We start from the raw sequence: 57,671 nt of genomic DNA, 5'->3' as shown, positions 1-57,671 counted from the left end.
TGCCGTTAAACAGAAGTTTTGTGTAAGAGGGCTGGTCTGTGTTGGAAAATTGGCTGTAAAAGCAGGAGGTGAAATGTTAAAATAAGCCGGGTTTTCCAAGATCGGAGTCACAGTGTGAACTCCGGCCGGAACAGAAACCGAATAATTCCCCGAATTATTGGCCATAATGCTGCCGGAGACTGTTCCATTGGTAATATTAAATTTCTGAAATGCTCTGCTAAGGTCATTTATATCACAACCGTTGTTATTGCTGTCGTATTTTATATTTCCGCTGAACGTATATTTGGAGTTACCCGGAGTGAAATAGCAGTAACTATTCACATTTGTAGTGGGATTACCCTGTGCTGATACGTAATTTGCAAATTGATTCATTTCAAAATCATCACAACATATATTCTGAAGCTTAGGATTAGGAAAAAGAACTGTTGAAGAAACATAATTCATGGCCTGGTTTTTTAGTAGAACCTGTTCAAGATCGGGATTATTATTACATTTAATATTTGTAAGATCAGGATTGTTGGATAAATCGAGATTGATGATATCGTTATAATCACAATCCAGCCTTAAAAGATTAGGCAGCATACTAAGATTAAGATATGGCAGGTGATTGTTGGAACAAATGATTTTTTTGAGGCTTACGGACGTAGAAAAATCAAGACTTGACAACTGATTGGATGTGACATCGAGATTTTGAAGTTCCGGTAAATTATTCAAACTTAAAGATGAAATTTGATTATTTGATACATCGATATTCTGAAGATTAGGATGATTATTTACCACCAAAGAGGAAAGGTTATTGTTGATTAAATATAAATTTGTTAATGCAGAAGCACCGGTTAGGCTTATGTTAGAAATATTATTGAATGGTAAACCTACGCTAATAAGCGAGCTGCAGCCATCTAGAATTACATTGGAAAAAGAATTGGCCTGACCACTTACATATTGAAGAGTTGTATAATTGGTGAGATCGAGAATAGGAAGGCCGGTAGTAAGCAGGGTCAGCTTTTTAAATTGTGGCGATCCTGTAAAATTGATATTCGATAAAAAAGGTGTATAAGAAATGAATGCTTCTTCGAGGCTGGCCATATTAGATCCGTTTACGGTTTGAATTCCGGGACCATTTTGTATAAGCAACTCTTTTAATGCAGGAAGCCCTTGAAGATTAGCCGTCTGAAGATTATTGGTTCCTATAAGATTCAGATAGGTTACAGAATTACTGTTAACAACCAGATTGGCTGCATTGAAACCTAAATATAAAGTTTTTAATTTTGGACAAGAAGAAATGTCAATAGAGGTCAGATAATCAGACCAGGTATTTAGAGATTCTAATTGAGGAAGATTTAGGGTTAAATTAGTATACTTATTATAGCTGATACCTAATGTTTTTAGATTGGTAAAAGAGTTGATACCCGTCATATCTACAATGGAATTGTTTGACATGTATAATGTTGCTACACTTTGTGCTTCTGATAACTGTATATTGCCATCGTAATTGGCATCAATTCTTATACTGTTACCGGCACTGTTTAGTGCAAATCCGTTGGTATTGTTTGCTGCGAGTAATTTTGCCTTAAAAACGGGATCTGGAATATTTACAATCTGTGCCTGAAATACAGCAAGCATCATTAAACAAATGACTGAATAGATTTTCTTCATGGTTACAAACAAGTTTTTCCTTTTTTTTTAAAGCGCAAAAATAAACCATTGAAAATTAATTCCAATGGTTTAGATATAAATATTTTTCTGAATTTACTGTTTCTCCACCAGATCCAGAAACTGCTGCTCATCCAATATTTCAATAGTTCCAATGCTCTGGGCTTTTTTCAGCTTGCTGCCGGCCTTTTCGCCCACCACAAGGTAGTTCAGGTTTTTGGAAACGGCTGAGATATTTTTTCCGCCATGTTTTTCCACCATTTCTTCTGCGGCTTCCCTCGTAAACAGGGATAATTTCCCGGTGAAAAGGAAGGTTTTTCCATCCAGAACATTGGACAGGACTTCATTGGTGCTTTCCCCTTTTTCCAGCTGAACGCCGTAAGACTTCAATCTCTCCAGCATCAGGATATTTTCGGAATTATGCAGGAAATCGTAGAGGCTAACGGCGATTTTGGTGCCGATGTCTTCCACCTGGCAAAGTTCTTCGACGGTTGCATTTTTCAGCTCGTCGATGGTCGGGAAATTTTTCACCAGCTTCTTGGCGACGGTTTCGCCGACATGCTTGATGCCAATCCCGTACAATACCTTTTCAAACGGGATTTCTTTTGATTTTTCAATCCCTGAAATAATATTCTGGGCCGATTTCTCCGCCATCCTTTCCAATGGCAGAAGCTGTTCTTTGGTCAGGGCGTAGAAGTCTGCAGGATTTTCAATCAGCCGTTCCCTGTAAAGCTGTTCAATGGTCTCGCTTCCAAGGTTTTCTATATTTAAAGCTTTTCTAGAAACATAGTGGATCATTCTCCCGACAACTTGCGGCGGGCAGTGCAGTTCGTTCGGGCAGAAATGGATCGCCTGGTCCTCAATTTTTACCAGCTCCGTGCCACATTCGGGGCAGTTTTTGATATACTCGATTTCTTTGCTGTCTTCCGTTCTTTTTTCCGGATTCACGGCAACGATTTTCGGGATGATCTCGCCGCCTTTTTCTACATAAACAAAATCGTGCTCATGCAGATCCAGCTTTTTGATGATGTCTTCGTTGTGCAGCGATGCCCGTTTTACAATGGTTCCGGCTAATAAGACCGGTTTTAAGTTGGCCACCGGGGTGATCGCTCCCGTTCTGCCGACCTGATAGGTCACTTTATCCAGCTGGGTTTCTACCTTTTCGGCTTTGAACTTATAAGCCATCGCCCATCGCGGGGATTTTGCCGTGTATCCGAGCTGCCTCTGCTGTTTTAATGAATTTACTTTCAGAACGATCCCGTCAATTTCAAACGGCAGATTGTGTCTTTCCAGATCCCAGAAGGTAATAAATTCCTTTACTTCAGCCATGGTCTTGCACAGCCTGGCCTGTTGAGAGATCTTGAAGCCCCAGGACTTGGCTTTTTCAAGAAGCTCCCAGTGGGATTCTGCAGGAATTTCTTCTGAAATATACTGGTACAATACCGAAGACAGTCCGCGTTTTCGTACTTCGCCGCTGTCCTGCATTTTCAGGCTGCCGCTGGCCGTATTTCTTGGGTTCATAAACGGATCCAATCCGTCCTCTTCACGCTGTTTATTGATCTTATCAAAATTTTTCCGGGTTAAATAAATTTCGCCCCGCATAAAAAAATGCTGCGGAAAATCGCCTTTCAGCTTCAACGGGATATCAGAAATGGTGCGGACATTCCCTGTAATTTCATCACCCTGGAAACCGTCGCCCCGGGTAACGGCCTGTACCAGCTTTCCGTTTTCATACAGGATGGAAATCGAAGCCCCGTCGTATTTCAGTTCGGCAACGAATTCCACAGGCCCGTCGGTGGTTTTGATGATTCTTTTTTCCCAGTCTTCAAGATCGTCGAAATCGTAGGAATTGTCCAGAGAATACATTCTGAATTTATGTTGTATCGTCGGAAACACTTTGGTAATGCCGCCGCCTACGCGTACCGTAGGGGAATTTTCATCATAAAATTCGGGATGTTTGGCTTCCAGGTCGCGAAGCTCCTCCAGCAGCATATCGAAATCATAGTCTGAAATCGTCGGCATATCAAGGAGATAATAATTTTCGTTATGCTGGTGAAGTTCTTTGCGGAGGTCTTCTATTTTCTGTTGGATATTGTCGGACATCGGGTTTCTATCTTTTCAGCAAAAATAGCTAAATCCGATGTAAAAAATAAGACAATTACCCATTCTGAGAAAATTAAAAATACGTAACATATTTCAACCGGCTGACTATCTTTCGGATAAATCCGGGGTTAAAATTTACTTAACATCATGTTCCCATAAAGTTTAAAAAATGTTAAAACTCCCTTAAACAAAGGGTTCGCCAAGTCAGGATACCTTTGCATGCAGCTAATTTGAAAAATATGAAAAGAGTAAAAATTGTATTGGGACTGTTATTTCTGAGTTTTGGAACCCTGGCCTATGCACAGACTACGCAGGCTTCCATTACCGGGAAAGTAACCGGTACCGGGAAAGCCCCTCAGGAAAAGGTGAAAGTAACGATTGTGAATGAATCCACCGGGTTTAAAACGGAAACGGAAACCAATTCAAGAGGTGAGTATATCTTTAAGGAAATTCCTTTGGGCGGGCCTTATACCATTATAGTGAATGACGAGAAAAGGGAAGGCTACAACGTCAACTTCGGCGACCAGGTAACCGTAAACCTTGATCTTGCCAGTGAAAAATCCATCGAAGAAGTGGTCGTCGTAGGAAACCTCAAAAATAAAATCGGAAATTTAGGAGCGGCTACCGCGATCACTACAAAAAACATGGGAATCCTGCCGGTGAACGGAAGGAATTTCGCCAATCTTGCGGAACTATCCCCTTTAAGCGGTAAAAACGGGAGTATTTCCGGGCAACTGGGTTCTTCCACAAACTTTACCATCGACGGGATGACAGCTAAAAACCCCACTTCTGCAGGAGCTACGACCAGCCGGAGCGGTGCCCCGTTTTCCATTTCCATTGAAGCGGTGCGTGAATTTAAAGTAACTACCAACCAATATGACGTTACCCTGGGGAGAAGCGGCGGCGGAACCATCAGTGCCGTTACAAAATCCGGAACCAACAAATTCTCCGGAAGTGCCTGGGAATATTTAAGAACCAACTGGCTTTCCAGTCCTTATGACATTCGCGGAAACAAGAGAAACGTCGATTTCTCAACTTCACAGTTCGGTTTCTCCTTAGGCGGGCCGATTATTAAAAACAAACTGCACTTCTTCGTTGCATGGGACCATCAGCTGGATTCCCGGCCATTACAGATTGCAGACATCCAATCGCATGAGGATGAGTTGAGGCTGAATACCACGACGGCGACTTTAAATAAATTCCTGGATGTGGCAAGGGCAAAATACGGAGTTTCCAACAGCCCTCAGTTCGGAAGTTTTAATAAGGTAAGAAATTCCGATGCCGCTTTTCTGCGTCTGGACTGGCAGATCAATGAGAAAAACCTGTTGACCTTAAGAAACAATTTCACTTACGATCTGAACAAAATCGGGTTGGCAGACAATACGGCCATCACGGCTTATGAATCGTATGGAAATGATAAAAACCTGGACAACAGTTTATTACTTACCCTAAGGTCGAACCTGAAGCCTAATTTAACGAATGAACTGAAGGCACAATATCTGTACACGTTCCAGGACAGCTACCAGAACGACCAGCTCGGGCATCCGGTACCCAGAGCCATCGTTGAAAATATCGTAAGCAAGATCGACGGCAAAGACCGGGCAACCAATATCCAGATCGGAGGCCACCGTTTTGCCCAGGAAAGCTTCAGAAACAATGTGTTCCAGCTGGTAGACAATTTATATTACAATACCGATAAAATCAAATACACTTTTGGCGCGGATCTGATGTATACGATGGCCAGATCGGTATACGGAAGCGAAGTGAACGGAAGGTTCCATTTCAGGGAAAACCCTACACAGAACGGAGATAACCTGTATAATTTCAACAACCAGATCGCGTACCGTTTTTACAGGGAAGTTCCTCTGATGGATGATCCGTCCGTTAAATCGAATATTTACAACCTTGGGGTATACGGGCAGATCCAGACGAAAGTGGCTAGAGGACTGGATTTGATGGCCGGCTTACGATTGGATTACGGCGGTTATCCGAAAGCAGGACTGAACCAGAAGCTGTATGACGAAATGGGAATCCGGACGGATAACCAGATTAAATCATTCATTGTCCAGCCGAGATTCCAGTTCGATTGGAATATCAACGAAGGAAATAAAGACTTCTTAAAATTCGGAGCCGGGATATTTTCATCGGATATCAACAATTACATGATTATCAATAACCTGGTGTTTGATGGTAGGCATTTGGCAACGGTAGATGTAACCGGTAAAGATGTTCCTGTTCCGGACTTCAATAGCTATAGAAATGATTACGGAACGGTACCTACGCTGTCCCAATACCAGCTTCCGACCATCAATTACACCGGAAAAGATGCCAAGATCCCGGTGGTATACAAAGCGAACGTATCGTATACGCACTTCTTTAACGAAAGATTCAGGGCAGGGGTTGCTGCTTACATGGCTTTGGGAAGAAACAATTATTTCTACTACGACCGGAATATGGTGGCCAACCCAGATTTTAACTTAGCCAACGAAGGTGGAAGAGGCGTTTTTGTGCCGGCAGCAACCATTGCTGCCAACGGAACCCTGAACTGGAAGGACGGAAGAATCAATAAAAACTTCGGACGGGTTCTGGAACTCGTGAGCGACGGAAAAGTAAACCAGTATTCCTTTGTGGTAGACACCAGCTACCGGTATTGGAAAGACGGGGAAATCACGGCAAGTTATACCTGGGCCGATATTAAAGACAATACGTCTTATAATGGAAATGTGGCCAACTCGGCGACTTTATCTACACCGGTAGCCAGCGATCCGAGAAACCTGAGAATGTCGTATTCCGATAACCAGTTCCGAAACAAAGTGGTGATCTACGGAAATTCACCGACGATTGCTGGGTTTACTTTAGGGATCAGATATGCCGGAATGGGCGGAACGCGTTTCTCCGTACTTGCCGGAGGGAATGTAAACGGAGATTTCGTGGATTCCAATGACCTGGCGTATATTTTCCCGAACCTTACGCAAACCCTGATCGATAATCCTGAAGTAGGAACGGCACTGAAAAATTATATTACAGATTACAACAATGAAATTGCGGAAAGAAACGGCGGAAAGAACGGTTTCTACGGAATCTGGGACGTGCGTGTTGCAAAGAAGATCAAATTTGAGAAGATCGGAGCTTTCGAGCTTTCGGTGGATATTTTCAATGTGGCGAACCTGCTGAATAAAGAATGGGGCGTCAACAAATCCTACGGCAACATGTCGCTTTACAGTATTACCGGATTCGACCAGACGACCAGGCAGTTCAAATACAACCTGAATACGAGCGGACTGGAACCGCTGAACGGAAACCCGTACCAGATCCAGATCGGAGCAAAATACACGTTCTAAGAATGTGAGAGGTGAATGGTCATTGTTGTTTTCTTATTTGAATGGATCAAATTATTTTAAATGATCATCATTCACTGACGAAGCAAAATTGACCATTCTCTTAAATTTATATACCTTTATCTGAAAGTTGAAAAGCTTTTTAGTTTAATATTTAATTTATAATATGAAAAATTTTATCTTAGGGTTAGCAGTTTTAAGCACAGTGGTTATGAAGGCACAAACCCAGGTTATCGCCCACAGAGGGTACTGGCAGACCCAGCCGCCGATAACGGAAAATTCGCTGAAGTCGCTGGAGAATGCACAGAAGTTGAAGATCTACGGTTCCGAATTCGATGTACGGATGACGAAGGATGGGATTCTGGTCGTAAACCATGACGAACACTACGCCAAAATGGAAATCTCCGAAACCGATTTTAAAGAGCTGGAGAAAGTAAAACTATCTAACGGCGAAGATTTTCCTACCTTGAAAGATTATCTGAAGCAGGGGAAAAAAGACAAGGCATTGAAACTGATCGTTGAAATAAAGCCGGACAAGACGAAGGAGAAAGAAGATGAGCTGACGGCAAAGACAATTAAAATGATTAAAGATATGAAGCTGGGAGCCCAATGTGAATTCATTTCTTTCAGCCTGAATATCTGTAAGGAAATCAAAAAGCTGGAGCCTTCTTTTAAAGTACAGTATCTGAAAGGGGAACTTTCTCCGGAGCAGATCAAGGATGAAGGACTGGACGGAATCGATTACCATTACAGCATTTTCCAGAAGAATCCGACCTGGATTGCCGATGCAAAAGCTTTGGGACTGATTACCAATGCCTGGACGGTAAATGATATTGCCATTGCAGACGAACTGAAAAAGCAGGGGATCGGGTTCATTACCACCAATATCCCGGATCAGCTTAAAAAATAATCCCGGTTATATTTAGCTGAAAACAGCCTGCCTCATTTGAGACAGGCTGTTTTGCTTATGTAAAGTAAATATGATTATATTAATGATTATCAAACGGAAAAATAAAAAAGCTAAGCAATGGCAAAACCTCCGGTATCCAGCTTCCCTCTTCCAGCTATTATACTTCGGATTCATGCTTAAATACAGATTAATTCCTGAATGAAAAGCCTTTGTGGTAGATCTGTGGTATATTTTATTATCCCAAGAAAAGACAATAAAAATAGGTAAATAAAACCATCTTATCATATTAAAAATCCGTAATGATTTTAACCTGTTGTTAACCAAAAATGTATATTGTGTTGTTAAATATAAATTAATATAGCGTTTAATAATCCTTTAATATCTGTTAAAAGCATGTTAAAGCGATACTCATAATGTCGTTCTATTTTTGCGCAAACAAAAAGGATATGCGTAAAGCAACACAGAAAGTACTCATCTTATCATTATTAGGACTCGTCAGTGTAGAAATGGCAGCCCAGCATCAGGTAAAAAAAGACACCATTAAAAACATTGACGAAGTGGTCGTAACCGCTTTGGGGATCAAAAGACGTGACCGGTCTTTGGGATATGTAGCAGAAACCATTAAGTCCGAAGAATTATTGAGAACCCAGAATAACAACTGGTCCCAGGCATTGGAAGGAAAGGTAGCCGGGCTGAAAATCCAGACGGCAGGAGCCGGGCCACTGGGCAGTTCGATCATCAAGCTGAGAGGGGATATCTCCATGAACCCCGACCAGAATAATGCCTTGGTGGTGGTAGACGGGATTCCGTTGAATAATAATACCACCGGTACCGGTTATTCCGCATACGGAGCAGGTTCGAAAGCGGATCTTCCGATCGATTACGGAAACGGGATCAATACGATTAATCCTGATGATATCGAATCCATTACCGTACTGAAAGGAGCTACCGCATCCGCGCTTTACGGTTCCAGGGGAGCTGGCGGAGCCATTATGATCACCACCAAATCAGGAAAAAGCAAGAAGGGAAAAGTACAGGTGACTTTAAATTCCTATTCAAGCTACGATACAGTGCTGAAATGGCCGGATTACCAGTATGAATATGGGCAGGGAACGCTTCAGAAAGATGCCAAAGGAAACTTCTATTATTCTTACGGAGCATCGGCAGACGGAGTAAACACCGGTTCTACCAGCAGCGCATTCGGGCCTAAGTTTGCCGGGCAGTCCTTTTTCCAGTATGATCCTACCGTAGAAGGACAAAGCAAGGAACGTCAGTTATGGAGACCTTATAAAGATAATATCAAAGGATTCTGGGAAACCGGGGCTACCTTTTCCAATAACATCGCACTTGAAGCTTCCAACGAAAGCACATCTTTCAGATCTTCCTTAACCTATCTGAAAAACGAATGGATGATGCCGAATACCGGTTTCGACAGATTCACTGCCGCTTTCTCCGTAGATCATAAACTCAATGAAAAACTGAAGGTCGGTATCAAGTTCAATTACAGCAAAACGAAAAGTGATAACCTTCCGGCAACGGGATACAGCAACCAGTCGATTTCCTACTTCATGATCTTCCAGAACCCGAATGTAGATCTTTCGTGGTACCGGCCGATCTGGAAAGCAGGAAAAGACCAGGTGGAGCAGGTTCACCCGTTCAGTTCCTTTATCGATAATCCTTACCTCATCGCTTACGAAATGCTGAACGGGGTAGATAAAAATTTCATTACAGGAAATGCAAATCTTAATTATAAGATTACCAAAAATTTTGAAGTGATGGTGCGCTCGGGAATGGAATTGACCAATGAACTGCGTACCCAGAAAAGGCCCTGGAACTCCGCCAATTACCTGCAGGGAATGTACAGGGAGCAGTACGTAAAGCTGATGGACATGAACAATGACGTGTTGTTTACCTATAAAACCAAGTTCAGCGATTTCGATTTCAGTGCATCGGCCGGGGGAAATATCCGGTATATGGAATATGTAATGAATGATTATATCGCAGAAGGGCTTTTGAAGCCGGGAGTTTATACCTTACCGAACGGAATCGCAAATATTTCAAAATTTGCCAGACCTAATGACAAGCAGGTAAACAGTGCCTATGCTTTGGCATCATTAGGTTACCAGAATAAAATATTTCTGGATCTTACCGCAAGAAACGACTGGAGCAGTACGCTTCCGGAAGAGAACCGCTCTTATTTCTATCCTTCGGCGGCTGCCTCTTTTATCCTTTCCGATATCTTTAAGCTGACTTCAGACCGTTTCAACTTCTGGAAGCTGAGAGCCTCATGGTCCAGAGTAGGAAACGATTCCGATCCTTATCAATTAATTAAATACTATAACAACAGCGATTTTCAGGGATCCGTAGAATCTCCGTCTTTATATCCGAATCCGAACCTCCGTCCCAATATGATTACCAGTATTGAAGCCGGAATGGAATTCGGGATCCTGAAAAACAGGCTGAATTATACGGTTACCGCCTATCAGAACAACTCCAAAGATCAGATTGTCAGGATTCCGACGCTTTGGGAAACAGGCTTCAGCAGCAAAGTCATCAATGCCGGTGAAGTAAGAAACCGTGGACTGGAAGTTACGCTGAATGCTTTCCCGGTGAAGAACAAGAATTTCTCATGGGCCGTGAATGCCAACTGGTCGATGAACCGTAATAAAATCCTTTCCCTCCCGGAAGAATTCAACGGTGAACCTTACACCATGGGAAGTGTAGGCGGAGTGGTATACTTTAATGCGTATGTCGGCGGTTCCCTTGGAGATATGTATGGGTACGGATTGATGTATTCCCCGGATGGACAGGTGATCTTTAATTCAACAGACGGATTAACGGCAAAACCGACCCAGATGAAAAGAATCGGAAACGCCTATCCGGAATGGAGGGCAGGGCTTCAGAATGAATTCAGATATAAAGGAATTACGGTAAGCTTCTCGTTCGACGGGCAGTATAAAGGAATGGCCTATTCCCAGTCCCACCACAAAATGACCGAGCAGGGAAAACTGGAGCACACCTTAGCCGGAAGGGAAAACCCGAACGGAATGATTGTCGGAAACGGTGTTGTACAGAATCCGGACGGATCCTACTCACCTAATACCAAAGCTATTTTATTATCAACTTATTACGGCGATTACTACAGAAGAGCCAATGTGGAAACCAATACGTTCGATACTTCATTCATCAAACTCAGGGACGCAAGGATTTCCTATACTTTCCCGAGAAGCATAACCGAAGAGCTGAAGCTCACCGATCTTACCCTAGCTCTATTCGGAAGAAACCTTTGGATGTGGACGAAATTCCCGCTCTTCGATCCGGAAGCCGCCACCCTGAACGACAGCCAGATCACTCCCGGCGTGGAAATCGGGCAGCTGCCGACAGCAAGAACCGTGGGAATCCAGCTTAATGTTAAATTCTAAAATCTTACAACATGAAAAAATTACTTTTAAATATCATATTGGTTGCAGGAATCGGTTGTATTCCGGTTTCATGCAGCAGAACCCTTGATGAGGTAAATACCGACAACAGCAAGATCAGCGAATCGGTCGCTTCAAAGCTCCTGGTACCGGTACAGTATAATATGTCTGCCGTAAATTACATGAGGGCTAATGATTTCACTTTCGATCTGATGCAGGTTTCACTGGATTTTCCGAACGAAGGGAATACGCTCAGCCGGTACAATATTACCGAAAATACAGGTGCGGGATTCTGGAACAATAGCTACAAGTGGATTAAACAGGTGAAAGACATGAGGGTTGCCGCAGAAAGAGATAATGATCCGAATTACCTGGCCATTTCAATGGTACTGAATGCCTGGATTTATTCCAATCTTACCGATACGTACGGAGATGTGCCGTTTTACGAAGCTTCCAGTTTGGAAGACAATATTTCCCAGCCGAAATTCGACCGTCAGAAAGATATTTATGTACAGCTGCTGAACGATCTGAAAACCGCCAATTCCCTTTTTATCACAACCAAAACACTAGGCGGCCCGGATCTTTTCTACAAAGCGGAAAGTGACGTAAACGGGATCGCTAACTGGAAAAAATTCTGTAATTCGCTTTCGCTGCGTTTGTTAACCCGGATCCTTAGCAAGGACGGCGAAGTGAATGTAAAAGAGCGGATCCAGGAAATTGTCAGCAATCCGACGGCTTATCCTATTTTCCAGAGTAATTCGGAAACGGCAAAAGTAGGGGTAACAGGTGTTGCTCCGCTTCTGCCGCCGATTACAAGGCCTCAGGATTTTACAACCGGAAGAGCCGCATCTGCATTCTTCGTGGAAACTTTAAAAGCGAATAATGATCCGAGAATGGCTTTGTTTTTCAGCCAGGCAAAGAATCTTGCCAATGCGAACATTGGGTATAAAGGCGCTCCGTCAGGCTATGCTTACGGCACTACTTTCGATTACCAGCCGTCTAATATGAACCAGAACCTTTCCAAGGCTCCGCTTAATATTCTTGTATTTCCTTATGCCGAGCTTCAGTTTATCCTTTCGGAACTCGCCTTTAAAGGGATTATTCCGGGAAGTGCCCAGAGTTATTATGAAAGCGGGGTAAAGGCCAGTATCGAACAATGGGGAGCCACCATGCCGGCCAATTATTTCACCAATGCGAATGTCGCGTACAACGGAACTTTAGAAAGAATCATGCTTCAAAAATACGTTGCTCTGTTTTTCGTCGACCAGCAGCAGTGGTTTGAAAAAAGAAGAACCGGATTCCCAGTACTGCCGAACAACGGAGGACTGCTGAATAACGGAGTTATGCCGTCAAGACTCATGTATCCGCCAAATCCGAGGGTATTGAACACCAACAATTACCAGGCTGCCGTTCAGCAGATGGGTGGCGACAACATCAACGTAAAAATGTGGTGGAATAAACCATAATTAAAAGAATAGCATTCATTAAATATTATCAACCCATTGCTGAGTGTCAACACCTTTGCAAACGAAAAGCATCAACGGTTTTTGAAGAAGGCTCTTTGCGGACATAGCGTTAAAACCAGCAGCCATAAACAAACTAATTAAGATTAAAATGAATATAAAATTTTTAATGCCCTGCATGCTGATTTCAGCTATGGCATTCTCCCAGGCTTCCGTTTCGGGATATGTATATGAAGACGGTAATAAAAACCAGAAAAAAGAAAACCGCGAAAAAGGAATTCAAGGCGTAGCCGTTTCCAATGGCGCCCAGGTAGTCCTTACCGATAAAAACGGAAGGTACAGCCTGCCGGTTCAGGACGGACAGACCATCTTCGTGATCAAACCTTCCGGGTACATGACGCCCGTAAACGGGAACAACCTTCCACAATATTACTACCAGTATAAACCGAAAGGGTCGCCGGCCGATTTTAAATATAAAGGTTCGGCCCCTACCGGAGAACTTCCGAAAGAAATCAATTTTGCCCTGCACAAACAGAATGAAAGCAAAAATTTCGATATTCTGGTATTCGGGGATCCGCAGCCTTACACGGAAAAGCAGCTGGATTATTTCAGGAGAGCCATCGTGAACGAGGTGAAAAATACAAAGAAAAATGCCGTGTTGGGAATCAGTCTCGGGGATTTGGTAGGGGATAACCTGAGCCTGCAGAAACCTTATGCCGATGTGATGAAAGAAGTGGGATTGCCATGGTATAACGTGATGGGAAATCACGACATGAATTACGATGCAAAAGAAGATATGCTTTCCGACGAAACGTTTGAATCCAATTTCGGCCCGGCCAACTATTCCTTCAACTACGCAAATGTTCACTTCATCGTACTGGACGACATTCTGTATCCGGATCCGCGTGACGGAAAAGGCTATTGGGGAGGTTTCCGCGAAGATCAGCTTCAGTTTATAGAGAACGACCTTAAACTGGTGGATAAAAACAAACTCATCGTCGTTTCTTTCCATATTCCTTTGGACCACAAGAACGAAGACAACTTCAGGAATGCCGACCGTCAGAAATTATTCGATAACCTGGCTCCTTTTAAAAATGCTTTGCTTTTATCGGCGCACACCCACATCCAGCAGCAGCTGTTCTATGGCAGAGAAGCCGGATGGAACGGTTCTAAAGACCTTCACGAATACAATGTCGGGACAACCTGCGGCGACTGGTGGTCCGGAACTTCGGATGACCTTGGACTGCCGACTTCTACCATGAGGGACGGGACGGCCAAAGGATATTCATTCATCAGCTTCAGCGATAACGAATATAAAGTAAAATACAAGACTGCAGGAAAACCGGAGGATTACCAGATCAACCTGTACGTGCCGAAAGTGGTTCCTTTCCCTTCAAAAACTTCTGCCAAAGTGTTGGCTAACTTCTTCATGGGAAGCAAAAAAGACAAGGTAGAATACAGAATAGATGGTGGAAAATGGGAAGACATGCAGTATGACGAAACAGTAGATCCGAACTTTGCCATGTCGGTTTTCAAATGGGATACTACGCAGACCATGTTGGCGGGCAGAAGGCCTTCCAACCCGGAAATGTCCCGGCACATCTGGACAGGGGAGTTCCCTAAAAAACTTTCCCTTGGTAAACATAAAGTTGAAGTAAAAGCAACGGATATGTATGGAAACAAGTTCTCCTCCACAGAGGAGTTCGAGGTCCAGAACCAGATCTTGATTCCTTAATTTTCATTTATTACTATACTTTCAACGAAACCGGCCCGCTTTTGGGTCGGTTTTAATTTTTAACCTGAATCTAAGGTGAATTTAACTGTATTTTATTATTTTCAGCCGTTTATTTAAATGAAAGATCGGAGTTCAATTTGGTGATCAGGATTTTAAATCAATTTCTATTGATCAGTAACAAATGATTTAACTGATGCCTTTGATAGTAATATCGACAAGAGAAGCTTCCGGCTTTCAGCTTCTTTCTTCCAGCCTATTCTACTTTGGGTTTATGTTAAACCTAAATCTAAACCTTAAAAATTTATTATATCAATCGTCACCATATCGCTGAAGAGCCGTATTTCCGGATCATCTTTTGTAAATTTGCTGTCAGGAATAAAAAATTCTAAAAAATGAATATAAACGGAAAAAATGCCATCGTTACAGGAGGCGGAAGAGGGCTGGGAAAAGCAGTGGCTTTAGCATTGGCTGCCGAAGGCGTACACGTGGCCATCACGGGAAGAAACGAAGAAAACCTCAAAATGACGGTTGAAGAGATCAAAAAGTTCGGTGTAAACGCAACGTATGCGGTTTTTTCCGTAGACAATGAGATCCAGGTAAAGGCAGGAATCGAGTTGGTAGCAGAACAGCTGGGCGGCATCGATATCCTTATTAACAATGCAGGTATCGGCGACTTTGGGTCCATTGAAGAAATGCCTTCCGAAACCTGGGAACAGGTGATTAAGACCAATCTTTTCGGGGTGTATTATGCGGCGAAAGCGGCCTATCCGTTCATGAAAGCAAAAGGAGAAGGCGACGTGGTAAACGTAGCTTCAACGGCCGGTCTGAAGGGAGGTCCGAACATGTCGGCCTATGCAGCTTCAAAAGCAGCAGTGGTCTCTCTGTCGCAATCCATGATGGCGGAATGGAGAAAGCAGAACATCCGTGTTATTACTTTAACGCCGAGCACCATAGCTTCCGATATGTCGATCCAGGGCGGATTAACCGATGGAAACCCTGAAAAAGTCCTTCAGCCGGAAGATTTCGCCGAATGGGTAAGGGATATCCTGAAAATGAACAGACGTGCTTTAATCGCCAACGGTTCTATTTTTTCTACGAATCCGTAATTGGTTTAAAGTTTTGGGTTCAAATTTCTATCTAAGAACCTGATCGTATATCAAAGCGGGCTTCGGTCCGTTTTTTTATTGCAGATGATTTACTAAACACAAGAATTCTATAAAAATCAATCATCGATCATATGTCTTTTCGGAGCTTTTTCCCGCTTTCTGTTGCAATCTTTTTTTTCAAAAAAGGATTTCCACGGCAATCGGGGCTAAGACATGGGTGGGGAAATTTGGTATAAGAAATAAGTCAACACGCGCCACATCAATGCTCCCACAGATTCACGGAATTTTACGGATCATTGCGCTGCTCTGTTTAAAGGTTGAAAGCTGGATGTTTAAAGGTGATATACTTTTGGTAACCGCGGATGTGCAAGGATTTTTACGAATGTTTGTTCATGTTGATTGCGTTGGTGTGGGCTAAATCAAAAGTTTAACCGCCTTGTTTGTTTATCCTGTAGGATCTCAATTTGGTGTTAGAGAATCTTCCGGAAAATTTAGTATGGATTTCTTTGAAAATTTTTGATTTTTCTTTACGATGTGTTCTGAAATATTTTTAAAGTGTCGCCATCTGACTCTGATGGGTCTTAGAGATCTCAAATTCATATCCAGCGTACTTCATTTCTAAAACCGTCAAAAACCTCAATCCGCAATTTAATCCGGCAATTTTAAAAATTCAATTTTTAAATATTTATTTTTGCAGCAAATTAGTCACATGCAAAATTATTTAGAATTCGATTTCAAAATTACACCGCTTCAGCCGTGGAACGAAATACTGATGGCCGAACTGATCCAGATCGGTTTCGACAGTTTCACGGAAGAGCTGGAAGGGATTTTAGGATATATCCAGAAAGACCTTTTTAATGAAGAAGAACTCAGGGCACTGCCGATTTTTCAGAATGAAGAGGTAAAAATCGAATATACCTTCAAAGAAATGCCCAACATCAACTGGAATGAAGAGTGGGAGAAAAACTTCGAACCGATCAACATCGATGATAAAGTGCTGATCCGTGCTGAATTCCACGAGTCGGTTCCGGGAATGCACGAAATCGTGATCCAGCCGAAAATGTCTTTCGGGACGGGGCATCACCCGACGACCCACCTGATGATCCAGCAGATGATGGATATTGATTTTCAGGATAAAAAAGTGCTGGATATGGGCTGCGGGACTTCCGTGCTGGCCATTTATGCCAGGCAGAACGGAGCCGGAGAAACCAAAGCCATCGATATCGATGAATGGTCGGTGGAAAATTCAAAAGAAAATGCCGCCCGGAACAGCGTAGAGCTGGACATCGAATTGGGAACCGCTGAAAACTTAGGAAAGGAAAATTACGATATCATTCTGGCCAACATCAACAGAAACATTCTGATTTCCGATATCCCGACCTACGTGACCGTATTGAACAACGGAGGGAAGCTTTTGCTTTCCGGATTGTGCTTCTTCGATGTGGACGATATCCTGGAAGTCTGCAAGGAAAACGGACTGGAGCTTAAAAAGCAGCTGCAGCGGGAAGAATGGGTGAGCCTGCTCCTCGAAAAATAAATACCACCGAAATATTAATATGAAAACCTTTTTTACCGCTTTATTTCTGCTTACCGTTCAATTCCTGTTTGCGCAGGAAGAAATGTATGCCGACGGAATTTTTAATTTCGAAGAAAACAAACCGCAGAAAATATTTACCGACGGTGCGAGGATCCGCCAGTCTCCCCAGGTAAATGCGCAGATTCTGGATTCTCTGAAGGCTAATCAGCCGGTTTTGATCCTTAAAAAAGAAAAAATGGTCCTGAAGTTGGGCGAAAGGGCTGCTTCCTGGTACAAAGTTTCTTATAATAAAAACGGCCGGAATTCCGAAGGTTATATTTGGGGCGGGAGCCTCTGTACAGGCTACCGGAATAAAAATGGCTATGATTTCCTGTTGGGTCTTACAAAAACCATCACCAAAAAGGATCCTCAGTTTCCCGCCGAAGCCATTCAGCAGAACATCGCTGCCGTCAGGATGATGGAAGGAAATGCTGTAATTGATGAGATTTCCTTTGAAACGGGCTCGGGAGAAAGTTTGAGCTACGGAAATTTTACGGTAGAAAGCAATCACAAACTCAAAAATGTCGAATTTACCTTAAAAGCCACTGTTTCCGGGGAAGCATGCGGAATTCCCGGGTACGACCAATATATTTTAGTTACCGGTAAGAAACTCGTTGCCCTGCCTCAGCTGATGAGCGTTGGGGATGCCGATGTCTACTACCATCATGAAGAATTTATTTTCCCCAATGATAAAGGCGGAATTCCCAATGCATTCATCTATAAGATGGAGGAAATGGAAAAAGATGAACATGACCGTGAAAAGAAGAAGAAAGCTTCAAAAACTTATCTTTGGGACGGAACTGCCTATCGACTTAGATAAACCGGTTAACTACAGAACAGGGCTATGAAAAACCATACAGGCCAGGACGATGAATATGTTTTCCCGGTTTTAACCACTGAAAGGCTCGTGCTGCGAAGGTTCCGGCCGGATGATATCGAATCGGTATACCAAGGATTGTCACATCCGGAGGTCATCAGGCATTATGGAGTAAGCTACGGCAGTGTGGAAGCCACTCAGGAGCAGATGGACTGGTTTACCAAGATCGAGAAAGAAGAAAAAGGGCTCTGGTGGGCGGTCTGCAACAGGCAGGATCAAACCTTTCTGGGAGCCGTCGGATTCAACAACCGGAATCAGGAACACCGGAAAACCGAAATGGGCTACTGGCTGCTGCCCGACTACTGGGGCTCCGGAATCATCGGGGAAGCCGGACGGGCCGCCTGCGAATATGCTTTCCAAAAGATGTCGGTGCACCGGATCGAAGCCGTTGTAGAAACGGAAAACAGGAACAGCAAAAAAGTAATGGCTCAGCTGGGCTTTGAACTCGAAGGCATTATGAGAGACTGCGAAATAAAAGACGGGAAATTCATCAGCCTGGAGATGTATGCAAAGCTAAGCCGGATGTGAGAGTTTACCTTTTGCACGGATTAAAAAATATTAAATTCCCAAATGCGGAAATGCTATGCTTGGAACAATGGAAGAATTTATTCCTGAAAACCTTGAAGAAGCCGGAAGGCGTTATTCAGGTTTCGGAAAAGATCTTTACAGACAAATCGAACAACGATTTCCTGATGTTTTCAGCAATCTTCAGTATTATCAATGCATTGATATTCAGACGGAAGACAGTTGTGCTATATACACTAACGATCAGAATTCTTTTGTATTCAGCTTGATCCCGTATGCGAAAAAATAGTATTGTGGAATGAAGAAAAACAAATAGAAATTGGTTATTGGTCCGATGATGAATATAAAGACGCTTTAAACTTTATTCAATCTGAATTGTTGTACGGTCGATAACATATAAAAGGTCAGTAAAAAGATGTAAAGTAACGCTCATAAGCCTAACAGGTTTCAAAAATCCGTTAGGTTTATTTATTCACTGAATCCATTGATTTTACAACCGATCCCGATCCCGTTTCTGGAATGATTCTAAGAATCGAATGCTCTATCCGGCTAAATCATCATTTCAAAACAAAAAACCTCACAACAGAAGTTGTAAGGCTTAAAGTGAGCGCGAAAGGATTCGAACCTTTGACCGTCTGCTTAGAAGGCAGATGCTCTATCCAGCTGAGCTACGCACCCTAAAGTGTTTTTTAAGTCGGGGCGGCAGGATTCGAACCTGCGACCTCCTGGTCCCAAACCAGGCGCGATGACCGGACTACGCTACGCCCCGATTGAGGTCATCTTTAACAAGAATTACCTTGTTTTTTGTGGGTGCAAATATAGAATGTTTTTTTGAATTATAAAAATAAATTTACAATATTTTTTTACATATTCGTCTGATAAAGTTTCCTGATCTAATTTACCGGGTTCATAATCATAAGATTAGCTGGGTTCTGAAAGGTCTGATAATTAAGGAGGCCTGCCATCTCTTCCGAATAGAGGAAATACGGTTCGGAATTATCCGCAAATCCCTTTAGTCACTTTTTTGTGAAATGAGGTATGTGTTTCTTTAAAAAATATTTTTTGTATTCATTTTCTTATTATATTTATCATTATAATGATTTATGCTTTAATAATATGAATAATTATCCGGTTCCTGCTAACGAAAAAGAACGGATCAAAAGACTGCAGCTTTTAGATTTGTTAAACCTGTCCAAGGATCCTCAGCTTGATATTTTCACGGAAACGGCACGCCTGATTTCAGGCTGCCAGATTTCATTTATTGCTATTATGGAGAGTGATACCCACACCATCAAAAGCTGCATCGGTGCTTCGATGGATGTTCTGGACCGTAAAGATGCGATCTGTCATTATCCCGTGGCTACCGGACAGATGGTAATCATTCAGGATACCCTGCTTGATGAGCGGTCTTCCGGCAGTGCAGTGATCCTTGAAGCCGGGATCCGCTTTTATGCGGGAGTACCGCTTATGGATGAAGAAGGATTTGCCCTCGGTACCTTGTGCGTCCTGAATAATGAACCCAAAAACTTATCCGGGGAACAGATTGCTACGCTTAAAAAATTAGCAGAAGCCGTTACCAAACTGCTCATCGCAAAAAAGAAAAATATTCAGGCCGAATACTTTCAGCAGATCTTTGATGTTTCAAATAACCCGATTTGCGTTCTGAATGATAAATTGATGGTGAAGGATATTAATCCTGCTTTTGAAGAGGCTTTTAAAATAGACACAAGCCAGGTGACGGCACTACACTTTCTGGAACTTCTTGGAAATCAGCCTGACGGGATTCAGGAAAAGATAGAACGTTTTCCCGGCAATGATGAAGAACTGATGGTCACCACTTCTTCAAAAATAAACAATACGCATAAAGTTATCATCGAATGGTATATGAAACGCAACCATAACCATTCTGAAATTTTTTGCTTCGGAAATAATATTACCCAGCATATCGAGGAAAAAAGGCAGTTGGAAAGCTCCGAACGCCGTTTCAGACGCTTTTTTGAAAATGCAATCGGCTTGATGAGCATGCATGATATGGAAGGCAATATTCTCGAAGTGAATAAAAAAGGAAGAGAAACCCTTCATTATTCTGAAGAAGAAGTACAGGGTCTGAATTTACGAGACCTGGTGCCTGAAAAAAACCGGAAGCACCTTCAGGAGTATCTTCAGCATATAAACGAGAATAAGGAACATCTCGGAACGATGATCCTGAAAACAAAGGAAGGAGAAGAACTGGTCTGGATGTACCACAACCGTGTGGAAATCGATAAGGAAGGAAATCCTTATGTCTTAAGTACTGCATTGAATATAACGGAAAGGATGCTGCTTGAAGAAGATCTTGTCTATACGAAAAAAATACTGGAGCAAACCAGTGCTACAGCACAGGTCGGTGGATGGGAAGTAAACCTGAACAATCAGTCCGTATTCTGGTCCGAGACCACAAAAGAAATCCACAAGGTAGCAGCCGGCTATCAGCCTGAATTCGAGGAAGCGGTGCGTTTTTACCGGGAAGAAGATCAGGCCAGGGTAGGGTTTTTATTCAATCGGGCGGTATCGGAAGGAATCGCATACGATGAAGAATTTCAGCTGGTACGACAGGACGGCGTCATGATCTGGGTACGGGTAAAAGCAATCCCTGAATTTGAAAACGGGGTATGCACCAGGGTGTTCGGAATAATTCAGGATATCGATGCATTTAAAAAGCTTTACCTCGAACTTTCGAAAAAAGAGGCCATGCTGCAGTCTTTCATAACCTATGCGCCGGTTGCCGTAGCGATGTTTGACAGGAATCTGAATTACCTGGCGACGAGCAGCTGCTGGAAAGACGAGTTCAATATGAACGGCCGGGAGCTTGTAGGTGAAAATATCTTTACCGTCTCACCAAACGTTTCCGATGAAATCCGGACCATCTACCGGGATGCCATAAGAGGCAAAGCTTATAAAAATGAGGATTTCACCCTTACGGTAAGTCATCAGGAAGAACTTCAGCATTATACCCTTGAAGTAAGGCCATGGTATTTGTCAGATGGTGTTATCGGCGGAGTCATTGTTTCCGTACAGAATATTACAAATACGATAAAAACCAACAACGAACTTAAGGAAGCCAAGAAGATGGCCGATATTGCAAGCAAGGCGAAATCGGAATTCTTAGCCAATATGAGCCATGAAATCCGTACACCGCTGAACGGGGTAATCGGTTTCTCAGACCTGCTGCTGAAAACACCGCTCAATGAGACGCAGAAACAATACCTTAATTACATTAACGAATCAGGCGAAAATCTACTTACCATCATTAATGATATTCTCGATTTTTCTAAAATAGAATCCGGTAAAATGGAGCTTGTCATCGAAAAATGCAATGTGTATGATCTGGTTAACCAGGTCATCAATGTCATCCTTTATCAGTCCCAGAAGAAAAACATCGAGTTATTACTGAATATTGAGCCCGGTCTGCCTAAAACTTTATGGATCGATGAATCCAGGCTAAAGCAGATCCTGATTAATCTGTTAGGAAATGCCGTGAAGTTTACGGAACAGGGCGAGATCGAGCTTAAAGTAGAAAAGCTGAATATAGACGGAGAGAAAATTGTGCTCCGGTTTGCCGTCCGCGATACCGGTGTTGGAATTGCAGAAGAAAAACAGCAGTACATCTTCAATGCTTTTACGCAGGAAAATAGCTCGATCAGTAAAAGATACGGCGGAACAGGCCTTGGGTTAACGATTTCCAACAATATCCTGGGCTATATGGGAACCCATCTTAAACTGAATAGCATTCCTGGCAAAGGTTCCGTATTTTATTTTGACATTGAAGTGCCTTACGAACTTTCTGAAGCAAATGGCGATGAAGAACTGAAAATTAAAAAAGCCCTGGTAGTAGATGATAATGAAGCCAACAGGATTATCCTTCAGCATATGCTGGCCTATAAAAATATTGATTCGAAATTAGCGGCTAACGGTATGGAAGCGTTACAGATCTTACTGTCCGGTGAACGTTTCGATATTATCCTTATGGATTATCACATGCCGGTAATCTCAGGGCTGGAAACTATAGAAAAAATCAAAGTTTTATTCAGTAAACAGGACGAGACCTCGCCGCTGGTCATTCTCCACACTTCCTCGGAGGAACATGATGTCATCAATTCTTTCCGTCAGGAAGAAAATTCTTATTTTCTGCTGAAACCTATCAAATCAGAAGAATTGTACAGAACCCTGAGAAGAGCGGTGGAAAACAACGAAAAGGAAATTCCTGGAATGCTCCCGCAGGAAAAGCAGGAACCTGTTTTACAGATACCGGAACTACATGTGCTGCTGGTAGATGACAATCCGGTCAATATGATCCTGAACCATAAAATGATGATCTCCCTGATTCCTGATGTGCAGCTTACCGAAGCCATTAACGGACTGGAGGCCTGGGAGCAATGCCAAAACCGGGATTTTTCGCTGATCCTGATGGACGTGCAGATGCCGGTAATGGACGGCATGGAAGCTACAAGAAAAATACGGCAGCTGCCGGGTTATGCGGAGGTACCCATCATCGGAGTGACTGCCGGAACGATAGCCGGAGAAAAAGAAAAATGCTTGGCATCGGGAATGGATGACTTTCTTCCTAAGCCGCTCCGTCAGGCCGACCTGTTGGAAATGCTCACGAAATATCTGACCCAGGGACATGAAGAGGCCCAGGATACGGTAAGCAATAATGGTTATATCGATATGAACCTGCTGCATGAGCAGACCGGAGATGATGAGGATTTTAAACAGATGTTTTTAAATCTGGTTATGAGTGAGCTCAGCCAGGCAGAGAATAACATCAGATTGGTTGTCGCGGAAAAGAACGCTGGCGAATTAGGGAAAATCCTTCATAAACTAAGGGGCACGGCCGGAACGGCGGGATTGGTGAAGCTGGCAGAAACCGCTTTGCGATGGGAAGCCAAAAAAGATCAGCAGATTGATTTTATTGCCCTGCAAGAAGAAATTACCGATGAAATAGCCAAGGGATTGGATGCCATAAAATCTTTAATAAATTAAAAATAAAAACTATGTTGATTCTGATTGCAGAAGATGATGAACTGATTTTAAAAACGATAGAGCATAAATTGCTGAAAGAAGGACATGAAGTTATTTTAACCCGCAACGGGAAAGAAGCTATTGAAAAACTGAAAGAAAAAGACGTGGATCTGGCCATCACCGATATCATGATGCCTTTCGCTTCGGGAATAGAGATTCTTTCCGCGATACGATCCGTAGGGAAAAAAACACCGGTTATCATGCTGTCGAGCATGGGCCAGGAAGAAGTGGTGCTGAATGCTTTTGATCTGGGCGCTTCAGATTTTATAGTAAAACCTTTCAGTCCTAATGAATTAATGCTTAGGGTTAAAAGATTTATGACAAAATAAATTGAATATGGCGGAAATTACTTCGGTATACTTCTTTGTGCTGGTATTGTTCGGCATATTGCTGTTGGTCGTTGTATTGATCATAGGCGTGCTGCTTTACGGCTTTTTTCAGTACAGACAGTCTGTGCGCATGTACAGATGGCTGGAGATCATCAATCAGAAAATATCGGAAGTCATTGTCTATGACACAGAAGATCAGCCGGACAACCTTTCTTTCAGGCAGTTTTCGGGAAATTCTTCCTTCCGTAATCTGTTTTTACAGAAGCTGGTAGATTCAGAAAAGAAGTTTTCGGGGATGGCAAAAGATAAAATCAAGGGTTTGTTCAATCAATATGGCCTTCATCGCGAGGCGGAGCAAAAACTCGGGCGGAAGAAAGCTTTTCTTATCGCAGGGGGAATACAGGAACTTACGGTAATGGATTCTACGGATGCTCTTCCCAGAATTTCCGGTTTTCTGTCGCATCCTTCGCCCCAGGTCTACCAGGAAGCCCAGTATGCAATGGTGAGTTTAAAAGGGTTTGAAGGGCTGACTTTTCTGGATACCGCAGAAGGAAAGATTTCAGAGTGGCAGCAGCTGAGGCTTCTGCTTTCTGTTACTACAATACCGGAAGATTCAGTACCGCCCGTTAAAAGCTGGCTGACAAGTCCCAATGATTCCGTTGTTGTTTTTACTCTGAAACTCATCAGGAAATTTCAGCTGCTTTCTTTTTATTCTGACATAATAGGGCTGTCGGAACATGCATCTTCCGAAGTTCGGATACGTGCTGTACAGACCCTCTTATCTTTGGACAATCCTTCAACAATGGATGCTCTTACGGAAATATATCCCCGGCAGCCTTTGGAAGTCCAGGCCGAGATCCTCCGGGCCATGAAGGTTTCAAAAGACAAAAGTACCACGGAGCTGTTAAAAAAAGAATTGTCGGAAAACCCTTCTCCCGGTATTAAAGTTCATGCCGCGGAGGCCCTTTTTTCATTAGGACATCAGGATTATCTGGTACATTTGGTACAGGAGGAAGCTGCTTCCAATGAATTGGTTCAGATTGTTAAATATGCACTACAGGAAAAAATATGATCGAATTTTCTCACATTATCTACGAAGTTGTCATATGGCTGTTTCTGTTGTATGGTGCAGCAGTTACAATTATTTACGGCTGGATCGGGATCTATGCCCTGGGGGCGGTAATCCGGTATAAAAAAGTAAATACCTTTACCGATTACAGCATGATCGCGGCCAATCCCAATGCGCCTGTCTTCAGCATCATTGCGCCGGCTTATAATGAAGGAATGACGATTGTGGAAAATGTACGGTCCTTATTATCTCTGTATTACCATAACCTGGAAATCATTATTGTAAATGACGGAAGCAAGGACGATTCTCTACAAAAATTAATAGAAGCCTATGAGCTGGAATGTGTTTCTTTTTTTATACAGGGCAGGATTGAAACCAATAAGGTAAGAGGAATTTATAAAAGTAAAAATCAGGCTTTTAAAAAACTGATTATCGTCGATAAGGAAAACGGAGGAAAAGCCGATGCTTTAAATGTAGGAATCAATGTTTCCTCGGGGGAATATTTGGTTTGTATTGATGTCGACTGTATCCTGGAGCAGGATGCCATCCTGAAGCTGGCTAAACCTTTTCTTGAACAGACGGATAAAAAAATCATTGCCTGCGGTGGGGTTATCCGCCTGGCCAACAACTGTATCATCGAAGACGGCAAGGTCGTAGGTGTAAATATGCCACGGACTTTACTGGGCAGGACCCAGGCTCTGGAATATATCCGGGCTTTCGTGCTGGGACGCATGGCCTGGTCCAGGGCTTCCGGACTGATTCTGATCTCCGGCGCCTTCGGGGTTTTCGACCGTAAAATTGTTCTGGAATGTGGCGGCTACGACCGAAATACAGTAGGTGAGGATATGGAGCTGGTAGTCCGGATGCGGAAATATATGGAGGAAAGGAAGGAACCATACCAGGTAACTACAATTCCTGATCCTCTATGCTGGACGGAAGTCCCGGAAACCAAGGATATTCTCAGAAAACAAAGAAACAGATGGATGCGCGGTACCATGGAAACCCTTTGGAAACACCGGAAAATGATGTTCAACCCAAAATACGGAAGACTGGGAATGGTAAGTCTCCCTTATTGGTTCTTCTTTGAATTTCTGGGTCCTTTGGTTGAGTTTCTGGGATACGTTATTTTTATTGTTTTTCTTTTGTTGGGAATCATCAACTGGCCATTTTTCCTTATTCTGTTTGCACTGGTCATTTCATTGGGCTTCCTTTATTCCATTTACGGGCTTCTGGTGGATCTTGTCAGTTATAAGGTATATACCAAACGGAAAGACTTCCTTAGCCTGATCGGGACCGCGTTTTCAGAACCCTTTTATTTTCATCCGATTGTAGTAAAAGCAGGGGTAAATGGGTTTGTCGATTACTTTAAAAAGTCTCACGGCTGGGGAGAGATGAAAAGACAGGGCTTTAATCAGACCATTGAAAATTTACCGCTTAAAGCCAGGATTTCAGCGATTCTTCAGAACGGCCTAAGGAAATGGGGTGTCCTTTCTTCCGTCTTTCTTGGCCTCTTCCTGATAGGGGTAACAGCCGAATGGCTTTGGTACCGGTATTCTTTTCCCGGATTGGATGCAGATCGTATTCTGGGTGAATTGTTCTTTGGAAATATCTTATTTGCCTTCAGGCTGATATTCGGAATCGGACTCATTTATCTCATCATCAATGTAGTTAAAGAAAGCTGGGCAAGATTTTTAGCCCTGGTTGTACTTGGAGGGGTAGCTGTTATGCAGTACATCCTGTTTTTATACTTTTCGCAAACCCAGAATACCCTTGGAGCAGATGTCCTGTATTACAGCAAAGATGAAATTAAAGAAACCTTACAGGCAAGCGGTATGCTGAATGTTAAAAACTTAGCCTTGCTGGGAATTCTGGCCGGTGCCACTGTTATCCCTTTATGGATGGCCGGAAAATCCGCCTTTAAATCCGTTTACGTAGGAATAACATTCTTCTGCATCGGTTTGCTTGCATTTTTTATTCCCGACGGAATTTTATCCGGTGGATTAGAGCGTACCAATCTTTTCAGCCAGACCGCTGCCAAAAGTAAATGGGCTTATTTTTTTAAATCCAACGAGGCTAATTTTCTAAACAACCATCCGGAGATCATGGATATATTTGAAGATGCGGGAGCTTTTGCATCGAATGCTGAAACAATGAACAAAGACTTCCCATTCTGGCGGAAAGAAAACACACCGGACTTTCTGGGGCCTTACCTCAACCGTTCCGATGAAACGCCCAATCTTGTTTTTATCGTTTTAGAGGGATTTGGCCATGCTTATACATCACCTAAAGGATATATCGGGAATTTCACGCCTTTTCTCGATTCCCTTTCCCGTAAAAGCCTTTATTGGGAAAACAGCCTGAGTTCAGCGGGAAGAACATTCGGCGCACTGCCTTCGCTTACCGGATCGCTTCCTTTCGGCAGAAACGGCTTCCTGGAAATACAAAAGACCCCGGAGCATTTCAATCTTTTTAATATTCTGAAAAACAACGGATTTAAAACCGGCTTTTATTACGGAGGAGATGTATCGTTCGACCGGTACCGGGAGTTCCTGGAATACAGCCAGGTCGATCATCTGGTCGATCAGTCATCATTCGGAAAGGCTTATAAAAAACTTCCTGCGCATAACGGGTCGAGCTGGGGATATGAAGACCAGGCCGTCTTCGGTAAAATGCTTGAAGTACGGAAGTTGAATCAAAAGCCTTATTTTGATATGATTCTTACGCTTTCGACGCACAATCCGTTTTTGATTAATAACAGCGCTTATTATGAAAATCTTTACAACAAAAGAATGCAGTCTGATATCCTTTCTCCGGACCAGAAAAAGATGGCCGCAACGTTTAAAAATCAACTGATCTCGGTGATCAATGCAGATGATGCACTGAGATATTTTTTTGAGAAGTACCGTAAGCGTCCCGATTTTGCCAATACCATTTTCATGATTACGGGCGATCACAGCATGCCGGAAATTACCCTGGAATCCCATATCGACCGTTTCCATGTGCCATTGCTGATCTATTCTCCCTTGCTGAAAGCACCTAAGCACTTCCGGAAAACAGCAAGCCACTTTGATGTTGCACCTTCTTTTTTAGCTTATTACAGAAATAATTACCAGATGAAAACTCCTTCTACAGTTGCCTGGGTAGGAAGAGGATTTTCCCCTGATTCGGAAGTGGCCAAGGTGGATGTTCCGATTATGCAGAGTAAAGACATGATGGTGGATTTCGTATCAGGGAAACATTACATTCACGATACAGAGTTGCTGATTATTAATGAACAAGGATCGGATCCTTATGAGGATGAAGCTGCGTTAAAAGAAATCGGCCAGCGGTTTAACCGTTTTAAAAGTATGAATGCACGCTTTTATGCTTCCAAAAAACTGATGCCGGATTCCGTAACCGTTAATTTTTTTAAAGGTAAAAAATAATAGGAGGAGTTTTTAAGTCCTTGGCATTAGGGAATTAAATATACTTCTTAATTAGCTTAACAGGAATTCAAATGATATTTATTTAACAAAAGAATAAGCCCGAATACCCAAAAAATTCAATCAGAGTAACAGCTATCAGGCAATACAATTGGTATATGAGGCAGTTGAACTTATGATGTTGGCTGCAAAACTTCCAGCTTTCCGCTTCCCTTATCCAACCATTAATCAGGAGTACTTTGAGTCTACGTTAATAAGTTCTAACTACATTCTAGAACTTCACAGTATAGCCTAAATTAACATCAAACTGACTTCCTGTTGTATTGGGAAGATATTCCTGATTATAATACATCGTACCGATGGAAAACAGGTTGGATTTTACAGAAAAATTGTATTCCGCTCCTATTTTAAATGTTTTAAGCTTGTAGATCTCAGTGCCAAGCAGGTTGTTGCGGTTTTCTTCCGGGCTGATTCCCGAGCCGATCTGAAAAGCAAAATAATCCTGTGCGCTTTTGGTATAATATCGTACAGTTGCCGTGTAGGATTGGGAAATATTGCTGTTGTCCGGCGTAATATAAGCACGCAGATTGAACCAGAAATTTTTGTAATATTTACCTACGGAAGCCGTGTATAACCAGATGTTGTCGGCAAAATACAGCTGGCGGTAACCGATTTCCGCCTCAAAGCTGTGCGGAAGATTGGCATTTAATGAAGCTCCTGTACGGTATTTAGGGAAGATGCCGACATCACCGGAATAGGCCCCGCCTACATACAGGTAAAACATAGGGGATAATCTTGGGTAAGCCTCCAGCTCAAGCTGGGTGCCGCTCTGTCCGAATTTGCTGGCATAATTTCCTCTCAGGATTACCGAACCGATCGGAGTAACCCGCTTGTAGCTTACACCCACAATATGCCAGTCATGATCGAATTGTTTGTCAAAATGAGAGTAATTGTACGTGATGCCGATCGCATTTTTAGAATTCAGCTCGTTGATCCTGACGGCGAGGTTCACCGCTTCGGTATTTTTACGATTAATTTCAAGAACTTTTTTAATTGCTTCTTCAGCTTCGGCGTATTGCTTATCGGCAAAATACACTTTCGCCTTCAACAGTAGGAGTGCTTCAGACTGAGGATGATAGACTAATCCCTGATTCAGGATTTCAATAGATTTAGCGTACTGATCGTTCCAGTATTCCAGGGAGCCGTAAGCGATAAAATAATCTTCATCCTGAACCGCTCTTGCGGAAAGGCCTGCAAAAACCGCTCTTGCGGACTCAGGATCTTTGTTCCAGGTATATACTCTTCCCAGGAAAACAGAAACATCGGTGTAAGTGGGAGCTTTTTCCAGCGCTTCTTTAGCCAATGCAATAGAAGTGGGATAGTCTTTGTTTTCAAAAGCTGCCGTTCTTGCCTTTGCAAACAATTCGTCAGCAGATAAGTTTTGCTGACTGAAAATCTGTAAAGGAAGAAAAATTAATAGAATCAGAGAACCAAAATATATTTTCATGAAATGCTGCGGTTTGATGTAATAAATTAAGATATTTTATCCTTCAAACAAATATATTGAATTTAAATAGTTAAAATAATTATATAATCAATTTATTTATACCACATCAGCAAATGATAAGGTAAAAATTAACATTGTCCTGCATTAAATCAAGCAGGATGAAATCAGCGTTATGTCTCTGGATCTATTTCTCTTGATAATGCTTAAATATTTTTTTAAAATTAACTGTCTTTATCAGAATTTTCAGCAATAATTTAATTAAATTTACTTGCCTGGTCATTAATTTAAGCAAAGAAAAATGAAGAAAATCTTACTTCTTTTCCTTTTACTCTTTTCATTTTCTTTTATCTGTAATTTATATCTAGAAAAAAGGTTAAGGCTTGCTTTCTCACAAATGAAAATAGAAGATATTTAGACATCTAGAACATCATTCCAACAAAAATTTTCATAGATACGGGATCGAAAACATAGGTAACAGTTTACAGAGAGAATTAACGGAAATGAATGTTGACCATTGCCGATTCAATGTAAAAAAAGATTATTTCTACTTTTTTCAGAATAAAGTTATCTACATTAGGTATCAGCAAAGATGCCTGAAGGTCACTGTAAGTTATAAGCTTTTGGAATCTCTGTTCAGGGTAAAAGGGTTTCAAAGTTGTAACTAGCTATTAAAAAAGATGACAGGAATCAAAAGGAGTGCCAAAACCTGGGACCCAAAAGCTCCATAGAAACTGCCTATTAATAGCTACAGTAATTAATTGATTTTTATAATCTCCATAGGACCGGCCGGCTATCTTTTTGCTTATTTTTCTCTTCAGCTTTTTCGGTTAATCCAACTTTCGATTGTCCCGATTGGATTCGGGATGCTCTATCAGATTAGCCGTAATCCCTAAAACAAAAAACCTCACAACAGAAGTTGCAAGGTTTTTTAAGTGAGCGCGAAAGGATTCGAACCTTTGACCGTCTGCTTAGAAGGCAGATGCTCTATCCAGCTGAGCTACGCACCCATTGTAAGGTTGATTCCGCTTAGTTTGTAATTAAGCGCGTTAAAAAAAGTCGGGGCGGCAGGATTCGAACCTGCGACCTCCTGGTCCCAAACCAGGCGCGATGACCGGACTACGCTACGCCCCGAAAAGATATATAAGAAAGCGGAGGGTAAGGGATTCGAACCCTTGCGACACTTTCGCGTCGACAGTTTAGCAAACTGCTCCGTTAACCACTCCGGCAACCCTCCTGTTTATCTTCGTTTTTTAATGATCGTTACTCCGTTATTGCGAGTGCAAATATAGAACAGATTTCTTTATTTACCAAATATTTTTCAAGAAAAATTTCCGTATTTTTGAGGTAATAAACGACCAAAAAAATTAACTCATGCGTAATACATTATATATCATCGGATTAAGCACTCTTGTTTTTTCCTGTACCTCGCAACAGAATGCCAAAAAAAAACAATACATCCCGAGAACACCCACGGTACAGCCGAAAACGGCAGGAAAAACACAACCGAATGACAAGCCGAAACCGAAAGTAACCACTGATCACGGCGTAGAGTTTTTCACGACCAATATTGCCGATATTACAAAAAATGACAACACGGCAAGCTACGGTTCTATTGTTTCCGCAAGGCCTGCAGGTTATAAAGTGGTGAAGACGTATTTTCCGGCTATTGCGCAGAATTTCAGGCAGCGGTACCTTATCTTGCACTATACGGCATTACCGGACGATAAATCCGTTACGGTTCTTTCCCAGCAGTCGGTGAGTGCTCATTATCTGGTAAACAATACCGGCGATAATGAAATTTACCAGCTGGTGGACGAAAACAAGCGCGCTTACCATGCAGGAGTCAGCGCCTGGAGAAACGACCGCAACCTGAATGATAATTCCATCGGAATCGAAATCGTAAACTCCGGTTTTACTACCGATGCCTCAGGAAAAAGGATTTTCGTACCGTTTGATGAGGCACAGGTAAAAAAAGTGGCTGCTCTGGTAAAAGATATTGTTGCCCGGTATAATATTCCGTCAACGAATATTCTGGCCCATTCGGATATTGCACCTACGAGAAAGCAGGATCCGGGACCACTTTTCCCATGGAAACGCCTGTATGATGAATATCAGATCGGGATGTGGTACGACGATGCCATTAAGCAGGGATATTATGATCTGGCAACCTCAATGGATTATCAGGCTACCTACAATGATGCAGCTTTCATTATGAATGTTCAGTCGCAGCTGCAGAAATTCGGTTACGCATTGGATCTGAGCGGAAAGTGGGATGATGCTACCAAAAAAACGATCGAAGCTTTCCAGTATCACTTCCGTCCGCAGAATTACGACGGAATTATGGATGCGGAAACGTTTTCTATCCTGCAGGCTTTAAACCAGAAATACCCGCTAAAATAAAAAATGCAACAATTTAAAAATATAACAATGGATCAGTGTAACAATCTCTTAATTTCTTTTTTATTGTTAAACTGATACTGTTATTATATTAATTAATAAATTATGGAAAATTTTAGAAAAGAGAGTGATTTATTGGGCGAACTGAATGTCCCGGTAAATGCTTATTATGGAGTACAGACGCAACGGGCGATCGATAATTTTAAAATTTCAGGACAGCTTTTATCATCATACCCTGAGTTTATCCGGGGACTGGCTTTCGTGAAGAAAGCTGCAGCGAAAACCAATTACGAACTGGGGCTGCTGGATGAAAATCTATATTTTACCATGGCGGAAGTCTGTGATGAGTTGATTAAAGGCGAACTGCATGATCAGTTTCCCGTGGATATGATCCAGGGAGGCGCAGGAACTTCGGTGAATATGAATGCCAATGAGGTAATAGCCAACCGGGTACTTGAAAAACTGGGCAAAAACAAAGGGCAGTATGAATTCTGCTCGCCGAATGACCACGTCAACCTTTCCCAATCGACCAACGATGCTTATCCGACAGCCATTAAAATGGGATTGCTGCAGATGAACAATAGGCTGGTAGAAAAGCTGGAAAAAATCGTAGAAGCTTTCCGTGCAAAAGGCCGGGAGTTTCAGGATGTCATCAAAATGGGAAGGACGCAGCTTCAGGATGCCGTTCCGATGACTTTAGGCCAGGAGTTTGAAGCATTTGCCGCTACCCTTGAAGAAGATATTTCCAAATTAAATAACAATGCCGGTCTTTTCGTAGAAGTCAATATGGGTGCTACGGCAATCGGGACGGGAATTAACGCTCCGGTAGGATATGCCGTGCTTTGTGCAAAAAATTTAGCCGAGATTACAGGCTTTCCGGTAGTTTCCGCACCGGATCTGGTAGAAGCAACGCCGGATACAGGATCGTATGTCATTTATTCATCAGCCATGAAACGTCTGGCGGTAAAATTATCAAAGATCTGCAACGATTTGAGATTATTGGCGTCGGGACCGAGAGCGGGACTTTCGGAGATCAATCTTCCGCCGATGCAGCCGGGATCATCCATCATGCCGGGGAAGGTAAATCCTGTAATTCCGGAAGTTGTTAACCAGGTTTGCTTTAAAGTGTTCGGAAACGATCTTACGGTAACGTTTGCAGCGGAGGCCGGACAATTGCAGTTGAATGTGATGGAACCGGTGCTTTCCCATGCAATCATGGAAAATATTCATTTCCTGGGCAATGCATTGGATACGCTTCGGGAAAAATGTATTGTCGGCATCACGGCCAATAAAGAAATCTGCCTGAATATGGTAAAACACAGCATCGGGATCGTAACGGCCCTGAATCCTTACATCGGCTACAAATATTCTACCGCCATCGCAAAAGAGGCCCTGGAAACGGGAAAGAGTGTTTATAATCTGGTATTGGAAAAAGGAATTCTCTCCCAGGAAAAGCTGGATGAAATCCTGGATCCTAAAAACATGCTGAAACCACACAACAAGTAATATAAATAATAAGTGATCACTGATAAAGATATTTTTTAGATCTGGATCATTGATTACTTATTATACTTCGTCTGCTTAATCTTTATTTATCAACCGCAAAAGAGACAAAAGATAATAGTGCTGCTAATCGTAAGCCCAGATGGTCAGAAGTTACTGAAAGAAAAAAATCAAAGGTTAAAAAAAACATTTCCGGATTTTTTAGCATCATGATATCCAAATTATTTCAGTGTTAAAGTCTTTTATTTCCTTTTGGTTAAATTAAATCAGTTTAGACAATGTTGTAAAAACATATTCATTTAAAATATTTTTTCTTGAAATTTTTAATCATTATTCCTGCCCATAACGAGGAAAACAACCTTCCGTTTACTCTTGATGCCTTACTGCACCAGAGCCATACGGATTTCAAAATCGTAATTGTCAACGACGGTTCTGCGGACGGTACGCCGGAAGTTATCAGAAAATATACGGATACGGATTCCAGGTTCACTGCCGTTCATCTTGAAAAATCGGCTCACCAGCCCGGCTCAAAAGTGGTCAATGCTTTTAAGAACGGACTACAGACTCAGGATATGCAAGCGTTTGATATCATCTGTAAATTTGATGCTGATATTATTTTGCCTGAAAATTATCTGGAAACTCTTAAAGATGCCTTTCAGACAAATCCAGAATACGGATTGATAGGTGGCTTATTGTATGTGGAAAAGGGTGGGCAATGGGTGTATGAAGGCAATTCCAACAAGCACCATGTCCGGGGCCCCGTGAAAGCTTACCGGAAAGACTGTTTCATCCAGATGAAGGGGATCCGTGAAACATTGGGCTGGGATAATATCGATGCCATTTTACTGGAAAACCTGGGCTGGAAAGAAGTGGTGTTGCCGGAGCTGCATGTCAGGCTGATCAAAGTAAAAGGATCGGATTATACGATACGGCCGGCGGATTATTACGGCAGGTATTTTTACTTTTTAGGACTGAACCGTTTTCTGGCCTACATTGCCGCATCAAAAGAAGCGATGAAAAGCAGATCGGCTAACTTTTTAATGGATATTATAAAATCTTATGAAAGCTGCCGTTCCAAAAAACTGGAATTGAAAGTTTCAAAAGAAGAACAGATCATTATCAACAGCCAGCGCTGGAATATGCTGAAGAAAAAATGGCTTAAAATGTAAAAAAACAATAAGAACGGGCAATGTGATCCTGAGCTTGTCGAAGGAAGCCCCTCCATCCCAAAATAAGAAATCAAAACCGGCTTTAGCCAAAACTTATCTCACCGACTGTGAAAAAAATAGCCTACATCGAAATAGACACCCATGCGGAAATAGCACAGGCCTTCATGGAAATCATGGAAGGGCTGCCGTCTTTTTCAATAGATTACTATTTTTCAGAAAAAATTAAGAGCCAGATTGCTGATCACAGTGAACAGGTCTTTTTATCAGACAGTTCGATAATCCTGGATCAGCTGAAGAACAAAAATTATGACCTTATCATCATCGGAACTGTTCATCGGTATTTCAATACATTCGATATTATTGCAGCAAAATATAATACTGCAGTAATCGTCCATAACATGAATTTTACGAAAGCTTCCCAAATAAATCTGATAAAAAGCATTTTTAAAAGAGACAGGATCTACCGGCTGAAACTTTTGGGAAAAGAGGGCTTGTTGAGATCTCCGGATGTATACCGCAAGGCGAAACACTTGTTGGTGTTGGATGACGGATTAAGCTCTGAACAATTCAGGTTCCTACCACTTTTTTATACCAGGCAGGCAGACAAACCGGAAAACAAAGTTCTCACCATCGTTATTCCCGGAGGTGTTTCTCAACAACGAAGAGATTACGGTCATGTTTTCAGGGGTATTAAAAATTTGAAAACAGAAGAACCAATGGCCTTTATTTTTCTGGGTAAGGCAAAAGACAGAGAACTGGAGCAGCTTAAAGAATTGTCTCGGAATATACCGAAAAATATAATGCTGAAATATTTTTCAGAAAGAGTTTCTTCCCCGGTTTTTGATGAATGGATGCAGAAAGCGGATGTTCTCTGGTGCCCGATTCAGCAGGAGACGGAATTTTTCAGCTTGCGGGAAATCTACGGCATAACTAAAATGACGGGTAACCTGGGTGATGCCATTAAATTCGGAAAATGGGCGGTGTTTCCTGAAAACTATCCAGCAAAGCTTGATTTTATTGTCACTGAACAGAAAGAGATCATCAGCCAGTTTGAGATGCTTAAACGTACCTCAATTGATTTTCATAAAGATTACAGCAAACATGTTATTCAGCAAAAACTTGAAAAGCTTTTAAATGAATTCATTAATTGTATCTGATATAGACTTTCATTGATTTAATACCTCTGAAAGTGATGTTGACAAGATAAACTTTCAACATCCGGCTTAACCCTTTGTTATTTAAACTTAAAAATACTTTTAATAAAATTTTTATTCAGGTAATTTTCAACCGGAAATATTTTCGTGAAATAATTCCCGATAAAAATCAGTAAAAGAACGACTGCCGGCTTGTAAATCAGGTTGATAAAATTATTGCTGAAATTCGGCAGCACAATCGCTACCGTAATTGCCAGGGTACAGATAATGGAAACGAAAATCATTTCGATCGTTAAAGGCGATACTTTAAACATGAAGTAATTAAATACGATTTTCACCACGTTATAGGTGGTCAGGGAAATAGCCGTTGAAAGGGCGATCCCGATCAGTTTCAGGTCTGTATTTTTCAGGAAATAGAAATTCAGTGCAATGGTAAGCCCTGCCAGCAGGAGCATCACCAGGATATTGAATTTGTAGTATTTGGAAAGGGAAATAATATTTCCGTTAAATCCTGTTGCCAGATCAATCAAAACTGCAGATCCCCAGATCCAGACCACCGGTTCATACTCGCGGAGCATCATCCCGTTTTTCGGCATAAAGTGCGTGAGGTAAGGGAATCCGACCATAATACAGGAAAACAGAACAGCACCCAGGAAATACAGAGAGAGCGACGTTTTTTTATGGAACCGGTCCAGCCCTTCCATATCGCCATCCGCAAGATACTGGCTGATAATCGGAGCAGAAATATTAAAAAGTCCCAGCTGCGGAATGGAAATCAGGGAAATCAGGGCGTACAGGGTAGAGTAGATCCCGTTTTCTTCCATTCCCATATATTCGCCGATCATAAAACTGTTGATCGCCAGGTAATTCCCGAAAGTCCCTAAAAAGCCGAAAAAACTGTAGTTGGCAAATTCCTTCCAGAAGCTGTCTTTCTTAAAATAATCCGTATTAAAATCCAGATTGATCTTTTCCAGTTTATTGGTGTAATAAATATACCCGAAAAGCATCAGGGTAAAGATTCCGAAGAAAAAGGACAGGGCCACCTGCTGCGACATCGCAAAATAAAAAAACAGGCAGAATGCCCCCAGGTTGGCTATTTTAGGAAAAAGATTATCGAAAATATTCGAGACAACAATCCGTTTATAGTTGGAAGTATACTTATTAAAAACTGCGCAGAGAGATAACACCAGAATCAGCGGCAGGATAATTTCTTTGATGTTCCAGGCCTGTGTTTTCAGGAACTTCGGATAAAAGTGGGGGAGGATAAAGAAGATCCCGCAGAAGACCAGGAAATTGATGACTACCGTAAGCAGGGACAACGACAGCATGTTCTGGTTTTTCCCGTCTTTCTGTACGCTGTGGAAAAACTTCACGTTCGCATACGAAATTCCGAATACGACAAAAGGTACCAGCATCTCCGCCGTTTGCATGCTGTACCGCAGCTTGCCGTAAAACTCAAAATCGTTCGGAAAAATAAAAATGGCCGAGACTGTGCCCAGCAGAAAACCGATATAGCCAATAATAGAATATTTAAATCCCTGTCTCGCTACTACACTCATCTTTTATTGGCTTTTGGGAATAAAAATAATATTGTTGATGTATTCCGTTTTATTTTTTTCATCGACTGTGTTTTTCAGAAGGATTTCCTCTGTCAGTTTTTCAAGCTCAAAATGATGCCTGTTTAAATAGTGGGCGTCGTAACCCCAGGACTCCACCTCGGAAATCTCTTTCCAGATCGGCGTTTCATGATGCCTTTGCTCCATTTCCACCATCAGCGTCGGTGCATACCGGCGGATGACTTGTTTGGCTCCGAGAAGCGTTTTCATTTCATTGCCTTCAACATCGATTTTAATGAAGTCCAGTCTGTTGAAATGTTCGATGGCAGCCCAGTCATCCAGTTTGATCACTTTTACCTTTTCAGTATAGCTTTTCTCTTCTCCTTTTTCCTTATACCCGGTGTTGAGCGTTCCTCTCGATGCCACCGTTTTTCCGTTGATCACAGGCACTTTAAATTCGGCGGTAGTGTTTTCATCGGAAAGCGCCAGCGGAAGCACCCTCATAGAAGGGAACAGCCTTTTCAGGCGGCGGTATAGTTTTTTGTTGGGCTCGAAAGCATAGATCGATTCATGGTTCAGTTTTTTTTCCAGCTGGTAAAGAAAAGTCCCGACGTTTGCCCCGATATCCAGAATCACTGCATTTTTAGGTAAAAAATCCTTGATCCATACCAGTTCCGGCTCTACATTGCGGGCAGAAAAATTCTCTTTCGTCAGATGATGTAAGCTTTTAAAATACCGTTCTTTGTAAAAATTCGGGCTGATATATTGCAGCTTTTCGGCGATTTTCTGGTACAGGGACATGGCAGGATTTTTGACTAATCCGCAAATATAAGCAAAAATGTTAAATTACTGTTAAAAATAGTGAAATATAAATGGTTGATAATCAGTGTTTAATCTGTATTTAAAAAAACGACATAGTCTTGTCGCTTGTTACGTGTATTCAGGTTGAAGCCTGAAATATATGGCAGTTGCTTTATACTTTTAATTGGGTTGGAAAACGCGAAGTCGCAAGTATTTACGACAAAAGCAATGAATACGAGGCGCAAGGAATTAACGATGTCAAATTTCCACAACACTGATTATGCTTTTAAAATTTTATGTTTTTCCGAAATAAGCGGCCCTCAATTACATCAGAGATAGAGCTCTTGTGATTTATAAAATGAAGTCTTCAAAAACCTTATTGTGTATTCGCGTTTTCCAATACCGCGTGTAAAATAAATCCACCATTCATTGCCAAAGCAAAATTTACTATTCACCCCTATAATAGCGGTGCATTCAGAAAATCGTTCAGCGGCTTCATCAGTTTAAAGGTTCCCGTAAGGTTTTTCACGGCATTTTTAGCAAAGACTTCTTCATCTTTCAGGCCGTACACCACGATGAAATTTTTAAGCTTGAGGTATTCGGCCATCGGGTCATCTTTTTCAAAACCCTGCGGGATCTTTTTCAGTTTGTCCTCCTGGTCCAGTTCCGGAAAATACTTTTTAAATTCTTTGTCGTTGATAACCGCAAGAAAGTCTTCGGCATATAAAGAAATTTCCTTTCTCAGTTCCTTTAAGACGGATGATTCCGGCATATAAATTCCGCCGGCGATAAAGGATTTTCCGGGCTCCAGATGGAGGTAATACCCGCCTTTCTGGCTTCCTTTTCCCATACCCAGCGATGCGCCGAAATTGGTTTTATAAGGAATTTTATCTTTGGAGAACCCTGTATCCCGATAAATCCTGAACAACGACTTTTTGGCATCGATTTTTGCCAGTTCTTCATCGAATCCGGACATTTCCCTGATGAGATCCTCCAGGAAAGAAATGACGTTTTGCTGCGATTCGGTATACCAGTGTTTGTTTTCGGTAAACCATTCGCGGCTGTTGTTTCGGGTAAGGTTTTTCAGGAATTCAAAAACTTCAGGAGAAAGGGTAGACGGCATGTGATTTTGTTTTATTTAAGTGTTGATGGCTGATGGCTCAGCGGTGTTCTTTCAAAATTACAAAAACTATTCTTAATGTGATTTCTGAAAATTCATCAATAGCCTGAAAAAAATCAATCTAATTTAACAAACAAAAATAATGGTTAACATTTTTTTAACTTGAGGTATGTTTTTTTGTAGTAAATTTTTTAAAAATTAAGAAATCGCTACAGGATTCTGAATTAAAGTTTGTATATTTAGAACTTTATTCAAAAACAAATCAATATTTATTGTATCTTTGCAGAAATTTTATAATATTTAATGAATTTATTTACGGAGACCAATTTAAGTCCTGATATTCTTAAGGCAATTGGCGAACTGGGCTACGAAAGCCCGACAGAAATCCAAAAACAGACGATCCCTTTCATTCTTTCAGATATTCGCGATTTGATCGCACTTGCGCAGACGGGGACAGGCAAAACAGCAGCATTTTCGCTTCCGATTTTGGATATGATTGACGAAACGAGTCGCAAAATCCAGCTCTTGGTGCTTTGTCCGACACGGGAATTATGTCTTCAGATTGCTAAAGACATAAAAAACTATTCCAAGTACATGAAAGACATCAAAACGACAGCCGTTTATGGTGGAAGCAGTATTATGGACCAAATGAGATCCCTGAAGGATAAACCGCAGATCATTGTGGGAACTCCGGGTAGGGTAATCGACCTGATCAACAGAAAAGCATTGGACTTTTCTGCCATCCACTGGCTGGTACTGGATGAGGCCGACGAGATGCTTTCCATGGGCTTTAAAGACGAACTGGAAACCATCCTCAGCGAAACGCCTGAAACAAAACAGACTTTCCTTTTCTCTGCTACGATGAGCAAAGAAGTAGAAAGAATCTCTAAAAATTACCTGACCAAACCTCACCGTATTTCCGTGGGTTCTATTAATGAAGTTAAGAAGAACATCAGACACGAATATTACGTAGCCGGTTACCGTCAGAAAAAGGAGGCTTTGAAAAGACTGATCGATTCAAACCCTAATCAATACTCCATTATTTTCTGCAGAACAAGAATGGAAACCCAGGAAGTTGCCGATTTCTTAATGCAGAACGGCTATGCAGCAGATGCGCTTCACGGAGACCTTTCCCAGGCACAGCGGGATACGGTCATGAAGAAATTCAGACTGAAAAACATTGATATCCTGGTGGCGACGGACGTTGCAGCGAGAGGACTGGATGTAAACTCACTGACACACGTAATTCATTATTCATTGCCTGATGATCCTGAAGTATTCGTTCACCGAAGCGGAAGGACGGGAAGAGCCGGAAAAGACGGTATTTCAATTTCCCTGATCAAGCCTGAAGAAAGCAGAAAGCTGAAGCAGATCAAATCAGTTACCAAAATCGAAATCAATGAAGCAAAGATCCCTACAGGGGAAGACATTATCAAAGCTCAGGTAGGAGGTGTTTTCGAAAGCCTTTTCGAAATTCATGAAGATTTCTTTGAGTTTGATGATTCCCTGATCCCGGATTTATCGGCATTCACCAAAGAGGAGCTTGCTCATAAATTGCTGCAGTTCCAGCTGAAAGACCTGGCTCTGTATTATAAAGACCGACATGACCTGATGGAACAGAAACTGAGCAGCAGAGATGATGACAGAGGTTCCAGAAGAGACCGTGACAGAGGCAGGGACCGTGACAGAGGAGAAAGAAGCGACAGAGGAGAAAGGAGAGAGCGCGGCGGAAAACCGAGAAGAAAAAATGAAAATATGGTAAGGTTCTTCTTCAATCTTGGTAAAAAAGACCAGCTGAAGAAACTTGATGTACTGGATATCATTAACAAGGCAACATCCAACGGCAAAACCAAAAAAAGAGCAGAAATCGGCGATATCGAAATCTTAGAGAAATTCTCTTTCTTTGAAATCGAAAAGTCGTTTAAAGGAGACCTGCTGAGCAATATTTCTACCATGAAATTCAGAGGTAAGGAAATGAGGGCTGAAGAGGCCAATTAATTTCTTCCGAAAATAGATTAAAACCGGCATTTTTGCCGGTTTTTTTATTTGATAATCAGTACTTAAGCGAATGTTAACAAAACTTAATGTTGTATTGTTTCAGGTAAGGGGGTTTTTTAAGAAATTTGCACACGAATTATAAAAACTTTACAATGGGAATTGGTAATATTTTCCACGCTTTTCAACCGAAAGATAAAATCTTCTTTGTGCTTTTCGAAAAAGTAACAGAAAACCTTGTGGCTATGTCTGAGGAGTTCAACCACGGAATCAAGGATTTTGATCTGAATGATGATTCCATGCTGAAAAAAATGAGCGACTTTGAACACAAAAACGACGAGCTGACCCACGAGATCTTCGTAGAATTGGGGAAAAACTTCATTACGCCGTTCGACAGGGAAGATATCCATACACTGGCTACCGGATTGGATGATATCGCAGATTATATCTACGCTTCCACCAAATATATTTTCTTATACAAATCGCCTGAAATGAAGGCGTATTCTGATTTCTCATTACTGATCCATAAAGCATGCCTGGAGATCCAGAATGCCATGAAGAACCTGAAAGGTTTCAAAAACATGGAGCAGGTGAAAGAAGCCTGTATCAAAGTAAATTCTATTGAAAATATCGCTGACGATCTGTTGTCCAACTCGATGGTGGAATTATTTGAAACCAACGATGCGATCAACATTATCAAAGTTTCATCCGTACTTAATTATCTTGAAGTAGTAACAGACAAAGCAGAAGATGTTGCCAATACAATTGAGAACATCATGATTAAATACGCTTAATTAATAATTATAATTAAACAATGGAATTTCCGATTTTACTTATAGTTATTATTGCATTGGCTTTAGTATTCGATTACATCAATGGTTTTCATGATGCGGCCAACTCAATTGCGACTATTGTTTCTACAAAAGTTCTAACTCCGTTCCAGGCCGTTCTTTGGGCTGCCCTCTGGAATTTTGCCGCTTTCTTTATTGCAGCTTACATCATCGGAGAATTTAAAATTGGTAATACGATTGCCAAAACGGTTAACGAAAACTTTATCACTCTTGAGGTGATCTTCTCAGGTCTTGTCGCGGCAATTGCCTGGAATCTTTTAACGTGGTGGTTTGGTATTCCTTCTTCCTCTTCGCATACCCTGATCGGAGGATTTCTGGGAGCTGCCCTGACGCATGCTTTCATGATGGATTATCATGACATTGCAGCAGCACAGCCGGGCCTTGGAATGTGGGAAACCGTGAAAGAGGCTTTTACGCAGGTAACCCAACAGAGCGTTGTGAAATTTGATAAGGTAATTCCTATTTTCCTTTTCATCTTTATGGCTCCGATTATCGGGATGATTATTTCGATCATTATTACCTTAATTATTGTTCATCTTTATAAAAAATCGAATCCTCATAAGGCGGACCAGTCATTCAAGAGACTGCAGCTGGCTTCTTCGGCACTATTCAGCTTAGGGCACGGCCTTAATGATGCACAGAAAGTAATGGGGATTATCGGAGCAGCTGTAATTTATTACCATGTAAATATGCTTCAGGATACGCAGTATCTGAATATCCCGTCTGCAGACCGTTTCGATTACTTCGCACAGCATTACATCTGGGTGCCGTTGGTTTCCTTTATTGCAATTGCTTTAGGTACCATGAGCGGTGGCTGGAAGATCATCAAAACCATGGGGACCAAAATCACGAAAGTAACTTCTCTGGAAGGCGTAAGTGCTGAGACTGCAGGAGCGATTACGTTATTCATTACAGACCACTTCGGGATTCCGGTATCTACAACACATACGATCACAGGTTCGATCATCGGGGTAGGTTTGACGAAGCGGGTTTCCGCCGTACGTTGGGGAATTACCGTAAGCCTTCTTTGGGCATGGGTCCTTACCATTCCGATTTCTGCTATTGTGGCAGGGATCACGTATTTAGCGGTTACCTTTTTATCCTAAAGATTATTTTTAAATCATATAAAAACTTTGCTCATTCGGGCAAAGTTTTTTGTTTTATAAAGCCGTGAAAAATTGTATTTTTGTTTAAACTATTAGAATTTATGGAATTTTTAGACCGATACCAGCAGATTGTTGCGGATGCCATTGCCAAATATACCTTTAAAGACAAGCCGGCGGAATTGTATGAACCGATGAACTACATTATTTCCCACGGTGGCAAGCGTCTTCGTCCCATCATGGTTCTGATGGCGTGCGATTTGTTTGGCGGTAATCTGAAAGAGGCCATAAAGCCTGCACTGGCAATCGAATTTTTCCATAATTTCACCCTCATCCACGATGATATCATGGATGAAGCGCCTTTAAGAAGAAATAAGCCGACGATTCACACCCTTCACGGTATTAATGTGGGGATTCTTTCCGGGGACGGATTGATGCTGAAGGCCTATAAATTCTTTGAGGATCTGGAACCTGAAATTTTCAAGGCCTGTATCCGGATTTTTACCCATACCGGTCTCCTTTTATGTGAAGGACAACAATACGATATCAATTTTGAGACCCAGGAAGATGTAACCTTTGATGATTACATCAGGATGATTACGTATAAAACCGGGGTCTTAAGCGCGTCTTCATTTGAGATCGGCGCATTGATTGCCAAGGCCAACTTCAAAGATGCCAAAGCCATTTTCAACTTCGGAAAGCATATCGGTATCGCATTCCAGATCATGGATGATTACCTTGATGTATTCGGAGATCAGGCGCAGTTCGGGAAAAAGCATGCCGGAGATATTTATGAAAACAAAAAAACGGTTCTTTATCTTTTGGCAAGAGAGCATGCCACCGAAGAAGAAAGAAAGGAGCTGGATTACTGGTATTCTAAAAAAACGGACAATATCGATAAAGTATACGGGGTTGAAAAGATTTTCAGAAGAACGAAAGTGGATGAGAAAGCGTTGCGGTTAATTGAAAAGCACAATGAAATCGGACAGAGCTACCTTCAGAAAATCGATATTCCTGAAGAGAAGAAAAAACCTTTTATAGAGCTGGCCAATTACCTGTTGAGAAGAGAATCATAATTGATAATCAGTTAATTTGAAGTGAATAAAATTCTTTAATTTTCAAATTGACCCATTTTCAAATTGAATAAATGAAATTCCGGACCGAAGTTGATATTAAAGAATCAGAAAAGAAAATTGGTATTGAAGATAAGATATTTTCAATAGGATCCTGTTTTGCTTCGGAAATGTCTGATCTGTTTAAGCAGGGACAGCTGCAGGCGGTTAATAACCCTTTCGGAACGATTTTCAATCCGTTTTCAATCAGCAATTCAATAAAAAAGCTGCATGATTCCGAATTTTATGTCGAGGAGGACCTGATTGCTTTTGATGAAGAATTTATCTCGCTGGATCACCATACCAGTTTCGATACCCGTTATGTTCATCAGACACTGGATAAGATCAATACCCGGATCACGGAAGGCAATCAGTTTCTTCAGGAAAGCAATTGGGTAATCATTACGTATGGAACTTCTTTTATCTATGAATTTGTCCCGAAAAATAAACTGGTAGCCAACTGCCACCGCATTCCCCAAAAATTCTTTGAAAAGAGATTACTGACACATCAGGAACTCACGGATTCTATTTACGATACCGTTCTAAACCTGAAAGATATCTGTAAGGACAATGTTCAGATTCTATTTACAGTATCGCCGGTCCGCCATACCAAAGACGGGATGATCGAAAATCAACTGAGTAAATCGAAGCTAATTACTGCGGTCCATGAAATGACTGAAGGGCTGGATTACTGCCATTATCTGCCCATTTATGAAATACTGGTAGACGATCTCCGGGATTACCGTTTTTACAAGGAAGATATGATCCATCCTACGGAACAGGCTGTTAATTATATTTTTGAAAAGTTCGGCAACGCTTATTTTTCGGATGAAACCAAAGAATTTATAAAAGAGAATTTTAAAATTTTCAAAGCACTGGAACACCGGAGCAGTGATGAAAAAGATCCCAAGTACATTCAGTTTAAAGAAAAACTGAACGAGAGGATTGAAAACCAACGGAAAAAAGTGAAGCACACCATATTCTAAAAACCAATGGTCCAAATCAGAAACACAGAAGGTCTCCCTCCAGCCCGGATAAATGATGAATTACAGAAAGGAGCTAAATTTGTTGTCTTTTCCTACACGATATCGGTGATCGTCATTACCTCAAGAAGGACGAGCGATATCTATTTTATAAAAGCAGATGAAGCCTCCTCTAAATACAGCTGGAAATATTCTTTGCTGACTTTATTTTTCGGATGGTGGGGAATTCCGTTCGGACCGATTTTCAGCCTGGTTTCTTTCTACAAAAACTTTACGGGCGGGAAAGATGTAACCCGGGAAGTTCTGAATCATATCAATGCCCGATTCAGCGAATCCTGAAATCCTCAGCAAAGAAATGATTGATTTTAATAACATTGATTACCTGAAAAACGGAAACGAAAGACAGAAACAAGCTTACGACGTTCTTTCCGGATTTCGCCTCTTTGAAAAGTTAAAAGCCTGGTCTCCGGTCTTAGCAGGAACCATCCCGATCGGAATTGATATTGAAGAAAGTGATCTCGATGTAATCTGTGAAGTAAAGGACGAGATGGAGTTTGAGAGATTCTTAGCGGGTTATTTTTCGGAATTTAACATAAAAGTTGAAAGCTTTGAAATAAACGGAGAAAAAGCCGTAGTCGCCAATTTTATGCTGGAAGGATTCATCATTGAAATTTTCGGCCAGAATAAGCCTGTTATTGAGCAGAATGCCTACCGCCACATGATGGCCGAATACAGAATATTACAGGAAAAAGGAGAAGGTTTTAGAAACGAAATAATTGCATTGAAAAAACAGGGTTTCAAGACGGAACCGGCTTTCGGAATATTGCTGGGACTTGAAAACCCTTATAAAGATTTATTAAAATTTTAAAGAAAATGATTGACACCCATACCCATTTATACGCAGAAGAATTTGATGAAGACCGGAAAGAAGCCATTCAAAGAGCGTTGGATAAAGGAATAACCCGATTTTACCTTCCGGCTATTGATTCGGAATCCCATGAAAAAATGCTGCATCTGGAAGCAGATTATCCGGATCATATATTCTCCATGATGGGGCTGCACCCGTGCTACGTAAAACCGGAGACCTGGGAAAAAGAACTGGAAATGGTTAAAAACTATCTTGATCAAAGGGCTTTTCCGGCCATTGGGGAAATCGGGATTGATCTTTATTGGGATCAATCGACTCTTGATATTCAGGTAAAAGCATTTGAGCAGCAGATCGATTGGGCCATTGAAAAGGACCTGCCCATTGTTATTCACACCCGGGAAAGCTTTAATGAAACGTTTGAAGTATTGGAAAGAAAAAAGCATCCCAAACTTCGAGGGATTTTTCATTGCTTTTCAGGAAACCTCGAACAGGCGAAACATGCCATTGATCTGAATTTTATCCTGGGAATCGGCGGGGTGGTCACTTTTAAAAACGGGAAGATCGACCAGTTCCTGAATGAAATTCCTTTGGAAAACATCGTGTTGGAAACCGATTCCCCATACCTGGCACCCGTCCCGTACCGGGGAAAGCGTAACGAAAGCTCTTATCTGGACCTGATAGCCGGAAAGCTGGTGAATATTTATAAAACTGATTTTTCAGAGATCGACAGGATGACGACGGAAAATGCGAAAAAAATATTCAACAAGCGTTAACATCAATGAAAGTATTACCGAATATAACTTCGCTGAGATTTTTTCTGGCATTTCTGGTAATGATATTTCATATTCCCCAGTTTTTCAGCAAGCGGGAAATAAGCTCATTTAATGATTGGCCGATCTTTCACAAAGGGACCGAAGCTGTTTTTATGTTTTTTTCGTTAAGCGGATTTCTTATTTTCCGGCAACTGTATGACGAGAAAATTAAAAATGACAGAATTGATTTAAAAAAATTCTATCTTAGACGAATCCTGAGAATTTTTCCCGTTTATTATCTGGTTGTCTTTATCGGGCTTTTTTATTATAACCTATTTCTACCTGCAATCGGGATACCGGTGGAAAGAAGTTACGATTTGGTAAAAGGGATCCTTCTTCTGATTACATTTTTTCCGAATCTTCTTCTGCTTGACAGCCCTGGCGGAATTTTGGAAATACTTTGGTCCATAGGGATTGAAGAGCAGTGTTATTTACTAACCGCACCGCTTTTTGCTCTTATTCCACAAAAATATTACAAAGCATTTTTTATCATACTCAGTTTTATTTTAGTTTATCTTTATGAGTTTTCTGACCTTGTATTTTTGAAAGATTATAAAATGATTTTTTTTTATTTTACTTTTGCTGGCTGGTGTTCTTTACAAAACTTTAAAAATTATAGGTTTCAGAAATTAACGGATGCTGTCGTTTACATACTAATAATTCTATTCTTTACAACAGACATTTTTGTTGATTATTTTTCTGAGCCGTTATACTTTATTTTCAGCATGCTGCTATTCGGATATTTTATTACTGTTTTTGTTCGTAAACCAATTCCTTTTTTTGAGAATAAAACGTTAATCTATTTAGGCAAAATTTCGTATGGGATTTATATGTATCACGTGGTGGTCATGCAGCTGATAGGTTTTATTTTCCTGAAAATATTATTAAGATTCAGGATCAATGATACCGTTATAATTCTTTCTAGTTATTTATCCGTTATAGCTATTACTGTGATTACAGCTCACATTTCATACCAATATTATGAAAAGATATTTTTGAATAAGAAAAAGCTTTACAGGGTGACTGAATAATTGCAATACCAAAAAAAACCTAATCTGAATTTAGATTAGGTTTCCTGATTATTTCTTTCTCGAAAAATTGCTCTTATTTTTCGGTTTTTTAAAGCTTGCGTCTTTTCTCTGCTGCGCCGGATTTGCCGGTTTTGGTCTTGGTGTGAAAGGCTTATTGTTGGAATCTCTCTTTTGAGCAACCAGGTCATCCGTATGGAACGGGTGATCCTTAACGATCGGAATTTTCATCCCGATGAGTTTTTCCGTATTTTTTAAGTTTAACAAATCCAAACTGTCTACGAATGAAATGGAGGTCCCTTCTGCACCGGCTCTTCCCGTTCTTCCAATCCGGTGGACATAGGTCTCTGAAACGTCGGAAAGCTCAAAATTAACAACGTATTTCAGTTCATCGATATCAATTCCTCTGGCAGCAATATCAGTAGCTACCAGAACCCTCGTTTTGCCGGATTTGAAATTATTCAGCGCATTCTGGCGGGCGTTCTGTGATTTGTTTCCGTGGATGGCTTCCGTGGATATATTGTCTTTCTGAAGCTTACGGGCAATTTTGTCCGCACCGTGCTTAGTCCTTGAGAATACCAATACCGAATCGGAAATATCGTTCTTTAAGATATGCGTTAAAAGATTCAGTTTATCGTCTTTTTCCACAAAGTAAACCGATTGCTTGATGGTTTCAGCCGTTGATGAAACGGGAGTAACTTCCACTTTTACCGGGTTGTTCAGGATAGAATCTGCCAGTTTCTGGATTTCCGCCGGCATCGTCGCCGAGAAAAACAAAGTCTGTCTTTTCGGTGGCAAAAGCTTGATGACTCTTTTCACATCATGCACAAAACCCATATCCAGCATCCGGTCGGCTTCATCCAGCACAAAAATCTCAAGACTTTTCAGGCTAATGATTCCCTGGGCGATAAAGTCCAAAAGCCTTCCCGGCGTAGCTACCAGAATATCCACTCCTTTTTTCAGGGCAGCTTCCTGATTACCCTGCTTTACTCCTCCGAAGATCACCAGGTGTTTCAGCGGCAGGTATTTTCCGTAAGCTTTGATGTTTTCCTCGATCTGGATAGCCAGTTCTCTGGTCGGCGTCAGGATCAGGGCTTTGATATGGTTGTTCGAAAATTTATTTTTGGAAAGGTTCTGAAGGATCGGGATCGCGAAAGCAGCCGTTTTTCCTGTTCCTGTCTGTGCGCACCCCAGAAAATCTCTGCCTTTGGTGATCTCGGGAATCGATTTTTCCTGAATTGGGGTAGGGTTGGTATATCCTTGTTCCTGAATTGCCTTTGCAATAGGTTCTATTAAGTGTAAGTCTGTAAAATTCAAATGAATTGTTTTTATAATTAACATAAAAATTCCTTCAAAATGAAGGAATTATATTTTGCAAAGGTAGTTTAAATATTTTTAATGGATCAATTCACTTTTGTCCATTGCTGGTTGTGTCTCAGGTCTTCAAAGAATTTGTACAATTCGGCAAGTTTTTCGGTACCTCTTTTTCCGTAATCTTCTACATGTTTCGAAGTTCCGTCTGCATAATTTATTCTTAAATGCGACGTAGGAAGATCAGTGACGTTTCTTTCACCATATTTTTCGTTAAGACTTTTTACATTCAAATTGTCGAGTAACGCAATAAGGGTATTGTAATCTGCTTCTTTAATTGTTCCTTTAAAAGTTCCTTCCCGCGGCTTATCGAATTCGCCTTTGGAAAAACTTTTCGAAAAGTTGAAGTGTTCCGCTTCAAGTACGGCAGTACGATCCGAATTGATGGTTATTTTAAAAATAGGACAGGATCCGAAACAGGCTCCTGCTTCATACTCAATTTTAGAATACTTGGAATTCGCTTTTTGTGAGCTGCATGAAAACATAAAGATCATCAAACAAAGGCTCAGGATATATTTCATAGTTTATATTTTCCGGAGTCACTCAATAATTGTTCCAAAGTCTCTATTTGAGACTCTGTTAATGTGGTTTAAAAGGAAAAATTTTGTAATAGGCTTACAGCCAGTTGTTTATGGCAAAATTAAATTTAAAAAAGAAATTCAGATAAATTTTTGTTATTTTGACGTCAGAAAAATTACGCATGTATACTTTCCTTAAATCCGTCGTTAAAAATATTATTCCTAAAGAAGTTCTCATCCGCAATGAAGACCAGTTCAGGAAACTTCTGAAACCTTTCTATCTGGGAAAAGATCATGAATGTAATATCTGTGGAACAAAGCTAAAGAAATTTGCCCGGCTGCAAAACGGACAGCTGATATGTCCGGTCTGCGGAAGCTTACCCCGCACAAGACGGCTGAATATGCTGCTGGAAAGTGAATTTCTGAACCCCGGCTTTACCTTTCTGGATTTTTCACCATCCCGAATGCTGTATAAAAAATGGAAGAAGAAAAAAGACATTTCCTATTATCCTACCGATTTCGAAAACGAATTCCTCTCTGATTATCATTACGATATTACCTGTATTGATGCGGAGGATGGAAAATTTAATTTGATTGTCTGTTACCATATTTTAGAACATATTACCGATGATCAGAAAGCCATGAGCGAATTGTACCGGGTTCTGAAAAAGGGCGGCAGTGCTTTAATTCAAACTCCTTTTAAAGAAGGGGAGATCTATGAAGATGACTCGATAGCAACTGCAGAAGAAAGGCTGAAGCATTTCGGGCAGGAAGATCACGTACGGATCTATTCGGTTAGAGGTTTGGAATCGCGGTTGAAAAACGCCGGTTTCCAGGTAACGGTACGGACTTTTTCAGAAGATGCGTATCATGGGTATTCACAGAATGAAAAAGTGCTGATCTGCCGGAAATAACCTATTTTACTTTTTTCCAGTCCTGATTAAACCTTACATCAAAAAGCAGGTTATACAAGACTTTCAGACCATAAGTTCCGGATAATCCGTAATCTTCAATTTTCTTGATCTTTCCGTTATCATATGTGATGACTAAATTTGCGGTTTGACTGTCTGTCCAATTTACAGCATAATGCTCTTTCAATTCGGTAAAATTGAGGTAGTTCAACAGATTTTCCAGATTTTGAATCGGCTTTTTTTATTCCGGTTTCAAAAGTGCCTTCTCCTTTTTTAAAGGCTTTGTGCGATTTTTTTTCAAAGTCCGGATCGTCACGTTTAAAAAAATTATAATTCTCCGCAATAAATTTTGACAATCCTGATTTATCGAGTTTCAAAGTAAATACAGGACAGGTACCATAACACATATCGGTTCTGAATTCTATTTTCTGTATGGAATGATGAGAAGGATTAGGATTATATTCTACCAGTCCATCAAATTGATAATCCAGAATTTTTGAAACCAGCATATGGGTAGTAACATATCGTTCAGAATACAGGTTTTCTTCTGTTTCTTCCGTAATGACTTTAAGATAATCCTTTCCGTCAATTTTTATAATCACAGGAACAGCAAAATCGAAACGCGTCGGTTTTACAGAGGTACGTTTATAATGATTTCCAAAGTCCAGAAGAAGGTTAATACTCGAATCACAGGAGTACGTTTCTTTTGCATCTGGAGATGTGCCCTGGCAGCTTTGATCGTCTCCGATAAATATCAGATCGGTTAGGCCGTTGTGATCAAAATCTCCTTTGTAAAAGCTTTCCGTTATGCCTAAGCTGTCGGCGGCTTTCTTTAATCTATTGTTTATACCGGTAAAACCTTCTGTAAAACTTTGAATTGTTTTTAAAATAAACTTGGAATAACGGTCGGATGTGTTGAATTTACTGTTTCTTACAAAAGACTCAACCTCAGAATCTGTTCTGAGGCTGTCTATTTTTTAATAAAGCTTTGCCTTGCGAAAAGCATAGCTGACTGATCAAAATAATTGTTAAAAGAAATACCTTCTATCCATGCAATTGTTTCCAGATCGCATCTTTCAGTTCCATAAGCCCTTCTCCCGTAACGCCGGAGAAAAACAACGGCTGTTTGTTTTCAGGGAATTCAGCGGCGATTTCCTTTTTCAGCTCGTCGTCCAGGAGGTCGGATTTTGAAACGGAGACAATGAAATCTTTGTCCAAAAGTTCCGGGTTGTATTCCTTCAGTTCGTTTTCCAGGATCTTAAATTCCTGGAAATGATCCTCAGAATCGGCTGGAATTAAAAACAGAAGGATCGAATTTCTTTCAATATGTCTTAAAAAACGGTGTCCCAAACCTTTACCTTCCGCAGCGCCTTCGATGATCCCCGGAATATCGGCCATCACGAAGGATTTATAGTTCCGGTAATCCACAATCCCTAAATTGGGCGTAAGGGTGGTAAAAGCATAGTTGGCAATTTTCGGCTTGGCAGCAGAAACAGAAGCCAGAAGCGTAGATTTTCCGGCATTAGGGAAACCTACCAATCCTACATCGGCAAGGATTTTAAGCTCGAAAACCACATAGCCTTCCTGTCCGTCCATTCCCGGCTGTGCAAATCTCGGGGTCTGGTTGGTGGATGACTTGAAATGCTCGTTTCCTTTTCCGCCCATTCCGCCTTCCATCAGGATGATTTCCTGTCCGTCTTCGAGAATTTCCCCGATGATTTCGCCGTCTTCATTTTTGGCAATCGTCCCGATCGGAACCTCGATGTACACATCTGCTCCGTAAGCTCCGGTAAGCTGGTTTTTTCCTCCGTTTTCCCCGCGTTCCGCCTTTACGTGACGGGTATAACGCAGGGGAAGTAAAGTCCATTCATTAGCATTCCCTTTCATGATCACGTGGCCTCCACGGCCTCCGTCACCTCCGTCAGGTCCGCCCTTGGGAATATATTTTTCACGGCGGAGATGCGCAGAACCTGCTCCTCCGTGCCCGCTTTTACAATGAATCTTTACGTAATCTACAAAATTTGACATTTCTTATAATTATGAGTTATGAGTTATGAAGCATGAGTTATGAATTGTAAGAACTTATAACTCATCACTCATAACTTTTAACTATTTTACTTTTTCTACTTCAGCAAAAAGCTTTTCAGAGATTTCGTTGATGTCTCCGACACCGTTGATCTCCACATATTTGCCCTGCTGCTTATACAGTTCGGCTACTTCTGCAGTTTTTGCGTAGTATTCTTTTATCCTGTTACGGATGATTTCCACATTGCTGTCGTCTGATCTTCCGCTGATTTCTCCTCTTTTCAGAAGTCTTTCTTCTAAAATAGAATCTTCCACCACCAGAGAAAGGCAAACATCGATCTCGTCATTCAATTCTTCTTTGACGATCTTTTCCAGTGCTTCGGTCTGAACCGCCGTTCTAGGATAACCGTCAAAAATAAATCCTGCAGTATCCGTCGGCTTTCTGATCTCGTCGATCAGCATATCCGTTGTTACCTGATCCGGAACCAATTCTCCTTTATCGATGTACGATTTGGCCAGTTTCCCAAGTTCGGTATCATTTTTCATATTGAATCTGAAAAGGTCACCGGTTGAGATCTGCTTCAAATTGAATTTCTCGATTAAGTTTTGTGCTTGCGTACCTTTTCCGCTTCCCGGAGGGCCGAACAGAACAATGTTTATCATAATGTTGTTTCGCTGCTGGCAATTGGCGACTGGCTTCTTGCTTTTAGCTTTGTTTAGTTAATAATTACTTTTCTTAGATATTTATTTAAAAGCCAATAGCCATAAGCTAGAAGCTAATAGCCGTACTAATGGTTGATCTGTCCGTCTGCCAGCTGGTACAGGTTCGGCAGGTTTCTTCCCAGTTCATCATAATCCAGTCCGTAGCCTAAAACAAACTTATTCGGGATCTCTTTTCCGATATAATCCAGTTTAAAATCTTTCTTGTATACTTCCGGTTTCAACAGGAAGGAGGCGATCTTCACGGATCTCGGACGCTGGGTCTCGTTAAAATATTTGAAAAGGCTTTCTACCGTATTCCCGGTATCCACAATATCTTCCACAAGGATGATGTGGCGGTCTTTTACATCTTTCGTCAGTTCCATTTTCTGGTAAACGATTCCGGTAGATTCCGTTCCTGCGTAAGAGCTCATCTGGATGAAAGCAATCTCGCATTCTCCCGGATAATGCTTCAGAAGGTCTGAAAAGAACATGATCACTCCGTTCAGTACCCCGATAAAAACGGGAACTTCATCCTTATAGTCTTCATAAATCTTTAAAGCCGTAGCTTTTACAATCTCCTGAATCTCGGCATCCTCCAGATAAGGAACAAAAGTTTTGTCGTGAACTTTAATACTCTCCATAAAAATTTTTAGTAGGCAGCAAAGTTAAGGATTTTTGATGAAAGTTTTGATGAGCCGGAAGCAAGAGTGATGAATGGTGAATTTTGCTTTGCATGTGAATGGTGAATTGTCAATCTGTACTGCAGGTTGATGTTGGAAAAAGCAAAGCTGCAAAAGGTTTCTGAAAATCTTTCATGTAGTAAGGCGAGAGGATTATCTTTGATAAAATTGAGCACCGTTGACATTAATTTTAGAGTGAGTACTAGCGATATTAAAATTTAACATCGTCAGATTCTTTGCGCCTTAAAGCGTCACCATCTTAAAAGAAAAAATTGGGCCTTTACGCATTCCAACAAAATAATATCCTTCAAAAGTCTGAAGCAATATCCTTAACCGAAATTCCCCTTCGAAAGTCGGAGGAGTGGCAAAGATTCAGAGAATTTTTGACGGGGTGGTCTTAAAGTGAATAGTGAATTTTGCTTCGCAAGTGAATGGTCAGTTTATAATGAAATCCAAATATTTTTTAAATAAATAAAAATTCCTAACTTTGTCATTCGCAAACAAAAATACCAGTATGTAGAATTCAATTTCTTTCAGATATAATCGACAATACCCGGATGGGTTGTTGCAGTTTTAACTTTTTAAAGAAAGAAATCATGATTTTTCTACACCATATATCCTTCGGGTTTCCGGCGGGAGACCTGCTTTTTAATACGATTGATTTAACGATTCCTTCAAATTCGAAGTCGGCCCTGGTCGGGAACAACGGCACAGGAAAATCGACCCTGCTGAAAATGATGGCGGACGAAATCGAGCCTTTGCAAGGAAATATAACCGTTCAAGGTGAATTGTTTTATGTTCCGCAGATGTTCGGAAATTTTGATGACCTTACCATCGCCGAATGCCTGAAAATAGATCAGAAACTTAATGCCCTGCAGAAAATCACCGCCGGGGAAGTGGATAATGCTTATTTTGAAATGCTGAATGACGACTGGGACATCGAAGAACGTTCTTTCCAGGCTCTGCAGTACTGGAAACTCGGCAGTCTGCAGTTTACTCAAAAGCTGGGCAGCCTCAGCGGCGGACAGAAAACCAAAGTCTTCCTCGCCGGAATGATGATCAATAATCCGGATGTTATTCTGCTCGACGAACCGACCAACCACCTGGATCTTGAAGGGCGCAACCTGCTGTATGATTTTATCGGGAAAACAAAATCAACCGTGGTGATGGTCAGCCACGACCGTGCTTTGCTGAACCTGGCGGATACCATTTTTGAACTGAGCAACCGGGGAATTTCAACCTACGGCGGGAATTATGACTTTTATGCTGAACAAAAGGAAATTGAAAATGAGGCATTGCAGAATGACATCCATTCCAGGGAGCGGGCCCTGAAAAAGGCAAAAGAAAAAGAGCGTGAAACGCTGGAACGGAAGCAGAAGCTCGATGCGAGAGGGAAGGGCAGGCAGGAGAAATCGGGCGTGGCCAGGATCATGATGAACACGATGCGGAATAAGGCGGAGAACAATTCTTCCAAATTGAAAGCGGTTCATGCCGAAAAGATCAATGCCATTTCCGATGATCTGAGGGACCTGCGTTCATCCGTGAGAAATTCGGACCAGATGAAAGTGAACTTCAATGATTCTAATCTCCACTCGGGGAAAATCCTGATTTCGGCAGAGGAAATCAATTATGCCTATCAGAAAATTAATCTCTGGAAAGAAAACCTCAGTCTGGAAATCCGGAGCGGTGACCGGATCGCCATTAAAGGCTCCAACGGTTCCGGGAAAACAACATTGATCAAGCTGTTGCTGGGAAAGCTGCAGCCTTCCGTCGGGAAAATAACAAGGCCGGATTTTCAGTGGATTTATATCGACCAGGAATATTCTTTAATCGACAGAATGTCTACGGTCTATGAATTTGTTCAGCAGTTTAACGACCGGGCCCTGCCGGAACCGGAAGTAAAAACCTTACTGGCCCGATTTCTGTTCGGAAAGGAAACCTGGGATAAAAACTGCGGTGTCCTAAGCGGCGGGGAACGCCTGCGCCTTCTGCTGTGCGGACTATCGATCAGCCAGAAAGCGCCTGACCTAATCATCCTCGATGAACCGACGAATAATCTAGACCTTCAAAACGTGGAAATTCTGACGAATTCTATTAAGGATTATCGTGGGACTTTGGTGGTGATTTCGCATGATGCGGTGTTTTTGGAGGAGATTGAGATTGAGCGTGAGGTTGTGCTGGAATAATTTTAAACCTAACGGGTTTTTAAAATCCGTTAGGTTTTGTTTATAGTTCACCGAAATATCTTTACTGAAGCATCTTCAGAAATTCTTCGGTTGAAATTCTTAACGAAGCCTGAGTTTGCGCTTTATTTCAGTTCTTTTATTATTTCTCTTTTTTATGTTTTTCTAAAATATATTTTTAAAGTAGTCTTAGCTTGTATTCTAATTCACCTTCAAGTTCATTAGCTAAATTATAAGATGTTTTTAATGTTGAATTTAAAGAATCTAGTTGACTTAAAAGTTTATTTCTTGATTTTGTTAAGACAGAATATACATTTGGCCAGTTTTGTATAACATCATAGAATCCCATCATTCCATTTATTGCATTAGGTATATTATCCTTTAAGTTTTTGATTTCTTTTAAAAGAGATTTTAAGGTATCAATATTATCTTCAATATTATCTTTATTAATATTATTTATATATATCGAACAAACTTTTATGGCTGCCTCAAAGTTTTCTTCATACAATGGAGATTCAAGTAATAATCTATTTGTATAATTATCAATAATTTTAGCAGTTCTTCCTAAAGATGATGCCACTAAATTCTTATTAAAATTTGGTAGTTTCTAAATACCTTGGAACATTCAGTTTCATGTTGATCCTCCTGTCTATTGTAGTATTGGTGATCGATGTACAGCAGAAAATCCCGAGGATTGAAAATGCCACGGCAATTGATCCGAAGCTGAATGTTACCT

42 protein-coding genes and 5 tRNA genes (1 of these 47 running past the window's edge) are annotated in these 57,671 nt (G+C 41.3%); 29 read left to right on the top strand and 18 right to left on the bottom strand.

From position 1 onward, the window contains the following. Both FY557_RS11545 and ligA read right to left on the bottom strand, forming a co-directional pair. On the bottom strand, window positions 1-1,656 hold the 5' portion of the coding sequence (locus FY557_RS11545) for a T9SS type A sorting domain-containing protein (RefSeq protein ID WP_149247400.1). It extends 1,056 nt beyond the left edge of the window; only the first 1,656 of its 2,712 coding nucleotides appear in the window; it begins with the start codon at window positions 1,654-1,656; its stop codon lies beyond the left edge, outside the window. Window positions 1,657-1,749: 93 nt separating this feature from the next. Continuing rightward, complete coding sequence (gene ligA / locus FY557_RS11540; protein ID WP_149247399.1) at window positions 1,750-3,756, bottom strand: NAD-dependent DNA ligase LigA; 2,007 nt, start codon at window positions 3,754-3,756, stop codon at window positions 1,750-1,752. Window positions 3,757-3,995: 239 nt separating this feature from the next. Between ligA and FY557_RS11535 the strand changes: the two genes are divergently transcribed. From FY557_RS11535 to FY557_RS11490, 10 genes are all read left to right on the top strand, one after another. Further along, the gene (locus FY557_RS11535) at window positions 3,996-7,097 is read left to right on the top strand and encodes a TonB-dependent receptor (RefSeq protein WP_149247398.1); all 3,102 of its coding nucleotides are present in this window, start codon (window positions 3,996-3,998) and stop codon (window positions 7,095-7,097) included. 163 nt (window positions 7,098-7,260) lie between these two features. Next, window positions 7,261-8,004, top strand: a complete 744-nt coding sequence (locus tag FY557_RS11530) for a glycerophosphodiester phosphodiesterase (RefSeq protein ID WP_149247397.1) — start codon at window positions 7,261-7,263, stop codon at window positions 8,002-8,004. A gap of 446 nt (window positions 8,005-8,450) precedes the next feature. Further along, on the top strand, window positions 8,451-11,426 hold the full coding sequence (locus tag FY557_RS11525) for a SusC/RagA family TonB-linked outer membrane protein (RefSeq protein WP_149247396.1): 2,976 nt from the start codon (window positions 8,451-8,453) through the stop codon (window positions 11,424-11,426). A gap of 11 nt (window positions 11,427-11,437) precedes the next feature. Further along, window positions 11,438-12,889 (top strand): SusD/RagB family nutrient-binding outer membrane lipoprotein, encoded by a 1,452-nt coding sequence (locus FY557_RS11520; protein ID WP_149247395.1) that lies wholly within the window; start codon window positions 11,438-11,440, stop codon window positions 12,887-12,889. Between the two features lie 148 nt (window positions 12,890-13,037). After that, window positions 13,038-14,621 carry a calcineurin-like phosphoesterase C-terminal domain-containing protein gene (locus tag FY557_RS11515; protein WP_149247394.1) on the top strand — a complete coding sequence of 528 codons (1,584 nt, stop codon included), beginning with the start codon at window positions 13,038-13,040 and terminating at the stop codon, window positions 14,619-14,621. Window positions 14,622-15,013: 392 nt separating this feature from the next. Beyond that, entirely contained in the window at window positions 15,014-15,727 is a 714-nt protein-coding gene (locus tag FY557_RS11510; RefSeq protein WP_149247393.1) for a 3-ketoacyl-ACP reductase, read from the top strand. Between the two features lie 709 nt (window positions 15,728-16,436). After that, entirely contained in the window at window positions 16,437-17,264 is an 828-nt protein-coding gene (gene prmA, locus FY557_RS11505) for a 50S ribosomal protein L11 methyltransferase (protein ID WP_149247392.1), read from the top strand. A gap of 19 nt (window positions 17,265-17,283) precedes the next feature. Next, window positions 17,284-18,123 (top strand): SH3 domain-containing protein, encoded by an 840-nt coding sequence (locus FY557_RS11500; RefSeq protein ID WP_149247391.1) that lies wholly within the window; start codon window positions 17,284-17,286, stop codon window positions 18,121-18,123. 24 nt (window positions 18,124-18,147) lie between these two features. Next, entirely contained in the window at window positions 18,148-18,708 is a 561-nt protein-coding gene (locus tag FY557_RS11495) for a GNAT family N-acetyltransferase (protein ID WP_149247390.1), read from the top strand. A gap of 67 nt (window positions 18,709-18,775) precedes the next feature. Further along, window positions 18,776-18,994, top strand: a complete 219-nt coding sequence (locus FY557_RS11490) for a hypothetical protein (RefSeq protein WP_149247389.1) — start codon at window positions 18,776-18,778, stop codon at window positions 18,992-18,994. A 315-nt stretch (window positions 18,995-19,309) separates the two neighbouring features. On the opposite strand, the gene FY557_RS11485 is transcribed toward FY557_RS11490, so the two are convergent. Further along, window positions 19,310-19,383: transfer RNA gene (locus tag FY557_RS11485), tRNA-Arg, on the bottom strand. 16 nt (window positions 19,384-19,399) lie between these two features. Next, window positions 19,400-19,474 (bottom strand) — tRNA-Pro (locus tag FY557_RS11480). A 347-nt stretch (window positions 19,475-19,821) separates the two neighbouring features. Here FY557_RS11480 and FY557_RS11475 point away from each other — a divergent pair. The 4 genes from FY557_RS11475 to FY557_RS11460 are packed head-to-tail and all read left to right on the top strand — an operon-like array spanning window position 19,822 to window position 28,589. Then, complete coding sequence (locus tag FY557_RS11475) at window positions 19,822-23,727, top strand: response regulator (RefSeq protein ID WP_149247388.1); 3,906 nt, start codon at window positions 19,822-19,824, stop codon at window positions 23,725-23,727. Between the two features lie 11 nt (window positions 23,728-23,738). Further along, window positions 23,739-24,095: a response regulator transcription factor gene (locus FY557_RS11470; protein WP_149247387.1), complete on the top strand. Its 357-nt coding sequence runs from the start codon at window positions 23,739-23,741 to the stop codon at window positions 24,093-24,095. Window positions 24,096-24,102: 7 nt separating this feature from the next. Continuing rightward, window positions 24,103-25,167: a HEAT repeat domain-containing protein gene (locus tag FY557_RS11465; RefSeq protein ID WP_149247386.1), complete on the top strand. Its 1,065-nt coding sequence runs from the start codon at window positions 24,103-24,105 to the stop codon at window positions 25,165-25,167. Then, the gene (locus FY557_RS11460) at window positions 25,164-28,589 is read left to right on the top strand and encodes a sulfatase-like hydrolase/transferase (protein WP_149247385.1); all 3,426 of its coding nucleotides are present in this window, start codon (window positions 25,164-25,166) and stop codon (window positions 28,587-28,589) included. Before FY557_RS11465 ends, FY557_RS11460 begins: the two co-directional genes overlap by 4 nt. Window positions 28,590-28,857: 268 nt before the next feature. Here FY557_RS11460 and FY557_RS11455 read toward each other — a convergent pair whose 3' ends face one another. The 4 genes from FY557_RS11455 to FY557_RS11440 form a co-directional block, all read right to left on the bottom strand. Next, on the bottom strand, window positions 28,858-30,093 hold the full coding sequence (locus tag FY557_RS11455) for a YaiO family outer membrane beta-barrel protein (protein WP_149247384.1): 1,236 nt from the start codon (window positions 30,091-30,093) through the stop codon (window positions 28,858-28,860). Between the two features lie 933 nt (window positions 30,094-31,026). Further along, a tRNA-Arg gene (locus FY557_RS11450) sits at window positions 31,027-31,100 on the bottom strand. A gap of 49 nt (window positions 31,101-31,149) precedes the next feature. Continuing rightward, window positions 31,150-31,224 (bottom strand) — tRNA-Pro (locus FY557_RS11445). A gap of 18 nt (window positions 31,225-31,242) precedes the next feature. Beyond that, window positions 31,243-31,327, bottom strand: a tRNA-Ser gene (locus FY557_RS11440). 137 nt (window positions 31,328-31,464) lie between these two features. On the opposite strand from FY557_RS11440, the gene FY557_RS11435 reads away from it, so the two are divergent. The 4 genes from FY557_RS11435 to FY557_RS11420 all read left to right on the top strand — a co-directional run bounded on the left by FY557_RS11435 (window position 31,465) and on the right by FY557_RS11420 (window position 36,319). After that, complete coding sequence (locus tag FY557_RS11435; RefSeq protein ID WP_149247383.1) at window positions 31,465-32,493, top strand: N-acetylmuramoyl-L-alanine amidase; 1,029 nt, start codon at window positions 31,465-31,467, stop codon at window positions 32,491-32,493. 102 nt (window positions 32,494-32,595) lie between these two features. After that, complete coding sequence (gene aspA / locus FY557_RS11430; protein WP_149247382.1) at window positions 32,596-33,996, top strand: aspartate ammonia-lyase; 1,401 nt, start codon at window positions 32,596-32,598, stop codon at window positions 33,994-33,996. 311 nt (window positions 33,997-34,307) lie between these two features. Beyond that, the gene (locus tag FY557_RS11425; protein ID WP_149247381.1) at window positions 34,308-35,162 is read left to right on the top strand and encodes a glycosyltransferase family 2 protein; all 855 of its coding nucleotides are present in this window, start codon (window positions 34,308-34,310) and stop codon (window positions 35,160-35,162) included. A 107-nt stretch (window positions 35,163-35,269) separates the two neighbouring features. Then, window positions 35,270-36,319: a hypothetical protein gene (locus FY557_RS11420; RefSeq protein ID WP_149247380.1), complete on the top strand. Its 1,050-nt coding sequence runs from the start codon at window positions 35,270-35,272 to the stop codon at window positions 36,317-36,319. Between the two features lie 77 nt (window positions 36,320-36,396). Here FY557_RS11420 and FY557_RS11415 read toward each other — a convergent pair whose 3' ends face one another. The 3 genes from FY557_RS11415 to FY557_RS11405 all read right to left on the bottom strand — a co-directional run bounded on the left by FY557_RS11415 (window position 36,397) and on the right by FY557_RS11405 (window position 39,796). After that, window positions 36,397-37,875, bottom strand: a complete 1,479-nt coding sequence (locus FY557_RS11415; protein WP_149247379.1) for a lipopolysaccharide biosynthesis protein — start codon at window positions 37,873-37,875, stop codon at window positions 36,397-36,399. Between the two features lie 3 nt (window positions 37,876-37,878). Beyond that, window positions 37,879-38,673: an FkbM family methyltransferase gene (locus FY557_RS11410; protein WP_149247378.1), complete on the bottom strand. Its 795-nt coding sequence runs from the start codon at window positions 38,671-38,673 to the stop codon at window positions 37,879-37,881. A gap of 457 nt (window positions 38,674-39,130) precedes the next feature. Then, the gene (locus FY557_RS11405) at window positions 39,131-39,796 is read right to left on the bottom strand and encodes a DUF2461 domain-containing protein (protein ID WP_149247377.1); all 666 of its coding nucleotides are present in this window, start codon (window positions 39,794-39,796) and stop codon (window positions 39,131-39,133) included. A 300-nt stretch (window positions 39,797-40,096) separates the two neighbouring features. Here FY557_RS11405 and FY557_RS11400 point away from each other — a divergent pair, with 300 nt between their 5' ends. From FY557_RS11400 to FY557_RS11360, 9 genes are all read left to right on the top strand, one after another. After that, complete coding sequence (locus FY557_RS11400) at window positions 40,097-41,791, top strand: DEAD/DEAH box helicase (RefSeq protein WP_149247376.1); 1,695 nt, start codon at window positions 40,097-40,099, stop codon at window positions 41,789-41,791. A gap of 152 nt (window positions 41,792-41,943) precedes the next feature. Then, complete coding sequence (locus FY557_RS11395) at window positions 41,944-42,582, top strand: DUF47 domain-containing protein (RefSeq protein WP_072962479.1); 639 nt, start codon at window positions 41,944-41,946, stop codon at window positions 42,580-42,582. Between the two features lie 20 nt (window positions 42,583-42,602). Beyond that, window positions 42,603-43,745, top strand: coding sequence for an inorganic phosphate transporter (locus tag FY557_RS11390; RefSeq protein ID WP_149247375.1), 1,143 nt, complete (start codon window positions 42,603-42,605; stop codon window positions 43,743-43,745). Between the two features lie 101 nt (window positions 43,746-43,846). Then, window positions 43,847-44,818 carry a polyprenyl synthetase family protein gene (locus tag FY557_RS11385; RefSeq protein ID WP_149247462.1) on the top strand — a complete coding sequence of 324 codons (972 nt, stop codon included), beginning with the start codon at window positions 43,847-43,849 and terminating at the stop codon, window positions 44,816-44,818. A 71-nt stretch (window positions 44,819-44,889) separates the two neighbouring features. Next, a complete protein-coding gene (locus tag FY557_RS11380; RefSeq protein ID WP_149247374.1) occupies window positions 44,890-45,840 on the top strand; it encodes a GSCFA domain-containing protein in 951 nt (316 codons plus the stop codon). Between the two features lie 6 nt (window positions 45,841-45,846). Further along, the gene (locus FY557_RS11375) at window positions 45,847-46,176 is read left to right on the top strand and encodes a hypothetical protein (protein ID WP_149247373.1); all 330 of its coding nucleotides are present in this window, start codon (window positions 45,847-45,849) and stop codon (window positions 46,174-46,176) included. Continuing rightward, on the top strand, window positions 46,154-46,705 hold the full coding sequence (locus FY557_RS11370; RefSeq protein ID WP_228451773.1) for a DUF4269 domain-containing protein: 552 nt from the start codon (window positions 46,154-46,156) through the stop codon (window positions 46,703-46,705). The genes FY557_RS11375 and FY557_RS11370 overlap by 23 nt, the downstream gene beginning before the upstream one ends. Window positions 46,706-46,710: 5 nt before the next feature. Next, on the top strand, window positions 46,711-47,478 hold the full coding sequence (locus FY557_RS11365) for a TatD family hydrolase (protein WP_149247372.1): 768 nt from the start codon (window positions 46,711-46,713) through the stop codon (window positions 47,476-47,478). Window positions 47,479-47,483: 5 nt separating this feature from the next. Next, a complete protein-coding gene (locus tag FY557_RS11360; protein ID WP_149247371.1) occupies window positions 47,484-48,548 on the top strand; it encodes an acyltransferase family protein in 1,065 nt (354 codons plus the stop codon). A gap of 48 nt (window positions 48,549-48,596) precedes the next feature. Here FY557_RS11360 and FY557_RS11355 read toward each other — a convergent pair whose 3' ends face one another. After that, on the bottom strand, window positions 48,597-49,862 hold the full coding sequence (locus FY557_RS11355; RefSeq protein WP_149247370.1) for a DEAD/DEAH box helicase: 1,266 nt from the start codon (window positions 49,860-49,862) through the stop codon (window positions 48,597-48,599). 86 nt (window positions 49,863-49,948) lie between these two features. Next, the gene (locus tag FY557_RS11350; RefSeq protein ID WP_149247369.1) at window positions 49,949-50,437 is read right to left on the bottom strand and encodes a DUF6438 domain-containing protein; all 489 of its coding nucleotides are present in this window, start codon (window positions 50,435-50,437) and stop codon (window positions 49,949-49,951) included. Window positions 50,438-50,616: 179 nt separating this feature from the next. Here FY557_RS11350 and FY557_RS11345 point away from each other — a divergent pair, with 179 nt between their 5' ends. After that, a complete protein-coding gene (locus tag FY557_RS11345; RefSeq protein WP_149247368.1) occupies window positions 50,617-51,348 on the top strand; it encodes a class I SAM-dependent methyltransferase in 732 nt (243 codons plus the stop codon). A gap of 119 nt (window positions 51,349-51,467) precedes the next feature. Here FY557_RS11345 and FY557_RS11340 read toward each other — a convergent pair whose 3' ends face one another. From FY557_RS11340 to FY557_RS11325, 4 genes are all read right to left on the bottom strand, one after another. Further along, on the bottom strand, window positions 51,468-51,947 hold the full coding sequence (locus FY557_RS11340; RefSeq protein WP_149247367.1) for a DUF6438 domain-containing protein: 480 nt from the start codon (window positions 51,945-51,947) through the stop codon (window positions 51,468-51,470). Between the two features lie 442 nt (window positions 51,948-52,389). Then, the gene (gene obgE, locus FY557_RS11335; protein ID WP_149247366.1) at window positions 52,390-53,373 is read right to left on the bottom strand and encodes a GTPase ObgE; all 984 of its coding nucleotides are present in this window, start codon (window positions 53,371-53,373) and stop codon (window positions 52,390-52,392) included. A gap of 81 nt (window positions 53,374-53,454) precedes the next feature. Further along, the gene (locus tag FY557_RS11330; protein WP_149247365.1) at window positions 53,455-54,033 is read right to left on the bottom strand and encodes an adenylate kinase; all 579 of its coding nucleotides are present in this window, start codon (window positions 54,031-54,033) and stop codon (window positions 53,455-53,457) included. Between the two features lie 125 nt (window positions 54,034-54,158). Continuing rightward, on the bottom strand, window positions 54,159-54,713 hold the full coding sequence (locus tag FY557_RS11325) for a phosphoribosyltransferase (protein WP_149247364.1): 555 nt from the start codon (window positions 54,711-54,713) through the stop codon (window positions 54,159-54,161). 635 nt (window positions 54,714-55,348) lie between these two features. Between FY557_RS11325 and abc-f the strand changes: the two genes are divergently transcribed. Continuing rightward, the gene (gene abc-f, locus FY557_RS11320) at window positions 55,349-56,938 is read left to right on the top strand and encodes a ribosomal protection-like ABC-F family protein (protein ID WP_149247363.1); all 1,590 of its coding nucleotides are present in this window, start codon (window positions 55,349-55,351) and stop codon (window positions 56,936-56,938) included. 175 nt (window positions 56,939-57,113) lie between these two features. Here the strand turns inward: abc-f and FY557_RS11315 are convergent, their stop codons facing one another. Continuing rightward, entirely contained in the window at window positions 57,114-57,515 is a 402-nt protein-coding gene (locus FY557_RS11315) for a hypothetical protein (RefSeq protein WP_149247362.1), read from the bottom strand. Between the last annotated feature and the right edge of the window lie 156 nt (window positions 57,516-57,671).

The sequence above is a fragment of the Chryseobacterium sp. SN22 genome, from assembly GCF_008329705.1.
Lineage (GTDB): Bacteria > Bacteroidota > Bacteroidia > Flavobacteriales > Weeksellaceae > Chryseobacterium.
The sequence above is the reverse complement of the archived record's forward strand: the minus strand, read 5'-3'. Positions and strand labels throughout refer to the sequence as shown.

Bases quoted from the DNA above. Each gene is read 5' to 3' on its own strand.
- FY557_RS11525 (WP_149247396.1), top strand. From the start codon at position 8,451: ATGCGTAAAGCAACACAGAAAGTACTCATCTTATCATTATTAGGACTC.
- FY557_RS11515 (WP_149247394.1), top strand. From the start codon at position 13,038: ATGAATATAAAATTTTTAATGCCCTGCATGCTGATTTCAGCTATGGCA.
- FY557_RS11435 (WP_149247383.1), top strand. From the start codon at position 31,465: ATGCGTAATACATTATATATCATCGGATTAAGCACTCTTGTTTTTTCC.
- FY557_RS11510 (WP_149247393.1), top strand. From the start codon at position 15,014: ATGAATATAAACGGAAAAAATGCCATCGTTACAGGAGGCGGAAGAGGG.
- FY557_RS11370 (WP_228451773.1), top strand. From the start codon at position 46,154: ATGCCCGATTCAGCGAATCCTGAAATCCTCAGCAAAGAAATGATTGAT.
- FY557_RS11345 (WP_149247368.1), top strand. From the start codon at position 50,617: ATGTATACTTTCCTTAAATCCGTCGTTAAAAATATTATTCCTAAAGAA.
- FY557_RS11495 (WP_149247390.1), top strand. From the start codon at position 18,148: ATGAAAAACCATACAGGCCAGGACGATGAATATGTTTTCCCGGTTTTA.
- FY557_RS11460 (WP_149247385.1), top strand. From the start codon at position 25,164: ATGATCGAATTTTCTCACATTATCTACGAAGTTGTCATATGGCTGTTT.
- FY557_RS11365 (WP_149247372.1), top strand. From the start codon at position 46,711: ATGATTGACACCCATACCCATTTATACGCAGAAGAATTTGATGAAGAC.
- obgE (WP_149247366.1), bottom strand. From the start codon at position 53,373: ATGTCAAATTTTGTAGATTACGTAAAGATTCATTGTAAAAGCGGGCAC.
- FY557_RS11490 (WP_149247389.1), top strand. From the start codon at position 18,776: ATGGAAGAATTTATTCCTGAAAACCTTGAAGAAGCCGGAAGGCGTTAT.
- FY557_RS11385 (WP_149247462.1), top strand. From the start codon at position 43,847: ATGGAATTTTTAGACCGATACCAGCAGATTGTTGCGGATGCCATTGCC.
- prmA (WP_149247392.1), top strand. From the start codon at position 16,437: ATGCAAAATTATTTAGAATTCGATTTCAAAATTACACCGCTTCAGCCG.
- FY557_RS11380 (WP_149247374.1), top strand. From the start codon at position 44,890: ATGAAATTCCGGACCGAAGTTGATATTAAAGAATCAGAAAAGAAAATT.
- FY557_RS11405 (WP_149247377.1), bottom strand. From the start codon at position 39,796: ATGCCGTCTACCCTTTCTCCTGAAGTTTTTGAATTCCTGAAAAACCTT.
- FY557_RS11475 (WP_149247388.1), top strand. From the start codon at position 19,822: ATGAATAATTATCCGGTTCCTGCTAACGAAAAAGAACGGATCAAAAGA.
- FY557_RS11415 (WP_149247379.1), bottom strand. From the start codon at position 37,875: ATGAGTGTAGTAGCGAGACAGGGATTTAAATATTCTATTATTGGCTAT.
- FY557_RS11500 (WP_149247391.1), top strand. From the start codon at position 17,284: ATGAAAACCTTTTTTACCGCTTTATTTCTGCTTACCGTTCAATTCCTG.
- FY557_RS11520 (WP_149247395.1), top strand. From the start codon at position 11,438: ATGAAAAAATTACTTTTAAATATCATATTGGTTGCAGGAATCGGTTGT.
- FY557_RS11530 (WP_149247397.1), top strand. From the start codon at position 7,261: ATGAAAAATTTTATCTTAGGGTTAGCAGTTTTAAGCACAGTGGTTATG.
- aspA (WP_149247382.1), top strand. From the start codon at position 32,596: ATGGAAAATTTTAGAAAAGAGAGTGATTTATTGGGCGAACTGAATGTC.
- FY557_RS11375 (WP_149247373.1), top strand. From the start codon at position 45,847: ATGGTCCAAATCAGAAACACAGAAGGTCTCCCTCCAGCCCGGATAAAT.
- FY557_RS11470 (WP_149247387.1), top strand. From the start codon at position 23,739: ATGTTGATTCTGATTGCAGAAGATGATGAACTGATTTTAAAAACGATA.
- FY557_RS11535 (WP_149247398.1), top strand. From the start codon at position 3,996: ATGAAAAGAGTAAAAATTGTATTGGGACTGTTATTTCTGAGTTTTGGA.
- FY557_RS11360 (WP_149247371.1), top strand. From the start codon at position 47,484: ATGAAAGTATTACCGAATATAACTTCGCTGAGATTTTTTCTGGCATTT.
- FY557_RS11410 (WP_149247378.1), bottom strand. From the start codon at position 38,673: ATGTCCCTGTACCAGAAAATCGCCGAAAAGCTGCAATATATCAGCCCG.
- FY557_RS11465 (WP_149247386.1), top strand. From the start codon at position 24,103: ATGGCGGAAATTACTTCGGTATACTTCTTTGTGCTGGTATTGTTCGGC.
- FY557_RS11400 (WP_149247376.1), top strand. From the start codon at position 40,097: ATGAATTTATTTACGGAGACCAATTTAAGTCCTGATATTCTTAAGGCA.
- FY557_RS11350 (WP_149247369.1), bottom strand. From the start codon at position 50,437: ATGAAATATATCCTGAGCCTTTGTTTGATGATCTTTATGTTTTCATGC.
- abc-f (WP_149247363.1), top strand. From the start codon at position 55,349: ATGATTTTTCTACACCATATATCCTTCGGGTTTCCGGCGGGAGACCTG.
- FY557_RS11395 (WP_072962479.1), top strand. From the start codon at position 41,944: ATGGGAATTGGTAATATTTTCCACGCTTTTCAACCGAAAGATAAAATC.
- FY557_RS11390 (WP_149247375.1), top strand. From the start codon at position 42,603: ATGGAATTTCCGATTTTACTTATAGTTATTATTGCATTGGCTTTAGTA.
- FY557_RS11455 (WP_149247384.1), bottom strand. From the start codon at position 30,093: ATGAAAATATATTTTGGTTCTCTGATTCTATTAATTTTTCTTCCTTTA.
- FY557_RS11325 (WP_149247364.1), bottom strand. From the start codon at position 54,713: ATGGAGAGTATTAAAGTTCACGACAAAACTTTTGTTCCTTATCTGGAG.
- ligA (WP_149247399.1), bottom strand. From the start codon at position 3,756: ATGTCCGACAATATCCAACAGAAAATAGAAGACCTCCGCAAAGAACTT.
- FY557_RS11330 (WP_149247365.1), bottom strand. From the start codon at position 54,033: ATGATAAACATTGTTCTGTTCGGCCCTCCGGGAAGCGGAAAAGGTACG.